The organism is Streptomyces sp. RKAG290 (assembly GCF_023701695.1).
Taxonomy (GTDB): domain Bacteria; phylum Actinomycetota; class Actinomycetes; order Streptomycetales; family Streptomycetaceae; genus Streptomyces.
In genome coordinates, this window is the sequence record NZ_JAJOZC010000001.1 from 5,395,336 (window position 1) to 5,451,760 (window position 56,425).

The window sequence follows — 56,425 nt, forward strand, 5'->3', positions numbered from 1 at the left end:
AAGACCAAGCGCGCCACCACGGCAAGGGCCGTCACCAGCAAGTTGGTGACGACTCCGACCATGACGTCGACCAGAATCCGACGAATCCGGTCACGACGTGCAAGCGTGTACTCAACGGGGTTCATCGGTTTCCACTCCTGAGCGTGAGCTGGGAATGGCAGGGATCGCCCTACCGGGCATCCGCAGTCACGCCGCGTGAGGCACGCGGTGGAGACCATTCGTTGCTCATCGCCGGGAACCGGCACCTGGAACACCGCCGACGTACCCTCCGGGAAGGTGCGCAGCAAGTATCCACGTTAGTGCACCTGCTAGTTGGCGCGGATCGTTTTGGGCGCCGCGGTGTGTCAGTGCGAGGCGCCGGGCGCGATGCAGCCTGACCGATGTGCGGCTCGGGCTGACATCGGCTGTGGGGAGTTCGCACAGTTCGCGGCTGTCAGGTCGGCAACTCCGTCGCCGGACACGTCGCCCGCAAAACCAGGTCGACGCTCCGCGTGAGCTCCCTCCTGCGCCTGGCGAGGCGCAGCACCCGCACCCACCACGGGATCGCGGGACAGCCCTCAGGCGGGCCCTTCGCCCGTCCCCAGGGCCCTCCTGATGCCGCGCCGCAGGAAGGCGCGCGCCCGTACTCCTCGTCGGACGCGCCACGCCAGACTGATCGGGCCGGGATTCTCGTACCGGCGCTCGCGGATGTCGCGGACCACGTCCGGCGGCGCACCCAGTTCCAGCAGTACCGCCAGGGCCTCGCCCTTCGTGATCAGCCGTCCGTCGCGCAGCGTGACAGTGGCGCGGGCCAGGACCAGCAGGCCCAGGTCCACCCAGGCGTCCTGGAGCCAGAGCGAGGGCCTGTCCGCGGCCGGTAGCCAGTACTCCCTCAGGTCGCGCCGGATGTGGTCCTCCAGCTGCCCGGGTGCGAGTGGCGGGAGCAGGGCCGGCGGCAACGGACCGTGGAGGGCGAGTCCACCGTCGAGCAGCTCCCGGCGGGTGACCGGCGTGACCGGGCGCTCCATGATCATGTTGTGCGCCCAGGTGAGATGGTCCGTGCCCGCCTCGGCGAGAGCGCCGCCGGCCATGTACGAGCAGTGCAGCTTCGCCGCGGCCGGCTCCTCGTCCAGCAGCCGCCGGTGAAGGTGTGCCAGCCCCTTCCGCTGTGCCGCGTCCGGCGGCCGTTCGACCACGGCGATGAGGTCGAGATCGCTCCGCCCCTGCTGGAAGTCGCCCAGCGCCAGCGAGCCGTGCGCCCAGACGGCCACCGTGGGCACCACGGGCCGTAACTCGGAGACGAACCGCTTGAGTACCAGGTCTGTTTCGGTCGCTGCCATGGGCGGGATTCTTCCTGAACGGCAACGGCGTTGTGCTGCTTCTCGGTTGCCGGAGGGGCGGGCGGCCCTGCCCTGTCGACCGGCGGGGAGGACGAGGCTGGCTGTCCGGTCGCCGCCTCCGGGGTCAGCGATGGCCCAGGACGTTGATGACACGGCCGTTCGGATCGCGTACGAAGAAGCGGCGTACGCCCCATTCCTCGTCATGCAGGCCGTACACGATCTCCGCACCGCCGCGCACCATCGCCGCGTGCGCCGCGTCCACGTCCGTCACCTCCACGCTCATGTCCGGCGTGAGCGGTGCCGTCCTGTCGGCGGTCATGACGCTGACCTGGGCGGCGGGGTGGGAGGGTGAGGCGAGCGTCATGATCCAGCCGTGGTTCATGACCTCCTCGAACCCCAGCAGCCCGTAGAACGCGGCGTTCGCCCGCATGGCGTCGGCGTCGCCGTCGGGAGCCTCGCTCGCAGCGATCGGGATGTTGGGGACGACGCGGCGGACGGACATCGGCGACTCCTGTCACGTGACTGACTTGGTGTCACCGACGATACGGACGAGGTGGCCGCCTGTGGCTCGGACGAGGGGCATCCGGTGCGTTCGGACCGGCCGGTCCGGTTCCGGCGGACATCGGGCTCATGTTCCGGCGCCGGAGAGGCCCTCCCGAAAGCCAGGGGCGAGTTCAGGCCTGGCTGGGGACGGCATCGAGGCTGCGGATCAGGCGCTCGCCACGGTCTTCGGCCATGTCCAGAGTGGTCAGCACGGCCGGCGTCGAGATGCTCGGCAGGACGTAGTGCAGCAGGACCGAGATCCGCCGCCCGAGGTCCGCGCGGTTGGTCAGGACCTGGGACATCACCTGGATGCCCGAGAAGGATCCGGCCAGCATCTCGGCGGTCTCGCCCGGGTTGACGTGCGGCAGCAGCTCGCCCTGGTCCTTCGCTGCCTTCAGCAGGTGTTCGAGCCGGTCTATCCAGGCACGGAAGGGCGTCTCCCGGTCGCGCCCCTCGACCGCCTGGTCCATGGCCAGGCCGACACTGGCCCGTACCAGCGGCTCATGGCGCAGCCGGTAGGCCAGGATCATGCCCTGGTCCACCAGCTCCTGGAGTTTGGTCAGCTGCGGTGGCAGCGGGTCGCTGTGCAGCTGTATGTCCATCACCCCGAGCGCGAGGTCTTCCTTCGAGGCGAAGTGGAAGTAGAGCGCGCCCTTGGTCGCCCCTGCCCGCGCGAGGATCTCGCTGATGGTGGCGCTGCTGTAGCCGCGTTCGTCGAACACGTCGGCGGCCGCCACCAAGATCGACCTTCGGGTCTGGATCGCGCGCGCCTGCTGTGCCATCAGCTTCTCTCTGGTGGTGGCGGAGTCGGTGCCACAGGGGGTTGGCTGGAAAGGAAAACCCGGCGGTCAGTATCTTACTGCGGGGCTGCTGGGCCCTATGACTCAGATCCTCCTGGGGGAACTTCGTGGTTGAGCTCACCTCACGCAGCGCTCCTGTGTCGGCCGGGAGCGTCGGGGAAGGGGATGGCTCCGAACGGGCCGAACCCTCCATCCTGGCCGCCGGCTCCGTCCCCGCAGCCGGGGCGGAGGAACCGGTTCGCAGAGGCGGATCGCCGGAATATCTGAGACAGCTGGTCCACCGGCCCGATCAGCTCGACGTGTTCCCCACCGGACTGACCCGGCTGACCGACACCCAGTTCTCGGTGTCGGCCCACTGGCCGCGGTCCCACCGGTTCTTCCGCCCGGTCGCCGACAGCCACCAGGACCCGATGCTCATCGCGGAGACCATGCGGCAGACGGCCATGCTGATCGGGCACGCCGCGTTCGGCGTGCCGCTCGGCGATGCCTTCGTGATGTGGGAGCTGAGGTACGCCTCCGAGTCCGAACGCCTCGTTCTGGGCGAGGACCCCTGGGACATCACGGTCGACGTGTCCTGCTCCCGGATCCGACGCCGCGGCCGGAGCCTCGGCTCCATGCATCTCGAACTCCTCCTGCACCGGCGGGGCACCGTACTCGCCTCCGGCGGCGGGCGGATCAGCTGCACATCGGCGACGGCCTACCAACGACTGCGCGGTCATCGCTCTGCCGTCTTCGGCACCCCCATACCCCTCCTGCCCGCCGTCGCACCCCGCACGGTCGGCAGGACCTCCGAGCAGGACGTCGTCCTCGCACCCGCCGCGGCCCCCGGCACCTGGGCGCTGCGGCTCGACACCCGGCATCCGACGCTGTTCAGCCGCCCCAACGACCACGTGCCGGGCATCCTGTTGCTGGAGGCGGCCAGGCAGGCCGCCCAGGCCGCCACTCCCGGGCGCACCTTCCTCCCGACGTCGGTGGACGCCGACTTCCTCCAGTACGTGGAACTGGACCGCCCCTGCTGGATCGAGGCGCAGCCCGTCCCGGCCGACGCCACCTCGCCCGCCGGGGTGCGCGTACGAGCAGTCCAGGACGGTGAACCCGCCTTCCGCTGCACCCTCCGCTCGCCGGATCTCCCCCCGGCCGGCCTCGGCGAAGCCCGGAGCCCCCGCTCATGACCACGCGCATCCTCATCACCGGGGCGACCGGCTTCATCGGCAGCCGGGTGGCCGCCGCCGCCCGCGCCACTCCCGGCGTCCGCCCCCGGCTGATGACCCACCGGACCCCGCTCGGCGCGACGGCCGTGCCGGACGCCGAACCCGGCTTCGAGACGGTGTACGGGGACCTCGCCGATCCGGCGACCCTGCGCGGCAGCTGCGAGGGCGTCGACGCCGTGATCCACTGCGCCTCGCAGGTCGGCTCCGACGAACGGACCGCCCGGACCGTCAACGACCACGGCACCCGGGCCCTGGTCGAGGAGGCCGTACGCAGCGGCGTCAGCCGGATCGTCCACCTGAGCACCGCGTCCGTCTACGGCCGGGGCCCCTTCACCGCACTGCGCCCCGGCGAGGCCGAGGCGGCCCCGCCTCGGCCACCAGCCTGACCCGGGCCGCCGCCGAAGCGCACGTCCTCGCGGCCGGCGGGGCCGTCCTGCGCCCGCACCTCGTCCACGGGGCGGGGGACCGGTGGGCGATTCCGGGGCTGGTCGCCCTGTTGCGGTACCTGTCAGCGGGACCGGTCGGCTGCGACGCCCGCCACTCGATGATCGACGTGCAGACCCTCGGCCGGGCGCTGCTCGGAGCGGCGCTGGCCCCGGTCGGACCGGCCGGCGTCTACCACGTGAACCACCCCGAGCCGGTGACCTGTTCGCAGCTGCTGTCGACGGTCCTCACCGAACTCGACCTGCCCTGGGCGCGGACCGAGATCGGACTGGACGAGGCCCGGGCCAGGCTGGCGGACGTCCCGTACGCCAAGCACCACTTCGAGATGCTCACCGTGGATCACTGGTTCGCCGACGACCGGGTCTGGCGGGACTTCGGCTGCGCACCGGGTCCGGACTTCCCTGCGGCCTTCGCCGGACACGCCTCCTGGTACCGGCAGTTCCTCAGCCGCTGAGGCCCGCCGGTGCGCGGCAGGCCTCAGCGGACTCGTCAGGCCCTGGCCGCTGCCGGGATGCGGGTGCCCGTCCCCGTCACCCGTACCCGGGCGTCGCCGGCCCACAGGGCGACGGTGAGTGTGCCGGGCCGGCCCATGTCCTCGCCCTGGTGCAGGGTCAGCTCGGCCGTGTCCGGGACCAGGGAGAGCGTGCGCAGGTACGCACCGAAGGCGGCGGCGGCCGCACCCGTCGCCGGGTCCTCGACCACACCGCCGACCGGGAACGGGTCCCGGACGTGGAAGACCGAGTCCGAGGCGCGCCACACGAGCTGCAGCGTGGTCAGGTCCAGCCGGTGCATGAGTGCTTCGAGGCGGGCGAAGTCGTAGTCCAGCGCGGCCAGCCGCTCACGGGTCGCCGCGGCGAGCACCAGGTGGCGGGCGCCGGCGTACGCGATGCGGGGCGGCAGGGCCGGGTCGAGATCGGTGGCCGGCCAGTCCAGCGCGGCCAGTGCCTCCGCCAGGTCGTCCGGAGCGATGTCCGTGACGTGCGGTTCCACGCTCGTGAGGGTGGCCCGCAGCTCGGCGCCCGCACGGACGACGGTGACCGGCACCGGACCGGCCGGGGTGGCGAACTCCAGGTCCCCGGGGCCGTCCCGTTCGGCGAGGGCCAGGGCCGTCGCGACGGTGGCGTGGCCGCAGAACGGGACCTCCGCCTTCGGGCTGAAGTAGCGGATCGCGTAGCCGCTCGTACCGGGGGCCGACGCCTCGGTGCGCCCGGTCAGGAAGGCGGACTCGCTGTATCCGAGCCGCGCCGCCACAGCCAGCATCCCGGCCCCGTCCATACCGGACGCGTCGAGCACGACCCCGGCCGGATTGCCGCCCTCCGGGTCGGCGGAGAAGGCGGTGTAGCGCAGGATCTCGGCATCCGGAAGTTCACTCATGTGCCGCACAACCGTGCCGCGGTCCGGGACATTCCCGCCGGTCCCCCCGCCGGACGGGGCCCGGACCGCGGCCGCCGGCTCAGTGGCAGTTCTTGGTCCCCGTGCTCGACTTCGTCCAGGAGCAGGAGTCGAGCTGCGTGCCGTTCGGCTTGATCAGCCGCGCCTTGTCACCGGTGTTGTTCCAGACGTACGAGCCGCGGTTCCAGTACACGTGGCCGGAGCTGATCCTGGCGCTGCCGGTGTGGACCTTAACGGTCTTGCCCGCGCTGATGTTGTAGCTGGGGAAGGTGTACGTGTACCCGGTGTTGTCCTTCAGCTTGTAGCCCTTGAGCTGCACCTTCGCCCTGGTGTTGTTGTGGATCTCCACCCACTCGGCGTTGAGCGAGGCGTTGGACCGGGTGTCCTTGCCGGGGCTGTCGAACTGGATCTTGCCGAGGTGCACTCCGCTCTGGTGCGTGGCGGCCGAGGCCGGGGCGGCGAAGAGCAGCGAGCCGGCGAGGGCGGTGGCTGCGGCCAGGGCGAGAGGCGCCGCGGTGCGTATGCGCATGCTGTGGTCCTTTTATGGAGTTCTGGTGAAGAACGATGAGCATAAAGGCAGCACGCGCTTGCCGGACCGGGAGAGGTGCGCTTCCGGCCGGTATTGATCGTTCCGGCCTGAGGGCAAGTCGATTGTGTCCGCTCGGAGGCCGGTTCCGACCGGTCTCAGCCCCTGCCCACGTAGGGCATGGCCGTTGCCAGCACCGTCGCGAACTGGACGTTCGCCTCCAGCGGCAGCTCCGCCATGTGGACCACGGTCCGGGCCACGTCCGCGGCCGCCATCACCGGCTCGACGGCCAGTTCGCCGTTGGCCTGGAGGATTCCGGTCTGCATCCGCTCGGTCATCTCCGTCGCGGCGTTGCCGATGTCGATCTGCCCGCAGGCGATCCGGTACGGGCGCCCGTCCAGCGACAGCGACTTCGTCAGGCCGGTCAGCGCGTGCTTGGTCGCGGTGTAGGCGACCGAGTGGGGGCGCGGCGCGTGCGCGGAGACCGAGCCGTTGTTGATGATCCGTCCGCCCTGCGGGTCCTGCTCCTTCATCACGCGGTACGCCGCCTGGGCGCACAGGAACGCGCCCGTCAGGTTCACGTCGACGACGGTGCGCCAGTCCTCGTACGAGAGGTCCTCGACCGGCGTCCCGCGCGGCCCGAACGTGCCCGCGTTGTTGAAGAGCAGGTCGAGGCGGCCGAAGCCCTCGCGTACCGAGGAGAACAGCGCGTCCACCTCCTCGGGGCGCGAGACGTCGGTGGGGACGGTGATCACCCGGGCCCGCTCCCCGGCCAGCGCCGCGGTCTCGGCGAGCGGCTCGGGGCGGCGGCCGGCGAGGGCCACCGACCAGCCGGCACCGGTCAGGGCGAGAGCCACCGCGCGGCCGATTCCTGATCCCGCGCCCGTGACCACAGCCGTCTTCGTCGCGGAGTTCAACAGATTGTTGCTCATGGTGCCGCAGCGTACGCCCTGGGCCTGCTCGCAGCCGGAACGCCCCGAGGGTGGTGAGGCGGCCGGCCGGCCGCAGGTGCGCCCCGGGTCAAACGGTGCGTCCGGACGCCGGGTTCGCACCCCCGGCGGGTGATTCCGGCAACCGTCACGGCGATTCCCAGGCCGCCGCTCCCGGCATTAATGATCATGAACGTGGCCGCATATGCGGAGTTTGCCCCTGGGGACCCATTCCCGCCGCAATCCTCATCCCGGCGACGCCCGCACGACGCGAGCACGACAACCGCCGGATGTGCTGGAGCGGTGGACTTCCCCTACATCACCAGTCAGGGGAGGGACAGATGACGCACTCATCGCACCAGCAGGAGCTGCGCGACGCCGCCCGGCACACCGACCGCCGCCGATTTCTCACGGTGACCGGCGCCGCCGCCGCGCTCGCCTTCTCGGTCGGCCTGCCGGCCGCGGGAACCGCGAGCGCCCGCGTGCTGCACGCCCGGCAGATCGGCGAGGACCCGTTCACCCTCGGCGTCGCCTCCGGCGACCCGCTGCCCGGCTCCGTCCTCCTGTGGACGAGACTCGCCCCCCGCCCGTTCGAGCCCGACAGCGGACTGCCCGCCGCCCGCGTCGAGGTGAGCTGGGAGCTGGCCCGCGACGAGCGGTTCACCCGGATCGTCCGGCGCGGCACCACCACCGCCCACCCGGAGTTCCACCACAGCGTCCACGTGGAGGTCGGGGGACTCGACGCGGACCGCGTCCTCTACTACCGCTTCCGCACCGGGCAGTGGACCAGCCCGGTCGGCCGGACCCGTACCGCGCCCGCCCCAGGCGCCCGCAACAGCGAACTGCGGCTGGCCGCCGTGTCCTGCCAGGCCTACCACGACGGCTACTTCACCGCCTACAAGCACCTCGCCCAGGAGGACGTCGACGTGGTCTTCCACCTCGGCGACTACCTCTACGAGTACGCGGTGACCGCGACCGGCGGAGCGCGCAACTACACCGACCGCACCCTGCCCGCCCTGTTCAACCGGGAGACGACCACGCTGGAGGACTACCGGCTGCGGTACGCCCTCTACAAGTCCGACCCCGATCTGCGCGCCGCCCACGCCGCACACCCCTTCGTCGTCACCTGGGACGACCACGAGACCGAGAACAACTACGCCGGGGACACCTCCGAGGACGGCGTGCCGCCCGAGGAGTTCCTGATCCGCCGGGCCGCCGCCTACCGCGCGTACTGGGAGAACCAGCCGCTGCGCACCCCGCAGCGGCCGACCGGCGCGGACATGAGGCTCTACCGGCGCCTGCAGTTCGGCCGGCTCGCCCAGTTCGACATCCTCGACACCCGCCAGTACCGCAGCGACCAGGCGTACGGCGACGGCTGGCAGACCCCCGGGCCCGAGTCCGAGGACCCGTCGCGCACCCTGACCGGCGCCGCCCAGGAGCGCTGGCTGATCGACGGCTGGCGCCACTCGCGGGCCACCTGGAACGTCGTGCCGCAGCAGGTCACCTTCGCACAGCGGCGTGACGTGCCGACCGACGCCTACAAGCTCTCGATGGACTCCTGGGACGGCTACCCGGCCTCCCGCGACCGGATCCTGAAGGGCGCCGAGGCCACCGGGGTGGACAACCTGATGGTGCTGACCGGCGATGTGCACGTCGGCTACGCCTTCGACCTGAAGCGCGACTTCGACGACCCCTCGTCCCGCACCGTCGGCACCGAGATCGTCACGACGTCCGTCACCAGCGGCAAGGACGGCTCGGAGAAGCCGGCCAACTGGGCCGCCCTGACGCAGGCCAATCCGCACCTGAAGTTCTACAACGGGCGCCGCGGATACGCCGTCGTCACGCTCCAGGAACGGCAGGCCCGCGCCGACTACCGCACGGTGGCCGCCGTCACCAAGCCCGGTTCCCCCGTCACCACGGCCGCCTCCTTCGTCACGGAGGTGGGGAACCAGGGCCTCACCCCGGCGTAGCGCCTCCCGTTCGGGTCATGACGGGCCCGGCACGACCCGAACGAAAAGCCCCTGGGGCCCTGGTGCGGCTCAGGCCCGAGCCGCATCCACCGGGTAGCGGACGCCGATGCGCTCACGTACCGCGTCGAGCGTCCGCATCACCGCGAGCGACCCGTCCAGCGGCACCAGCGGGGACTCCGTCTCGCCGGCCCGGATCGCCCGCATCACCTCGGCCGCCTCGAACTGCATCCCCGACAGGCCCTGCGGTCCGGGCCCCGAGGTGATCTCCTCCGGCTCACTGCCCGCGCGGTACAGCACGAAGCGCTGCGGGTAGAAGAAGCTGTCCGGGAAGTCGATCCGCCCGGCCGTCCCGATGACCGAGGCCGCCGTCGGGTGGTGCCCGACGATCGAGCAGGCGAGCAGTGCCGTGGCGCCGGAGTCCCAGCCCAGCAGCATGCCGGTGTTCAGGTCGACGCCTTCCGGGGAGAGCAGCGCATCCGCCTGCACCCGGTCCGGCTCACCCAGCAGCAGCTGCGCGAACGACACCGGATAGACCCCGAGGTCCAGGAGCGCCCCGCCGCCCAGCGCGGGATCGCGCAGCCGGTGCTCGGCGCCGAAGTCGCCCGCGAAACCGAAGTCGGCCTGCACGGTACGGATCTCGCCGATCGCCCCGTCCCGCACCAGCTCGGTCATCCGCCGGATGACCGGGTTGCAGTACGTCCACATCGCCTCCATCAGGAAGAGGCCGCGGTCCCGGGCGAGCTCCACCAGCTCCCGCGCCTCGCGCGCGTCGAGGGTGAACGCCTTCTCGCACAGCACGTGCTTCCCGGCCTCCAGGGCGAGCCCGGCCGCCTCCCGGTGCGCCGAGTGCGGCGTGGCCACGTACACCACGTCGACCTCGTCGTCCGCGACGAGTTCGGCCCAGCTGCCGTACGCCCGGGGTATCCCGAACCGCTCCGCGAACGCCTTCGCCGAGGCGTCCGTGCGGGAGGCCACCGCCACCACCTCCGCATCGGGCATCGCCAGCAGATCAGCGGTGAAAGTCGCCGCGATGCCACCTGTCGCCAGCACGCCCCAACGGACGGTCCTGCTCATGCGCGCTCCCCAAAAAAGGTGCCGACCATTCCGGCTGAGCTGAGAGCATAGAGGCGGATTCGACGACAATGGAGATGAGAATGCCGGAGAGCGGCGTCAGCCGGGCCCAGCACACACCTATATCCGACACCGGCGCCGGGACCGTACTTCCCGGCGGGCACCTCCCACCTCCCCCCGGCCCGGCCGCGAGCACGGCGGCCCGGCGCACCGGACTTCTCGTCACCCTGGTCCTCGGCGGCCTGACGGCGCTGCCGCCGCTGTCCATGGACATGTACCTCCCGGCACTGCCCGCCGTCACCGACGCGCTGCACGCACCCGCCACGACCGTCCAGCTCACCCTCACCGCCTGCCTCACCGGCATGGCGCTCGGCCAGGTCGTCGTCGGACCGATGAGCGACCGCTGGGGCCGGCGCCGGCCGCTGCTCCTCGGCATGATCGTCTACGTCTTCGCCACCGCGATCTGCGTCTTCGCGCCCACCGTCGAACTCCTCGTCGGCTTCCGGCTGCTGCAGGGCCTCGCGGGCGCGGCCGGCATCGTGATCGCGCGGGCCGTGGTGCGCGACATGTACGACGGCATCGAGATGGCCAAGTTCTTCTCCACCCTGATGCTGATCTCCGGCGTCGCGCCGGTCATCGCACCGGTCATCGGCGGACAGGTCCTGCGGATCACCGACTGGCGGGGCATCTTCGCCGTCCTCACCGTGGTCGGCGTCCTGCTCACCCTGGTCGTCTGGAAGTGGCTGCACGAGACCCTGCCGCCCGCGGAACGCCACACCGGCGGCATCGGTGACGCGCTGCGCACCATGCGCGGGCTGCTCGCCGACCGGGCCTTCACCGGCTACATGATCGCGGGCAGCCTGGCCTTCGCCGCCCTCTTCGCGTACGTGAGTGCCTCGCCGTTCGTCGTGCAGGAGATCTACGGTGCCTCGCCGCAGACCTTCAGCCTGCTCTTCGGGATCAACTCCGTCGGCCTGATCACCGTGGGCCAGATCAACGGCAAGGTCCTGGTCGGCCGGATCAGCCTCGACAAGACGCTCACCTTCGGGCTCTGCGTCATCGTGGCGGCCGCGACTGCGCTGCTGCTGATGACGTCCGGGGTCTTCGGCGACGTGGGACTCGTGCCGGTGGCGGGCGGGCTCTTCGTCCTGATGTCGGCGATGGGGCTGGCGATGCCGAACACCAACGCGCAGGCCCTGATGCGTACCAAGCACGCCGCCGGGTCCGCCTCCGCGCTGCTCGGCACCTCCCAGTTCCTGATCGGCGCCGTCGCCTCGCCGCTCGTCGGGATCGCGGGGGAGGCGACGGCGGTACCGATGGCCGTCGTGCAGCTCGTCTGCGCGGTGGGTGCGCTGGCGTGCTTCCTGGGTCTGTGCCGGCCGTGGCAGCAGGTGGCCGCGCGGCCGTGACGAGGGCGGGGCCGGGCGGTCAGTCCGCCCGCGGGTAGCCGATCAGGTGCAGCCGTTCCTTCTCGTCCGTCCAGCGGAACAGGCCGATCCCCTCCGCGCCCTCCGCGCCCGGCACCCGCACGTTCGGGGGCAGCACGTCCGTCGTCCCGGCGACGACCTCGACCTCGATCGGGAAGCCGCGGCCGGCCAGCACGTCCGCCGCGTTGCGCACGCTCGTCGCCCCGTACGCCGTCCCGTCGTCGTTCACGGACGCCAGCGTCAGCGACTTCGCGCCCGCGCTGTCCTCGAAGCAGAAGCCCTTCCTGGCGCTCAGGTCGTACGCGAGGTTCCCGGCCACCAGGTAGTTGCCCGACTGCGAGACGACCGCCTGCGGGTACTGGCCCGGCTCGATCGCGGGTTTGTGGCACTGCACCGAGACCAGCGGCTTGCCCGTCTCCGCGCTGTGCACCGTCCACAGGTCATGGGTCGCGGCACGCTTCGCCCCCTTGGCGAGCTTCCACTTCGCCAGCACCACCCCCGGGGCCACGGACGTCGGGACACCGCTCTGCCGGTCGGCGCCCTTGGGCGCGACATCGCGGCTGAACCAGCCGCCCTGTACCCAGAACTCCCGTGCGCCGCTGACCAGCAGCCCCTTCGAGGTCAGTCCGCGCACCTCGGTGAGCTGCCGGCAGGACGCGCAGCCCTTGGGGTACTTCAACGCCTTGGCGGGCACCTTGGTGATCCTGCCGGACTCCGGATCCACCACCACGCTGTCGGCCCGGCCGTCACTGATCAGGATGCCGGGACCCGTGCCGGTGACGGTCGGCACCGAGTTCCACGGCACCTCGACGCGCTGACGGGCGCCGTCCTCCACCGAGTACACGTCGAGGGAGATGATCGTGTCGGCGGGAGTCAGCGCGTTCTCGCCGATCTTCCCGTACGACCAGGTCACGAAGTACTCCTGGTCGTCCGTGGTGACCGTGAGCAGCCTGGGGAAGTGCGTGGCCGCCGGCGGCCGCCAGTTCTCCCCGCTCCAGCCCGACCGCCCGGTCTCCGAGTCGATGGTCCGCAGCCGGTACTGGTTGCCGGCCGCCCGCACCAGATAGGCCAGCCGCCCGGTCGTCCGGGAGACCGCGTAGTCGGGCGAGGTGCCGATGAGCTCCCAGCCGCGCTGTGTCGTGTACGCGGAAGGGACGGGCAGCTGCGTCGCCGGACCCGTGTTCTTCACCGGCTTCTTCGCCTTGCCGTCGACCTTGCCGCCACCGCCCCCGCAGGTGGCCAGCAAGAGCAGCAGAGCGAGCACCAGCAACCCGGCGACCAGGGTCAGCCGCACGATCCGCTGCCGCACGCTCCCCCCGGAAACCAGAGTCAGGTGCCCGAACTTCTGTCTCATGGTCCCCCGATGAGCATTTCCCGACCTCGCGCCGGTCAGCGTAGCAACTGGTCCGTCGCTCTCCGCAGTTCGGTTCGGTCGCCGTTCTGTCCCGGTTCCGCACGGAGAACGGGCCCGGTCGGGTCCGCCTACAATTCCGTCGGTGAACGTCACCCTCCCCACCGCGGACGCCCTGCGCGCGGCACTGGCCGGACTCCTCGACGGGCTCCCGCCCAAGAAGGCGGCCCAGGCCGTCGACCGGCTCATCGCCAGCTACCGGGGGACCACTCCCACCGACGTCCCGGTGCTCCGCGACCGCTCGGACGTCGCCGCGTACGCCGCGTACCGGATGCCCGCGACCTTCGAAGCGGTACGGTCCGCCCTGCACGCCCTGCGCGAGGCCGCGCCGGACTGGGTGCCCGCCACGCACACCGACATCGGCGGCGGCACCGGATCGGCGAGCTGGGCGGTCGCCGGGGCGTGGGAGGGGCCACGCACCACCGTGCTGGACTGGGCCGAACCCGCGCTGGCCCTCGGCCGCGAACTGGCCGAGGCCTCCGGCAACCCGGCACTGGGCTCCGTGCAGTGGCAGCGGGCCCGGATCGGCACGGACCTCGACCTCGCCGCCACGGACCTGGTGACCGTCTCCTACGTGCTCAACGAGCTGACGCCGCAGGCCCGCACCGCACTCGTCGACGCCGCGGCCGAAGCGGCCCAGGCCGTGGTGATCGTCGAACCCGGCACCCCCGACGGCTACGCCCGGGTCATCGAGGCCCGGGACCGGCTGATCGCGGCGGGGTTCGGCGTCGCCGCGCCCTGCCCGCACAGCGACGCCTGCCCCATCGAGCCGGGCACGGACTGGTGCCACTTCTCGGCCCGGGTCAGCCGCTCCTCGCTGCACCGGAAGGTGAAGGGCGGCTCGCTGCCGTACGAGGACGAGAAGTTCAGCTACGTCGTCGCCACCCGGTTCGCCACGCAGCCCGTCGGCGCCCGGGTCACCCGCAGGCCGCAGATCCGCAAGGGGCAGGTGCTCCTGGAGCTGTGCACCCGGGACGAGGCCCTGCAACGGGCCACGGTCACCAAGCGGCACGGCGAGCTGTACCGCGCCGCCCGGGACACCGACTGGGGCGACGCCTGGCCACCCCCGAGGACGCGGGCTAGCCGGTTCCGCGTCCGGATCGTGCCCGGCCCGAGGGCCGAGCACGATCCGGACGACAGAACCCGGCATGATCCAGACGAGAGGCCCTAGCGCAGCTCCTGGGTGCAGCACTTCACGCTGCCGCCGCCCTTGAGCAGCTCGCTCAGGTCCATCGGCACCGGTTCGAAACCGCGCGCCCGCAGCGGGTCGAAGAGCCCCGTGGCGGCCTGCGGCAGCAGCACATGGCGCCCGTCACTCACCGCGTTCAGTCCGAGGGCCGCGGCGTCCGCCTCGTCGGCGATCAGCGCGTCCGGGAACAGACCGGCCAGGACCGCGCGGCTGCCCGGTGAGAAGGCGGGCGGGTAGTACATGATCTCGTCGGCCGACTCGTCCAGCACGCTCAGCGCCGTATCCAGGTGGTAGTAACGCGGATCGACCAGATCAAGACCGATCACCGCCCGCCCGAAGAACTCCTGCGCCTCACCGTGCGAGAGGGGACTCGACCGGAAGCCGTGCCCGGCGAGCAGGTACGAGGAGGTCACCGCGAAGTCGCCCTCGCCCTCGTTGACGTGCGCGGGCTCATGGATCTCGGTGAAGCCGTGGTCGCGGAACCAGTCGCGGTGGGCCTCCGCCTCGGCGAACCGCTCCTCGTAGGCGAAGCGCGCGCCCAGCACCCGGCCGTCGACGACGGTGGCCCCGTTGGCGGCGAAGACCATGTCGGGCAGGTCGGGGCGGGGCGTGAGCAGCTCGACGGTGTGGCCGAGGGAGCGGTAGCGGTCGCGCAGGTCCTCCCACTGGGTCTGCGCCAGCGGAAGGTCGACGGGCTTGGTGGGGTCCATCCACGGGTTGATGGAATACGTCACCCTGAAGTGGGCCGGGGCGCACATCAGGTAGCGGCGGGGTGTGGCTTCACGAGGCAATGAGGGCTCCTCACGAATCGTCGCGACGGCGTTGGTGGGCCGTCGCGGCCGGTGCGTCGCACGGGTGTGTGCGTGAGCCCATGGTGCGCTGTCCGGGGCCCGCCGCACAGTGAACCGATCGGGTGGTTCCGACGAGCCGGTGAGACGATACGTATCGGTTCATCCCGCTGCTACATTGGCCGGCATGGCAGAGAACCGGCCCCCCGACTCCAGTCGACGCAGCGAGCGCTCCCGCCGCGCGATCTACGACGCGGCGCTGGGCCTGGTCGGCGAGGTGGGCTACGGGAAGACGACCATCGAGGCCATCGCGGCCCGCGCGGGCGTCGGGAAGCAGACGATCTACCGCTGGTGGCCCTCCAGGGCGGCCGTGCTCCTGGAGGCGTTCATCGACCTCGGGAACCGGGCGGCGCAGGACGCGGGGGAGCCGGCCGCCGGGTTCCCGGACACCGGGGACCTCGCCGCCGACCTCAAGCTCGTCCTGCGGGCCACGGTGGACGAGCTGAACGACCCGGCCTTCGAGGCGCCGACCCGCGCCCTCGCCGCCGAGGGGATCGTCGATCCGGAGCTGGGCGCCCAATTCGTCCGGAAGCTGCTCGATCCCTCGCTCCAGCTCTACGTCACCCGGCTGCGGGCCGCGCAGGAGGCGGGGCAGGTGCGGGCCGGCATCGACCCCAGGATCGCCCTGGAACTCCTCGTCGCCCCGCTCACCCACCGCTGGCTGCTGCGGACCCTGCCGCTCACCCACGCGTACGCGGACGCGATCGTCGACTACGCCCTGCACGGCCTCGCAACTCCGTGAAGCGCATCCGTCATTTCGTGACAAGAGGTGCGATAGTGCTCACCTCATGGCACCGGCCTCCGCACCCCGCTTCCCGACTCTGGCCACCCGAGGCGCAGGATGGTGGGACCATAGGCAGGGGCAACGCTGAGGTAAGGGGTTAGATGGGCGCCGATTTCGGCCGTAGTCGCGGCTCAGAGAGCAAGTTTTCCCACTGGCTGCGCCGACGACCCAAAGCGCAGCAGAGCGAGGTCGACGAGACCGCACGGGAGGCACTGCTCCTGGCTGTCGCCGAGGCCGGAATGCCGATCGCGCCCGCTGCCCATCCGCTCGGCTACAGATGTTCGTGCGAGCGCATGGGCTGTCCCACCCCGGCCAGACACCCGATCTCGTTCGCCTGGCAGACGCAGTCCACCACGGACCGCGCCCAGATCGAGCGCTGGGCCCGCAGCCAGCCGCAGGCCAACTTCATCACGGCGACCGGCATGATCCACGACGTTCTCGACGTCCCGCTCTCGGCGGGTACGCAGGCGCTCGAGCGGCTGCTCGCGGCCGGCATCGAGGTGGGCCCGGTGGCCCGCTCCGGCGAGGACCGGATGCTCTTCTTCACCGCGACGCGGGGTACGCCGGAGGACGAGGACGAGTGGTGGCCGTGCGAGCTGGACTGCCACCCCGAGACGATGGACGAGCACCCCGGACTGCGCTGGCACTGCCGCGGCAGCTATGTGCTGCTGCCGCCCGCGCGGCTGCCGGGTGAGCTGGATGTGCGGTGGGTGCGGGGGCCGGAGCATCCGCTGCCGGATCCGCTCACGTTGCTGGAGACGCTGACGGAGGCGTGTGCGCGGTTCGTCGGCTCTGCGGAGCAGAGTGATGTCGACCACGAGTCGGTGGCTTGGCCGCTGAGCCGGTAGGCGGTGGCCTGGTGGGGGCGGCGCGGCGGGTGCGGGTGCCGGGGCGTCCGGCGGTCCGGTTGTCCTCAAGCGCCGGACGGGCTGATGGGTGCCCTCAATCGCCGGGCGGGCTTGATTTGGCTCGGGCGGGCTGGTGGGTGCCCTCAATCGCCGGGCGGGCTTGATCTGGGTCAGGAGCCCTTTGCTGAGGTCAGGCCCGGGAGGCGGTTCAGTACGATCACCTTGCCTGTTCCCGTGCCCTTCTTCGGGACGTACACCAGCTGGCTGGAGACCCGTTCCTTTGTGAGGGTGCTCTTCACCTCGCCGCTCAGCAGCGCCCGTACGTCCGGGGCGACCGTGGGATGCAGTCCCTTCGCCGCCGTCTGCCGTTCGAAGTGCTTGCTGCTGAAGAAGACCAGCGCCCCGCCGTCCTGCGTCCGCAGGCCGAGCGGGCCGAACGCGCCGTTGTTCAGCGGCTGGTCGATGTACTGGTACGAGAACCCCGCACGCCGGGTGTTCAGGCGTGCCGTGCGCCACAGCGAGGTGGCCGATCCCGGGGCGAAGACGTCCGGGACGCCCTTTTGCAGGTACCCCGTGTACTGCTTGCCCAAGTCCTGCGGAGCCACCACCAGTCCGGCGCTGTGCGCCGGCACCGGCTCGGCCCGGCCGTCGCCGTCCTTCGCGAATTCGGGCAGCCGCGACGGGGCGACGACCGCGAGGTAGGTGGCCTTCCATCCGGCGCCGGAACCGGACTTGACGAAGACGAGCAGCCAGCGGGTGTCCTGCTTCCCGCCGTCCTGGTCGCGGTTGGAGTCCGTGTCGGCGACGAACCACCTCGGCCAGCCCGCCTTCTTGGGGATGACGTAGTTCGCGTCGGTCAGCTCCAGCGAGCGGTGGTTCGCGTTGCCGTCCGGGTTGTTCTTCTGCCGCGCCTTCAGACCCGCCTGGTTGATCGCGCCGAGCGAGCCGCCGACCCGGTCCTCGTCCAGCGCCGGGTCGTACGCCTTGTCCGCGGCGTTGTACGCGGCGGTGAAGTCCTCCAGGGCCTGCGCGGCCTCAGACCTCGTCGCCGCCGGCACGACTTCCAGCTCGCCGTGCACCGTCACGCACCCGCTCGCCGTCATGCTCAGCACCGTCGCCGCCGCGAGCCCCGTCGCCAGCCGAACCGGCCTCAGACTTCTCATCCGTTGCTTTCTGCGCCTTCTGATCCGTCGCCCCCACTGACCGTGCGAACCCTACCGGGGCGAGGAACAGCGCGAGCGTGGGGATCAGATACAGCGCCCACACCGTGACCTGAAGAACGGTCGGATCGGGCTGGAAGTTGAAGGTGCCCTTGAGCAGCGTGCCGTACCAGCTGTCCGGCGGGATCGTGGCGCTGATGTCGAACGCCCGGTTCTGCAGACCGCCGAGGAACTCGGCCTCCTGCAGGTCGTGCACGCCGTAGGCGAGCACACCGGCCGCGACGACCACCAGCATGCCGCCGGTCCAGGAGAAGAACTTCGCCAGGTTGATCCGCAGCGCACCGCGGTAGAACAGCCAGCCCAGCACGACCGCCGCGACGATACCCAGCACCGCACCGATCATCGGGTGCCAGCCGTCGTCCGCCGCGTGCACCGCACGCCACACGAACAGCGAGGTCTCCAGGCCCTCCCGGCCCACCGCGAGGAGCGAGGTGGCGACCAGTGCGCCGGTGCCCATCGCGAGCGCCGCGTCGAGCTTGCCGTGCAGCTCCGCCTTCAGGTGCCGCGCGGTGCGCCGCATCCAGAAGACCATCCAGGTGACCAGACCGACCGAGACGATCGACAGCGAACCGCCCAGCGCCTCCTGCGCCTTGAACGTCATCTCCTGCGAGCCGAACTCGAGCCCCGCGCCGAACGCCAGGCTGACCACGATCGCGACGCCGACACCGACCCAGATCGGCAGCAGCCTGTTCCGGTTGCCGGTCTTGACCAGATAGGCGATGAGAATGCAGACGACCAGGCTGGCCTCAAGGCCCTCGCGCAGGCCGATCAAGAAGTTGCTGAACACGTTTCGGTTCCCTTTCCGCTGGGGGGCACGTAAGAGGCCTACGAGAACAGCGCCCGGCCCCACCAGTCGTCCGTGTCGCGGACGCCCGGCGGGACGGCGAAGTGCGCCGAACCCACGTGCTGGATGTACTCGTTGAGTGCGTCGTGTGCCGCCAGGCGCCGCTGGAGCGGTACGAACGCCTTGCGGGTGTCGCGCTGGTACGCGAGGAAGAACAGCCCGGCGTCCAGGCGGCCCAGGCCGTCCGTGCCGTCGGTGAAGGAGTAGCCGCGCCGCAGGATGGTCGCCCCGGCGTTGCTGTCCGGGTGCGCGAGCCGCACGTGCGCGGTCGGCAGCATCGCCTTCAGGAACGGCTCGTCGCGCTCCTTCGCCTTGCCGACCGGCGCGCCCTCGCCCTTGTCGCGGCCGAAGACGTCCTCCTGCTCCTGCAGTCCGGTCCGGTCCCAGGTCTCGATGTGCATCCGGATGCGCCGGGCCACCAGGTAGGAGCCGCCGGTCATCCAGTCCGCCCGGTCCTGCGCGCCGACCCAGACGTGCTTGTCCAGCGCCGCGGTGTCGGTACCGGAGATGTTCCGGGTGCCGTCCTTGAAGCCCATCATGTTGCGGGGGGTCTGCGCGCCGGGCGTCGTCGAGGACGTCTTGCCGAAGCCCAGCTGCGACCAGCGGATCGCGGTGCGGCCCATGCCGATCCTGGCCAGGTTGCGGATGGCGTGCACCGCCACCTGCGGGTCGTCCGCGCAGGCCTGCACGCACAGGTCGCCGCCGCTGCGGGCCGCGTCGAGGTTGTCGCCGGGGAACTTCGGCAGGTCGACGAGCGCGTCGGGCCGCCGGTCCTCCAGACCGAACCGGCCCTTGGCGAACAGCGAGGGACCGAAGCCGATCGTCAGCGTCAGCCGGGACGGCTTGAGCCCCAGCGCCTCGCCCGTGTCGTCCGGCGGGGCCTCGGCCAGGCCCCCGTACGCCCCGTCGCCGACCGCGTGACCGGCCGTCATCCGCTCGGCGGCCCGGGTCCACTCCTTGAGCAGCGAGATCAGCTCGGCCCGGTCCTTCGTCGTCACGTCGAACGCGGCGAAGTGCAGCCTGTCCTGGACGGCGGTGGAGATACCGGCCTGGTGCGCACCGTGGAAGGGCACCGCGGCGCCGCTGTCCGCGGCCGCCACCGGGGTGTCCCGGAGCGCGTCGCGACGACGGCGCCACCCGCCGCCGCAGCGCCGAGTGCCAGTCCGGCGCCGCCCCAGCCGAGCAGCGCCCGCCGGGAAGGGGCGCCGCCGGGACCCGTGGCGGCCGGGGCGCCGGAAGCCGGCCCCTCGGCCGTTGCGTCGCCGGCGGCCGTGTTCTGCGTCTCCTCGGACATCCCCGGAGCCCTTCCCCGACTCGTTACTTGGTCACCGCGGCGGCGAGCCTGGAGAGCGGCTCGGCCAGTGCGTTGACCGCGTCCGACAGGTCCTTGCGGTCCGCCTTGCCGACCTTCTCGTACGAGGTGAACTCGTAGGAGGTGGTGTCCTTGCGGTAGGTGTCCAGCAGCTTGTTCAGCTCGCCGAACCGCTTGTCCAGGGTGGCGGACAGGGCCGCGTCGTTCTTCGACGCGATCGGCTTCAGCAGCTCGTAGGACTTCTCCGCGCCCTCGACGTTGGCCTTGAAGTCGACCAGGTCGGTGTGGCTGTAGCGCTCTTCCTCGCCGGTCACCTTGCCGGTCGCGACCTCGTCGAGGAGCTCCTTGGCGCCGTTGGCCATCGACGTCGGGGTGATCTCCGCCGTGCCGACCCGCTTCTGCCAGTCGAGCAGGTCCTTGTAGAGGGTCGGGGCGAGGGCCTTCTCCTCGGCACCGAGCTTCTTGTCCTGCCACAGCGCCTTCTCCAGGCGGTGCCAGCCGGTCCACTTCTGGCCGTCCTCCAGGCCGTCGGCCCGGACGTCGACCTTCGGGTCGATGTCACCGAAGGACTCGGCGACGGGCTCGGTGCGCTCCCAGCCGAGGCGGGAGCCGGCGTAGATCTTCTTGGCGGCGTCGAGGTCCCCGGCGGCGACGGCGTCGCTGAAGAGCTTGGCCTTCGGCAGCGTCTCGTCGGCCTGCTCCTGGACGTAGGTGCGGTAGGCGGCGACGGCCTTGTCCATCTCGGGGCTGCGCTTGGCCGCGGAGCCCCCGGTGACCTGGAGCTTCTGCCGGATGCCGTGGCCCTTCATGCCGGGCTTGCAGGCGATCTCGTACGAACCGGCCTTGATCTCCGCCGTGATGGTGGCCTTGGTGCCGGGGCCGATGTTCTCGCGCTCGGCGACGATGCGGTCGTCCGGGAACAGGACGTAGACCTCGGTGACCTTCGCCCCCTTGTTCTGCACGGCCAGCTCGACGTGCCCGGCCGGCAGCTTCTTCTTCGACACGGTGCAGGAGTCGTCCTTGGCGACGACCTGGACGGCGCCGTCACCCTTGCCGTCGCTCTTCTCGGCGCAGCCCGTGACGGCGGTCAGAGCGGCCACGGTGGCGGCAGCGGTGACGACGGAGAAACGAACGGCTCGCATACGGGCTCCACATGAAGATGAAGGAGAAGAAGAGGAAGGCTGGACAAGGGCAGGTGAGGCGGACCTAACTTAACCGAGCCTTACCTGACCGGCGCCCACTTATGCAGTGATTCAGCTCTCACTGCGCGAGGGCGGGAACGGGATGATCACGACCGACCCACGGGCGAGCCCGGAAAAGGTAAAGCGGTGGTCAAGCGGTCCGGTCGGGTACGACGAGCGGCACCCCGGTGCGTGGGTGCGGGAACACCTCGACCTGCTGCCGGTAGACCGAGCTGAGCAGCGGAGCCGTGAACACCTCGGCCGGCGGCCCCGCCACCGCGAGCCGGCCGTCCCGCAGCACGGCGGCCCGGTCCGCGTACGCGGCCGCCAGACCCAGATCGTGCAGGACGACGACGACCGCGTCACCGGCGGCGGCCCGCTCCCGGCAGATCCGCAGCACCAGTTCCTGGTGGCGCAGGTCGAGCGCGGCGGTCGGCTCGTCGAGCAGCAGCAGCGGAGCGCGCTGAGCCAGTGCCCGGGCCAGCGCGACCCGGGCCCGCTCGCCGCCGGACAGCGCGCAGAAGGGGCGCGCGGCGAACTCGGTGACCTCGGTGGCCGCCATCGCCGTCCGGACCGCCGCCTCGTCCTCCTCCGCCCGCTCCGTGCCGGCCCAGGGCGCCCGCCCCATCCGTACGACGTCCTCCACCGGGAAGAGGAAGGAGAGCGCCGCGGACTGCGGCAGCACGGCCCGGCGCAACGCCAGTTCGGGCGCGGACCAGTCGGTGACCGGCCGCCCGCCGATCAGTACCGCACCGCTGTCGGCGGGCAGATCGGCGGCCAGCGCGGCCAGCAGTGTCGACTTCCCGGCCCCGTTCGGGCCGACGAGCGCCAGCACCTCGCCCGCGTGCACCGTCAGTTCGATGGAGTCGAGCACCTGCCGCCCGCCCAGCCGGACCCGCAGCCCGTGCGCCTCGGCGACCGGGGTGCCGGGGGAGACGGGGACGGGCAGCTGCCGGTGGCGGGCCGTAAAGGTATTGCGCAAGGCCCTCATGCCCAGCCCCTTGCCTGCGACGGGTCCTGCGCAGCAGCCAGAAGAAGAACGGACTGCCGAAGAGTGCGGTGAGCACGCCGAGCGGCAGCTCGGCAGGATCGGCGACGGTACGGGCCGCGAGATCGCCCGCGACGAGCACCAGCGCGCCGCCGAGCGCACTGCCGGGGACCAGGAAGCGGTGGCCGGATCCGTTCGCCATCCGCAGCAGGTGCGGCACCAGCAGCCCCACGAACGAGATGATCCCGGCGACCGCCACCGCTGCGGCGGTCAGCAGGGCCACGAGGAGCACCAGCACGATGCGGAGCCGCTCGACGTCGACGCCGAGGTGGCGGGCGGGCCGCTCGCCGAGAGCGAGCAGGTCGAGCCTGCGTGCGTGCAGCGGCGCGAGGACGAGTCCGAGCACCGCGCACGGCAGCACGGCCAGCACCTTGGGCCAGGTGGCCTGGGCCAGCGAACCGAGCTGCCAGAAGGTGATCTGGGTGATCTGCGCGTTGTCGGCGAAGAAGATGAACAGGCCGATCAGCGCGCCCGCGAGTACGTCACCGGCCCGATCGGCCAGGGGAAATGGACCCTGGCCGACGGCGCCCGGGACGGCGGCGCGCTCTTCCGCTTCCCGAAGGGCCGGGGCACGTACGACCCGAAGAGGCAGACCCTGGCCGCGGACTTCGCCGGGAGTGTCCGCTTCAGCGGGGCCGGTGACCTCGATCTGACGCTGTCCCGGTTCGCGGTCGGGCTGAAAGCCGGCAAGGGCACGCTGAGCGCCGACGTCCTGAGGGACGGCGCCACCCGCAAGGCCGTCCCGCTCGTCGCCTTCGCCGCCAAGAACTTCGTGCCGAAGAGCGGCCTCGCCGTCCTCACGGAAGTCCCCGCCACCCTGACCACCGACGGCGCCAAGGCCTTCGGCTCCCTCTACAAGACCGGCACCGCGATGGACCCCCTCTCGCTCGCCGTGGCCGTCGACGCGAAGGCACAACTGCCCGCGCTCCCCGACCTGGGCAGCGATCCCGGTGCTTCGGCGCAGCCCTCGGACACCCCGGGCCGAAGACCGCGAAGACCCCGAAGGCCACGGAGGCCGTGGCGGACGAGGGCTCCCCGGCCGGGCTGTACCTCGCTCTCGGCGGGGCGGGTCTGCTCGCCGCGGTGGCGACCGGCGTGCTGTTCCTGGTGCGCCGCAACCGCTCGACGCCGGACAGCCCCTCCTGACCCCCCTCGCTCATCCCCTTCCCGCACCACCCCCGTTCGTACCTGTTCATCCTGAGGAGACCACCGACCATGTCAGCCACCAGCCGCCCCATAGCCCTCGCCGCAGCCGTCGCCACCGCAGCCGTCGCCACCGCAGCCGCCCTCGGAGCCGCCTTCGCCCTCCCGGCTTTCGCGGCCGGCCAGTTGGACCAGGACGGCGCCACCGCGGCCGCCCTGGCCATGGAGCTGAAGGACGGCACGCTGGACTGGGGCTTCAAGGAGTCCTTCCGCAAGTACATCGGCGCCGCCGGCAAGATCACGGTCAAGGACGGCGCCACCCAGGCCGACGGCAACGGTGTGTTCACCTTCGTCCACGGCAAGGGCACGTACGACACGGCCACCCACGGCACCGACACGGCCTTCGAGGGCGGCGTCAACTTCTCGGCCCACCGCGGCGTTCTCGACATCACGCTCTCGGACGTCAAGCTCTCCACCGCGGGCAAGGGCGGCGCGATCACCGCCGATGTGGCGACCCCGCAGGGCACGCAGAACGACGTGGCGGTCGCGGCCCTCGACCTGTCGGCCGTGCAGCCGGGCCAGGGCGCGGGCGGGGCGATGGTCTTCAAGGACATCCCCGCGAAGCTGACGAAGGCGGGCTCCGAGGCTTTCAACGGCCAGTACAAGGAAGGCGAGGTGCTCGATCCCGCGACGCTCACGGTGAAGGCCGTCGCGGCCCCGACCGGAAAGCCGACGGACAAGCCCACCGGCAAGCCGACGGAGAAGCCGACCACCAAGCCGACCACCAAGCCGACGGAGAAGCCGACCTCGAAGCCCTCCCCGACCGCCACCGTCACCCCGACCGCCACCGACAAGCCCGCCGCCGATCCGGGCGCGATCGTCGACGGCACCCTGGACTGGGGCGTCAAGGCCTCCTTCCGCACCTACGTCACCGGCCCCATCGCCCACGGCAAGGTCGAGACGACGGGCGGCGCGACCGCGTCCGGCGACGGCTACCGCTTCCCCGGCGCCACCGGCCACTTCGACGCCGGCAAGAAGACCCTCGACGCCGACTTCGACGGCAAGGTCCGCTTCCTGGGCCACGAGGAGGACGGCGCGTACACCCTCGACCTGTCCCTGACCCACCTGGAGATCCAGGCGGACGGGACCAAGGGCAAGCTGATCGCCGACGTGTCCACCAAGGACCGCGAGACGAAGAAGGCCGCCACCTACCCCGGCCTGGCCGTCGCCGACCTGAAGCTGCCCGCCGGCGGACTCACTGCCGCGGACGGCGTGGTGACTCTCTCCGCCGTGCCGGCGACCCTCACCGCCGACGGCACCAAGGCGTTCGGCGGGATGTACCGGGCGGGTGAGCAGCTCGACGCGCTGACCGTCGCGGTGGCCCTGGACAAGGACGCCGAACTCCCGTCCGGCGAGGGCACGACCGGCGGCTCGTCCGCCACGGGCGGTTCGGCCACCGGCCCCACCGTGGGCGGTGGCACGGTCGGCGGCTCGGGCGCCCTCGCCGCCACGGGGTCCGACCTGCCGTCCGGCGCGCTGTTCGCCGCCTCGGGTGTCATCGTGGCGGCCGGCGCGGGAGCGGTCACCGTGGCCCGTCGCCGCCGCACCGTCTGATCCCTGCCGCACCGCGCGACACCACCGCCCGGGATACCGGCCCCGTCACGGGGCAGGGCCCGGGCGGTGCTTGAATGCGGACGTGAGTGACTACGACGTACCCGCCGGCATCGACGTACTGCGCGTGTTCTGCGGCCCCGACGGCCGGCACGGCAACGCCCTCGGAGTCGTACGCGACGGGCGCGACCACCCCGATGAGGCGTCCCGGCAGGAGCTCGCCCGACAACTCGGCTTCAGCGAGACCGTGTTCGTGGACGATCCGGAACGCGGGCACCTGGAGATCTACACCCCGGGACTCCGGCTGCGGTTCGCCGGGCATCCGCTGGTCGGCGCCGCCTGGCTGCTCGACCTGGAGATCCTGGAGCTTCCGGTGGGGGACGTCTTCGCCCGTCAGGACGGGGAGTTCAGCTGGATCACCGCGCGCCCGGAGTGGGTCCCGCCGCGCACCCTGGAGCGGTACGGCTCGGTGGCCGAGGTCGAGGCCCTGACCGGTCCGCCGCCCGGTGAGGGCTGGCTCTACGTCTGGGCGTGGGAGGACGAGGCCGCGGGCCGGGTCAGGGCGCGCGCGTTCCCGCGCAGGGACGACGGCATCGTCGAGGACGAGGCGACGGGAGCGGCCGCGCTGCTGCTCAGCACCCAGCTGGGCCGGGCCCTGAACATCAGGCAAGGGCGCGGCTCCCAGATCCTCACCGCACCCGCGCCGGACGGCACGGTGGAGGTCGGCGGCCGCGTCCTGCTCGCACATTCGGGCCCGTCCGGCGGCTGAGGGGACGACGACGCGGCGGGGCGGCCCGCACCGGGCCGCCCCGCCGTCGTTGCCCACAGGCTCACGCGCTGAGCGGGAAGACCTCACCCAGCTCCCGGAACACCGCGGTGTTCAGCGCGAACGCACGCTTGCACTCGTCCACGATCCGCTGCTTCTCCAGGTCGTCCGCGTTCACCGCGTCCAGCAGCTCGCGATATCCCCGCTTGAACGAGGCGGGGTTGGCGATCCCCTCGAAGACGTAGAACCGCACCCCGTCGCCCTTGCGCGCGAAGCCCCACGTCTTCTCGGCCTTGTCGCGGATGATCTGGCCGCCCGACAGGTCGCCCAGGTAGCGGGTGTAGTGGTGCGCGATGTAACCCGCGGGCCAGGTGCGGGCGCACTCGGCGACCCGCCCGGCGTACGCGGCCGTGGCCGGCAGCGGCTCCAGGCCCTCGCGCCAGTCCGCACCCCGCAGATGGGCGAGATCGCGTTCCAGTTCGGCGGTGCGCATCAGCTCGGGCTGTATGAACGGACCGGCCACCGGGTCGTTCCGCAGCGCCTGGGCACCGTCCTCCAGGGCCCGGTACACGAACCACAGCTGCTCGGTGTAGCGCGTGTAGGCGTCCACACCGAGGCGCCCGCCGAGCAGGTCGCTCATGAAGGTCGAGGTCTCCGCCTCGGTGTGCTGCTCGTGCGACGCGGTGCGGATCAGCGTGGAGAAGGGCGTGGCGGTGACGGTTGCGTCCAAGGCGGGCCTCCGGGGACCGAGGGGGACGGGAAGTCCAGAAAGAGACGGAAATATCGGCCCGTCACAGCTGTGAGCCGCAACGGAGGCCGATGCACCGATCCTCCTACTTAGGCTTACCTAAGTCAACTGTTTCCCGACGCGCTGTCGGTAAAACGTACCCCGGTTCCACGCGGACATCCCGGCCCGGCGGAAAAAGACCCCCGAACGGGAGAACGGCCGCCCCGGAGGGCGGCCGTTCTCCCGTTCGGGGGAGCTGTCTGTTCGGAGGGCCGAGGCCCTTGCTCAGGGGAGGGTGAGGATCTCCGCCCCGGTCTCCGTCACCACCAGCGTGTGCTCGAACTGGGCGGTGCGCTTGCGGTCCTTCGTCAGCACGGTCCAGCCGTCGTCCCACATGTCGTAGTCGTGGGTGCCGAGCGTCAGCATCGGCTCGATGGTGAACGTCATGCCGGGCTTCATCACGGTGGTGGCGTGCGGGCTGTCGTAGTGCGGAATGATCAGACCGGAGTGGAACGAGGAGTTGATCCCGTGCCCGGTGAAGTCGCGCACCACCCCGTACCCGAAGCGCTTCGCGTACGACTCGATGACCCGCCCGATCACATTGACCTGCCGGCCCGGCCGGACCGCCTTGATCGCCCGCTTCAGCGACTCCTCGGTGCGCTCCACGAGCAGCCGCGACTCCTCGTCCACGTCGCCGCAGAGGTAGGTGGCGTTGTTGTCGCCGTGCACCCCGTTGATGTACGCCGTCACGTCGAGGTTCACGATGTCGCCGTCGCGCAGCACCGTCGAGTCCGGGATGCCGTGACAGATCACCTCGTTGAGCGAGGTGCAGAGCGACTTGGGAAAGCCCCGGTAGCCGAGGGTGGACGGGTAGGCGCCGTGGTCGCACATGAACTCGTGCGCGACCCGGTCGAGTTCGTCCGTCGTGACGCCCGGGGCGATGTGCTTCGCGGCCTCACCCATGGCCTGTGCGGCGATCCGCCCCGCGACGCGCATGCGCTCCACGGTTTCGTCGTCCTGGATCTCCGGGCCGGTGTACGGCGTCGGAGCGGGCTTGCCGACATACTCGGGGCGCCGGATGTTTCCGGGCACGGAACGGACGGGAGTGAGCTCCCCTGGTACAAGCAGCGACTGGCCAGACATGCCAGCGAGTCTAACCAGCGTGTCTGGGGCAGCATGGCACCGAGGAAAGGAGCCGACGATGGCCCTGTTCAAGAAGCGTACGGTCGGCAAGCCGGGCGAGTGGTTCTACTGTCTGGAGCACAAAAAGGTCGAGGAGGGCCCCGAGTGCCCCGCCAAGGACCGCTTCGGCCCGTACACCTCCCGCCAGGAGGCCCAGCACGCCATGGAGACCGCGCAGGAGCGGAACCTGGAGTGGGAGACCGACCCCAAGTGGCACGACCGCCAGGGGCCGGACGGGAACGCGGCCGGCTGAGGGCGCGGCCCGGGGCGCGGCGGCACGGGCTCAGCCCGTCGCCGCGGCCACCGGGCCCTCCTCGCTCCGCGCGCGCCTGCGCAGCGCGTCCTCGTCCGTCGCCGAGTCGTACGTCAGCAGCTTCGGCAGGGCGGCCGCCAGCAGCGCCACCGAGGCGACGCACGCCACGCCCCCGGTCCAGACCGCGGAGCGGGTGCCCGTCCACCCCGCCATCCCGCCGGCCCGCACCTGGCCGAGCTGCGGGCCGACGCTGTACGAGAGCACCTCGATGCCCGCCAGCCGGCCCCGGAGCTCCTCCGGAATGGTCTGGTTCCAGATGGTGGAGCGGCCGAGCCCGCTGAGCATGTCCCCCGCGCCCGCCACCGCCAGGCAGCCGAGCACCGGCCACACACTGCCGAACCTGCCCGCCGCCGCGATGGCCAGCCCCCAGACGGCCGCACCGGCCACCACGAACAGTCCGTGCCTGCGCACCCGTGAGGTCCAGCCGCTGGTCAGGCCCAGCAGCAGGGAGCCGACCGAGCCCGCCGCGTACATCAGGCCCAGCGACCATTCGGCATCCAGGTCGTCGGCCAGGAACGGGAAGATCGCGTTCGGGAACGCGAAGAACATCGCCGCCAGGTCGATCGCGTACGTCCCCAGCAGCACCGGGCGGCTCCAGGCGTACCTGGCGCCCTCCGCGATCCCGCGCAGCGACGGCTTCCGGGCCTGCTCCGCGGGCGGTGCGGGCGCGAGCCTGCGGCACAGGAGGACCGAGACGGTGAACGTGACCAGCGTGACCGCGTACGCCGTGGCGTGCCCGGCCCAGGCCACCACCACGCCCGCCAGCGCCGGCCCCATGATCGCGCCGAACTGCCAGCGCAGCGAGTTCAGTGCGGCGGCCGCGGTGAGCTGGTCGTGCGGCACGATCCGGGCCATCAGTGAGTCCAGCGCGGGCCGCTGGAGCCCCGCGAGCGCGGAGACCCCGCCGGCGACCACGTAGAGCGGCCAGAGCAGCGGGTCGGGCAGGGCGGCGTTCACCAGGAGGACCAGCGCGAGCAGGCCGAGCCCCGCCTCGGTGGCCAGGATGACCTTGCGGCGGTCCGCGGAGTCGGCGAGCGCGCCGCCGTAGAGACCGAAGACGACCAGCGGTACCAGCTCGACCGCGCCCATCGCCCCGACGGCGAGCGGCGAGCCCGTCAGTTCCTTGATCTGGAGGGGCAGCGCGATCAGTGCCATGAAGCTGCCGAAGTAGGTGACGAGCCCCTGCACCCACAGCAGCCGGAAGTCGGCGCTGGAGTGCCAGGGCGAGAGGTCGGGCAGCAGCGCCGCCAGCCGGGCCGCGGGGGAGGAGCGAGTGGTCACGAGGACACATCGTCCGGCCACCGCGTGGCCGGGGCAAATGCATTTCCGGCGACGGGTGCGGGGGCCGCCGGCCGGGTCACCACCGGGCCGGCGGCGGCGCCGTCAGCTGGTCGGCGAGCCGGGACAGCCGGTCCCGGAAGCGCCGCCGCCCGCGCGGCACCGGCGTGCCGTTCTCGCCCGCCGCGGCGCTGACCAGGTGCTGGACCGTGTCCAGGTCCACGTCCTCGCCGTCCGTCACGGACAGCGCCTCATGGGCGAGCCCCCGGACCTCCGGATCGCCGTTGTCCAGCGAGAGCACCGTCGCCCCGGCCCGGCGGGCATCGTGCACCCGCTCCAGCAGCCCCCCGCCCGGCGACTGCGGCGCCACCACGAGCAGGGTCTCGCCCCGCCCCGCCGTCTCGATCCGGCCCAGCCCGACCGCCAGATGTGCCGGGTCCCCGGGCCCCACCCGGTGGCGTACCAGCGTCGGCGTCAGCTCGCGCAGCCCCGACCAGGTGGACTCGTCGACCAGGTGCGCCGCCAGGTGCCACGGCTCGTACACCTCGGTCCCCACCAGCAGGAGCCCGCCGCCGTGCGGGACGACGGACGAGCGCAGCGTTTCGGCGAACCGCCGGCTGGCCGCCGGCCACTGGGTCCCGGCGAGCACCTCACGCAGCAGCGCCACACGTACGGCATCCATGGCCCGGCATCATGCACCACGTCCCGGGGGCCGCACCGGGGAACGGCCCGGAACCATCCGAACGGGACCCGGACCCCGGCCCCGCACCGCGGGCCGACGACGCGGCGTTCCACTCCCTACCTGGCAGTAGTGTCGGGGCCATGACTACGAATGACAGCGGCAGCGCGCCCAAGCCCCCTGCCAAGGACCCCTGGGACCTTCCCGACGTGTCCGGCCTGACCATCGGCGTACTCGGCGGCACCGGACCGCAGGGCCGCGGTCTCGCCTACCGGTTCGCCCGTGCCGGACAGCAGGTCGTCATCGGCTCCCGCGCGGCCGACCGCGCGCAGGCCGCCGCCGACGAGCTGGGACACGGCGTGCGGGGCGCGGACAACGCCGAGTGCGCCCGCACCAGCGATGTCGTGATCGTCGCCGTGCCGTGGGACGGGCACGCCAAGACCCTGGAGTCGCTGCGCGACGAGCTGGCCGGGAAGCTCGTCATCGACTGCGTCAACCCGCTCGGCTTCGACAAGAAGGGCGCCTACGCCCTGAAGCCGGAGGAGGGCAGCGCCGCCGAGCAGGCCGCCGCCCTGCTGCCGGAGTCCCGGGTCACCGCCGCCTTCCACCACCTCTCGGCGGTGCTGCTCCAGGACGAGGCGATCGAGGAGATCGACACCGACGTGCTCGTGCTGGGCGAGGCCCGCGCCGACACCGACCTCGTCCAGGCGCTGGCCGGCCGGATCCCCGGGATGCGCGGCATCTTCGCGGGCCGGCTGCGCAACGCCCACCAGGTCGAGTCGCTGGTCGCCAACCTGATCTCGGTCAACCGCCGCTACAAGGCACACGCGGGGCTGCGCGCCACCGACGTGTGAGCCGCGCCCCAGCGGCCGCACCCTGCTCGGAGCGAGGCGGGGCATGGGGGACACTGGACGGGACCGCGCGCCATCCCCCGACAGGAGCCACCCCCATGCCCCGCCTCGCTCTCTACGCCCTCGCCGTCTGCGTACTCGCCGTCGCCGCGGCCGTGATCTCCTTCGTGCAGGGCAGCTGGCTCCTCGGGATCGTCTGGGTGCTGCTGGTCGGACTCTCCTCCAACATGGCCTGGTACTACCTGCGCCGGCAGCGCGCCGCGCAGGGTGCGCAGGGTGCTTCCTAGTCCGAACGTGAGGCCCTAAGGGCTGTCCCGCAATCCCTGGCGGGCGCACGACGACAGCTACGGCACCTCTCCCCCGTAGCCTCAACGGCACGGGGGGACCCCCTCCGTTGTCGGGACGCCCGAATACATCCAGTATGCGGACGTCCCTCCGCCTTGCGATGCACCGCATCTGACGCCGCGCGCTGATCCACCAGGGATTACGGGACAGCCCTTAGCCGTCCAGCGCGCAGACCGGATTCGGCGTCTGCCAGAACCGGTAGGCGTCGAGACCGCAGTACGTCTCGAAGTCGCTCACGCCGAGCGCCCGCAGCAGCGCATCGATCGCGTCAAAGAACGCCGCGTTGACCCCGGGGATCCACAGCAGGGCGAAGACGGCGATCAGCCCGAACGGGGCGAACGGCTCCACCTGGCGGCGCACCGAGTGCGAGAGCCAGGGCTCGATCACCCCGTAGCCGTCCAGGCCCGGCACCGGTACGGAGTTCAGGATCGCCGCCGTCACCTGGAGCAGGGCCAGGAAGCCCAGCGCGTAACGGAAGGCGACCGGGACGCCGTCCAGTGCGTCCAGCCAGAAGGGCGCGGTGCAGACGAGGGCGAACAGCACATTGGTCAGCGGTCCCGCCGCCGAGATCAGGCTGTGCCTCCAGCGGCCCCGGATCCGGCCCCGCTCGATGAAGACCGCGCCGCCCGGCAGACCGATCCCGCCCATGATCACGAACAGCACCGGCAGCACGATGCTCAGCAGGGCATGGGTGTAGCGCAGCGGATTCAGGGTGAGATACCCCTTGGCGCCGATGGAGATGTCGCCGCTGTGCAGCGCGGTCCTGGCGTGGGCGTACTCGTGGAGGCACAGCGAGACGACCCAGGCCGCGGTGACGAAGAGGAACGTCGCGAAACCCGGCTGATCGGCGAAGTCCGTCCACACCGCCCAGCCGGACACCGCCGTCACGGCGGCGATCCCGAGGAAGACCGGGCTGATCCGCCGGTCGCTGCGGGCTGTTGCGGTGGTCATCGGCGGGCTCCTGGTGGCTGCGGGAGGGTCGGGACCTGGCGGGCGGCGAGACCCGACCGTACAGGCGACACGGCCAGAACGTCTGGCATCCGGCCGGAGGTTCCGTAAAGGGTGGGGGCATGACAGAAAGTGCGGGGGACGGGCCACGCGGCCTTCGCCGGGCGGCTGTCCCGCTCCCGGCCCCGGTCACGGACAATGGGCGCGTGCGCTACAGCATCCTCGGTACCACCCAGGCACTCCGCGACGACGGCACGGCCGTCGCCATCGGCGGGGCGCGGCTGCGCGCCCTGCTCACCGTGCTCGCCCTGCGGCCCGGCCGCACGGTGCAGGCCGCCGTGCTCGTCGACGAGGTGTGGGACGGGGACCCGCCCGCGGACGCGCCGGGCGCCCTGCAGGCACTCGTGGGCCGGCTCAGGCGGGCGCTGGGGCACGAGGCGGTCACCTCGGCGGAGAACGGTTACCGGCTGGCCGCCGAAGCGGACGCCGTCGACCTGTACCGGTTCGAACGGCTCGCGGGCGAGGGGGCACGGGCGCTGGAGGCCGGCGATCCGGCCAAGGCCGTGAGCGTCCTGGACGACGCCCTCGGCCTGTGGCGCGGACCGGTCCTCGCCGACCTGCCCGACCGCAACGCCGTCGCGGCCCGCTGGACGGCCCGGCGCCTCGACGCCCGCCGCACCCGGCTCACCGCCGCGCTCGCGCTCGGCAGGGCCGACGAGGCGCTGCCGGAACTGGCCGCGCTCTGCGACGAACACCCCCTCGATGAACCGCTCCAGGCGCTACGGCTGCGGGCCCTGCGCGACGCCGGGCGCACCGCCCAGGCACTGGCCGCGTACGACGAGGTCCGCACCGTCATCGCCGACCGGCTCGGCACCGACCCGGGGCGTGAACTCACTTCGCTGCATGCCGAGTTGCTCCGTCAGGAACCGGCGCGTCCGGCCGCGCCCGCCGCCCGGCCGGCCCCCGCCGCCCCACCGGGCAACCTCCGCGCCAGGCTCACCAGCTTCGTCGGACGGGAACGGGACATCGAAGCCCTGCGTGGCGATCTCTCCCGCGCCCGGCTGGTCACCCTGCTCGGCCCGGGCGGTGCCGGCAAGACCCGGCTCTCCCAGGAGGCCGCCGAGTCCGTGGACCCGGCCACCTGGCCGGACGGCGTCTGGCTGGCCGAGCTCGCACCGGTGGCAGATCCCGAAGCGGTCCCGGAGGCCGTCCTCACCGCGCTCGGCGGCCGCGAGACCGTGCTGCGGGGCGCGGGAGCCGAGGAGCTCCGCGCCGCCGAACGGGGCGCGGGCGAACCGCTCACCCGGCTCACCGAACACTGCTCCGGGCGCCGCATGCTGCTGCTCCTGGACAACTGCGAGCACCTCATCGAGGCGGCAGCGGCCCTCGCCGACCATCTGCTGGCCCGCTGCCCGGGCCTCACCGTCCTCGCGACCAGCCGTGAACCCCTCGGCGTACCGGGCGAGTTCGTCCGCCCGGTCGACCCGCTGCCCGATCCGATGGCGCTGCGCCTGTTCGCCGACCGCGGCGCCGCCGCGCTCTCCGGCTTCCGGATCGACGCGGACGAGCAGACCGTGGCGGCCACCGCGGAGATCTGCCGGCGGCTGGACGGGCTGCCGCTCGCCATCGAACTCGCCGCAGCCCGGCTGCGGATGCTCACCCCGCGCCAGATCGCCGACCGGCTCGACGACCGGTTCCGGCTGCTGACCAACGGCAGCCGCACCGTGCTGCCGCGCCAGCAGACCCTGCGGGCCGTCGTCGACTGGTCCTGGGACCTGCTGGACGAGGCCGAACGCACCGCCCTGCGCCGGCTGTCGGTCTTCTCCGGCGGCTGCACCCTCGACGCCGCCGAGGCGGTCTGCGGGGAGCACGCCTACGACGTCGCCGGAGTGCTCGGCTCGCTCGTCGACAAGTCCCTCGTCGTCGCCGCGCCCGCGCCGGACGGCCGGATGCGCTACCGCCTCCTGGAGACCGTCGGTGAGTACGCCGGCGAACGCCTTGAGGAGGCGGGGGAGCGGGACGTCGTGGAGCGGCAGCACCTCGTCTTCTTCCGGGAGCTGGCCCGCACCACCGACCCCGAACTCCGGGGCGCCGGACAGCGCGCCGCCCTCGACCTGCTCCAGCGCGAGAACGAGAACCTGCGCACCGCCCTGCGGCACGCCGTCGCCGCCCGCGACGAGCAGGAGTCGCTCTGCATGGTGCTCTCGCTCGCCTGGTACTGGCAGATGCGTGATCTGCGCAGCGACGCCCTGCATTGGACGGAGGCCGTCACCGCGCTCGGCCCCGATCCGTTCGCCCCGCCGGGCAGCCCGGCGCCCTCCCTGTACGAACGCTGCACCGACGCCCCGCCGCCGATGGGCCCCGAACTGCTCCAGGAGGCGCGGCGCGAGGTCGAACTGGTGCGGATCGCCAGCCTGGACCACTCGATGGAGGCATGGGCGGACGAAGCCGGCAAGGCCCGACTGCGCGTCATCGCCGCCACCTACCGGCCGGGCCAGCCCCAGACCTGCCGCAGCCCGGGTTCGCTCTGGATCTTCGCCGTCATGCTCACCGGTCAGCTCTCGCGGATGCGTGGCCTGCTGGACGAGACGGTACGCGCCTCACGGGAGCTCGGATACGACTGGGAGCTGGCCGCCGCGCTCCAGATGCGTGCCAACGTGCTGGCCAACCGCCCCGACTGGGCCGGCGAGGCCCATGCCGACGCGGACGAGAGCCTGGAGATCTATGGCCGTCTCGGCGACGACTGGGGTGCGGCGGAGGCTCTCTCCTCGCGCGGCGAGGCGAACGAGAAGTCGGGCGACTACACCCGGGCTGCCGAGGACTACCAGGCCGCGATCGGCTACGCGGAGAAGATCGGCGCCAAGGCGCAGGTGCTGGTTCTCCGCACCCGGTACGCCTCCGCGCTGACCGAGCTCGGCCGCGGCCCGGAGGGCGAGGCGATCTTTCGGGAGGTGCTCGCCGAGGGGCGGCACGCGGCGCACGAGGCAACCGCGTTCGCCCGGTTCTTCCTGGCCCTGTCGCTGGGCCTGTCCGGACGCACCGTCGAGGCCCGCGAGCAGTTCACCGTGCTGCAGGAGGAGTTCAGGACCGCGTCCATGGCCGTCTTCGACGCGTTCGTGCTGGGCGGCCTGGCCTGGCTGGACACCCAGGAGGGCCGGTACGCGGACGCCCTGCCCCGGAGCCGGGAGGCGCTGGCGCGGTCCGACGACACGCTGTCGCAGATCGTGGCGCCGCACATGCACGTCATCCACCTGGTCACTGCGGCGCGTGCGCTGGGCGGACTCGGCGGGGAGCGCCGGGCCGGCTGCGCCGCGCGGGTGCTGGCCGCCGCACGGGGGCTGCTGCCCCAGGGGCATGTGATGACGCTGATGGAGCGGGAGAACTACGCCGCTGCCGAGGGGCTGGCCCGCGGCGTACTCGGGGACGCCGGCTTCGAGGCCGCGTACGCCGAGGGCGGTGGCCTCTCCCTGGAGGAGGCCACCGCCCTCGTCGACGCGTGCCGGGACTGAGCCGGGCGCGTCAGGACTTCTTGCGGAACTTCGACACCGCGATCGGGGCCATCACCGCGGTGATGAGCACGGTCCAGCCGAGCGTCAGCCAGACCGAGTTGCCGAGCGGGGTGCCCATCATCAGGCCGCGCGCGGCGTCGGCCAGGTTGGACAGCGGGTTGTAGTCGGTGAACGTCTGGAGCCAGCCGGGCATCGTCTGCGGCGGGGCGAAGATCGAGGAACCGAACTGGAGCGGCATCATCACGATCATCCCCATTCCCTGCACTGCCTGGGTCGTCTTCAGGGCCAGTCCGAGCAGGATGAAGATCCACATGATCGCGGCGCCGAACGCGGCGGCCAGACCGATCGCGCCGACCAGCCCGAGCACCGAGCCGTGGAGCTGCATGCCGAGCGCGAAGCCCATGCCCAGCAGGATCAGCGTCGCGACCATCATCCGGCCGATCTCGACCACGATCTTGGCGATGAGCACCGAGGAGCGTGCGATCGGCATGGTGCGGAACCGGTCCATGACCCCCTTGCGGAAGTCGTCGTTGACACCGGAGCCGACGGCCATGGCGATGTTCATGCCCATCATCGCCATCAGGCCGGGGATCAGGTAGTTCAGGTACTCCTGCCGGCCGCCGCCCATGCTGCTGCCGACGGAGCCGCCGAAGACGTACACGAACAGCAGCACGAAGATGACCGGCATCAGGAGCGCGTCGAACATCGACTCCGGATCCTTCTTGATCTGGAGCAGGTTGCGCCGCACCAGCGCCCCGATGTGGCGCAGGTTGTTCCGCAGCCCGATCCGGCCCTCGTCGTGCAGCTTGGCGGCCGGGGCGGCAGGGGGCGCGTCGACGGGCGTGGGTGTCAGAGTCGTCGTGCTCATGCCGCGACCTCCTGGGGAATCGTGTCGGTGACGGTGGCCTTGTCGCCCGTGATGGCGAGGAAGACCTCGTCCAGGCTGGGCAGCGCGGTGGCGACGTGCGCCAGCGAGAAGCCCCGGGTGCCGAGCAGGCCGATCACGGCGGTGAGCTGCTCGTCGCTGAGGATCGGTACGTACAGCAGTCCCTCGTCCGGAACCGCCTGGGCGCCCGCGACCCCGTCCAGCCCGGCCTCGCGCAACGCCTGTGCCATCGCGGCCAGTTCGGCCGGGTCCGAGGGGCGGATCTGCAGGGTGCGGCCGCCGACCTTGGCCTTCAGCTCGTCGACGCCGCCGCGGGCGATGATCTTGCCCTGGTCGATGACGGTGAGCTCGTTGGCGAGCTGTTCGGCCTCTTCCATGTACTGGGTGGTGAGCAGCACGGTCGCCCCCTCCGCGACCATCCGCTGCACCTCGTCCCAGACCTCGTTGCGGGTACGGGGGTCGAGCCCGGTCGTCGGCTCGTCCAGGTACAGCACGGCCGGGCTGCCGATCATGGATGCGGCCAGGTCCAGCCGGCGGCGCATACCGCCGGAGTAGTCCATCGCGGCCTTCTTCGCCGCGTCGGTGAGCGAGAAGCGCTCCAGCAGCTCGTCGGCGCGGGACCGGGCCTTCTTGCGCGGCAGGTCGAGCAGCCGCCCGATCATGTAGAGGTTCTCCCAGCCGGAGAGCTTCTCGTCGACCGAGGCGTACTGACCGGTCAGACCGATGGTGCGGCGCAGCGCGCGGGGCTGCTTCACCACGTCGAAGCCCGCCACGACCGCGTGTCCGGCGTCCGGCAGGATGAGGGTGGACAGGATGCGTACGAGGGTGGTCTTGCCGGCGCCGTTGGGGCCGAGCACACCGAGAACGGTGCCCTCGCGCACATCGAGGTCCACGCCGTCCAGAGCTTTGGTCGAGCCGTAGTGCTTGACCAGTCCCCGTACCTCGACGGCGTTGTTGCCGTTGCTGGGGTTCTTGTCGAATCGCGTCATGTCCACTATCAGATCAGCCGCCACCGACAGTCCACCGACAGGCGGCCGACAGCCCGCCGATGGGGGAAGTCGGCGGGCTGTCGGTGGTGCCGGCAGTGGTCGTCCGGTCAGTGGAAGGTGTGCTCCGGCGCCGGGAAGGTGCCGCCCACGACCTCGTCCGCATAGGCCTTCGCCGCGTCGCCGAGGATCTGGCGCAGGTCGGCGTACTGCTTGGTGAAGCGCGGCACCTTGCCGCCGGTCAGCCCGACCATGTCGGTGTAGACCAGCACCTGGGCGTCGGTGTCCGGACCGGCGCCGATGCCGATGGTCGGGATGTGCAGGATGCGGGTGACCTCGGCGGCCAGCTCGGCCGGTACGAGCTCCAGGACGACGGCGAACGCGCCCGCGTCCTGCACGGCCTTGGCGTCGCGCAGCATCTGCTGGGCGGCCTCCTCGCCCCGGCCCTGCACCCGGTAGCCCATCGCGTTGACGGACTGCGGGGTCAGGCCGATGTGGGCCATGACCGGGATGCCGGCGTCGACCAGGAGCTTGATCTGCTCGTGGCTGCGCTCGCCGCCCTCCAGCTTGACCGCGCCGACCCCGGACTCCTTGATCAGCCGGGTGGCGTTGCGCAGGGCCTGGACGGGGCTCTCCTGGTAGGCGCCGAAGGGCAGGTCGGCGACGACGAGTGCGCGCCTGGTGCCCCGCACGACGGCGGCGGAGAGGATGGCGATCTCGTCCATCGTGACGGGCACGGTGGTCTCGTAGCCGAGGTGACAGTTGCCCATGGAGTCGCCGACGAGCATGACCGGGATGCCGGCCTCGTCGAAGACGGACGCGGTCATCGCGTCGTAGGCGGTGAGCATGGGCCACTTCTCGCCGCGCTCGGTGGCGGCGGCGATGTCGTGGATGGTGACACGGCGGTTGCTCTTGCCTCCGTACAGCGCCTTGCTGCTGTCGGAAGGGGCGCCCGCGGGGGACTCGGTGGACTGGTTCTTCGCAGCCTGAAGCGACATTGCCAACGGCTCCTTCGTCATCTCGAGGCACCCTGACGGCGTCCCCGGATCCCTTCCATGGTGGCATCCCGGAGCCGCTCACGGGAAGTGCGCCCCGCGCACGGGTCCGCAGTCGGTAAAAACTTTCCAATACGAGACGGTCTCGTATCGAAATAACGCTAGGCTCTGGCCCATGTCCATACCGTCCGGCGCTCCCGCCGCCCTGCCCCAGGTCCCGGAGGCGGTCCACCGCCGTCGCTGGGCGATCCTCGCCGTCCTGATGTTCAGCCTGCTCATCGTGGTGCTGGACAACTCGATCCTGAACGTCGCGGTCAAGACGATCGCCTCCCCCGCGCCCACCGGGCTGGGAGCCACCCAGAGCGAGCTGGAGTGGGCGATCAACTCCTACACGCTCGTCTTCGCCGGACTGCTCTTCACCGCGGGCCTGCTCGGCGACCGCATCGGGCGCAAGAAGGTCCTGCTCGCCGGCATCGTCCTCTTCGGCATCGGCTCGGCCTTCGCCGCCATGTCCGGCTCGCCCGCCGAACTCATCACCTGGCGCGCCGTGATGGGCTTCGGCGCCGCCTTCGTGATGCCGGCCACACTCGCCGTCCTGATGAACGTCTTCGAGCGCGACGAGCAGCCCAAGGCCATCGGCATCTGGGCGGGCAGCGTCGGCCTCGGCATCGCGATCGGTCCGATCACCGGCGGGCTGCTCCTGGAGCACTTCTGGTGGGGCTCGATCTTCCTGGTCAACGTGCCCGTGGTGGTCGTCGCGCTGATCGCCATGGTGGTGCTCGTGCCGGACTCCAGGGACCCGAAGCCGGGCCGGCTGGACCCGATCGGCGTGGTGCTCTCCATCATCGGTCTGGTGCTGCTGGTCTACGGCATCATCCGCGGCGGCGAGCTCGCCGACTTCACCGACGTCTCCGTGCTGCTGCCGGTCATCGGCGGCCTGGCCGTCCTGGTCGTGTTCGTCCTCCACGAGAAGCGCAGCAGCAGCCCGGCCATCGACATCACGTACTTCAGGAAGCCGGCCTTCGCCGCCGCGGTCGCCGCCATCGCCCTGGTCTTCTTCGCGCTGATGGGCGTGACGTTCTTCTCCGCCTTCTACATGCAGAGCGTGCGCGGCTGGAGCGCCCTGCAGTCCGGGCTGCTGATCCTGCCGCTGGCCGTCGCCCAGATGGTCTTCGCCCCGCGGGCCCGGCTGGTGGTCGACCGGTTCGGCGCCCGTGCCGTGTGCACCGTCGGCATGCTGATGGTCGCGGTCGGACTGGCGGCGTTCGCACTGTTCGACGCCGATACGCCCGTCTGGGTGATGTGTGTCGTCTTCTTCGTCCAGGGCACGGGCATGGCGCATGTGATGCCGCCGGTCACGGTCGCCGTGATGCAGGCGCTGCCGCGTGAGAAGGCCGGCTCCGGCTCGGCCGTCAACAACACCTTCCGGCAGGTCGGCGGCGCGCTCGGGATCGCCGTCCTCGGCTCGGTGCTGTCCGCCGTCTACCGCAGCGACATCGAGGGGGACCTCGGCGCGCTGCCGGCCGCCGCCAGGGACGCGGCGGGGGAGTCCATCGAGGCCACGCTCGGCGTCGCGGAGAAGATGGGTCCTGCGGGCACCCCGCTGGTCGCCGCCGCGCACGACGCCTTCCTGAGCGCCATGCACGTCACCGCCATCGGCTCGGCCCTCGTCGCCCTGATCGGGGCAGTCGTGGTCGCGCTGTTCCTGCCGGGCAGGCAGGTCACCGGGCAGCCGTCCGCACCGCAGGAGCAGACGTCGCCCGCCCGCGCGGGACGGTGACGCGGACGGCCTCACCCGGCTGACGCGGGCCGGCCCCGGCCCGCGTCAGCGAGAATCGGGGCGGCGAAAGGTGGTTTCACGTGCAGGCTCAGGCATCGGACCGGGACGAACGGGCTCCGGGCGAGCAGGACCGACAGGCCCACGGCGGCCCGGAGCGCCCTCCCGGCGATGAGCAGGAGCCCCGCCGCGGCCGCCCGCGCAGCGCGGCGGCCGAGCGCGCCATCCTGGACGCCGTCGCCGAACTCCTGGAGGCCGGGGAGCCACTGGCCGGCCTGTCCATCGAGCGGATCGCCCGCACCGCCGGGGTCGGCAAGGCCACCATCTACCGGCGCTGGAGCGGCAAGGAGGAGCTCTTCGTCGACGTCCTGCGCGACATCGAGCCGCCGGAACCCGAGGTCTCCGGCACCGGCGGCCTCGGCGACCTGCGCATACTGCTGGAGTCGATGCGCACCCGCGGCCTCGCCCAGCGCTCCTCCGTACTGCTGCACAACGTCTTCGCCCAGATGAAGAGCCATCCCAGGCTCTGGACCGAGTACCAGCGCACCGTGATCGCGCCACGCCGGGACGCCATGCTCGCCGCCGTCCAGCGGGCGGTCGACGCCGGCGAACTGCGGGGTGACCCGGACGTGGAGCTGATGGACGACCTGTTCCTCGGCCCCATGCTCGTACGCACCGTCCACCGGCCCGACGCGCCGCTGCCCGAGGACCTCGCCGACCGCATCATCCAACTGCTGGTCGAGGGCCTCGGGCCGCGCCCGGCCGCCGCCGGTTCCGGCGAAGGCGCAGGCCGCGGCTGACGCGCCCGGACCCACACCATTGTGATCGTTCTGTCACAAGCCCCCGCAGACCCCCTCCTGCCGGAACCCGCCGTACCTCCTCCTTCGTCCTGCTGGCAGTACGGCCGTCGTCGACGGCGGGAAACCCATGGTTCATCGCCTAGGGTCGATGGCGCGGCGATGTACAGGGCAAGGCAGTGAGGACAGCGTGATGGTGCAGGCGTACAGGGCGGACACCGGGAACGGCGGCGCAGGACCGCAGCCCACCGGATCCCGCTTCCGGGACCTGCGCGACAGATGGACCAAGGACCGGGACATCTGGCGGCGCGGCATCGTGCTGGCCGGCTGCTCGGTCCTGCTGACCCTCGTGATGATCTGCCACGCCCAGATCCCGAACACCATCGGCAACCTGGGCAGTCTCACCGAGACGTTCCTGCCGTGGATCGCCGTCTTCGTCCCGGTCCTGCTCGTGCTGGGCATCGTGCGGCGCTCCGCGACCGCGCTGATCGCCCTGCTACTGCCGGTCGTGGTCTGGTTCAACCTGTTCGGCGGTCTGCTCACCGACAAGTCGGGCGGGGGCGGCGATCTCACCGTCGCCACCCACAACGTCAACGCGGACAACGCCGACCCCACCGGCACGGCCCAGCAGGTGGCCGGCTCCGGCGCCGATGTCATCGCGCTGCAGGAACTGCCCGCCGGTCAGGTGCGGACGTACGAGTCGGCGCTCGACGGCCGCTTCCCGTACCACTCCGTGCAGGGGACCGTCGGCCTGTGGAGCAAGTACCCGATTCATGACACCCGCCCGGTGGACATCAAGATGGGCTGGGTCAGGGCCATGCGGACCACCGTCGCCACACCCGAGGGCGAGGTCGGCTTCGTCGTCGCGCATCTGCCCTCGGTACGGGTCAAGCTGCACGCCGGCTTCACCGCCAACCAGCGCGACCAGAGCGCGGACGCACTCGGTGAGGCCATCGCGGACGAACGGCTCGACAAGGTCGTGCTGCTCGGCGACCTCAACGGCACCATGAACGACCGCTCGCTCAACGCGGTCACCTCCCAGATGCGCTCCACGCAGGGCGCGGCAGGTGACGGCTTCGGGTTCAGCTGGCCCGCGTCGTTCCCGATGGCCCGGATCGACCAGATCATGGTGAAGGGCGTCGACCCCGTGTCGTCCTGGACGCTCCCCGCGACGGACAGCGACCACCTCCCGATCGCCGCCCGCGTCAGGCTCTGACGTCACGGTCCGTTTACCTCCCGGCATAAACCGTCTGAGAGTATTTGTTCCGATCAGGGACCGAGGGCGGCCGGCGACGGAGCCGGCCCGCCGCTGTGCGCTCCGGCCTCACGCCGGCCGCGCCGCCATGCCTCGGGCTCCCTCCTGCGGCCTGGGCCCTGCGCCCGGCCGCCCCTGTCCGCCGCGGCGGACAGGCCCCTGTGGAAAGGTTCTTCTTCATGCCTCTGGCTCTGCTCGCACTCGCGGTGAGCGCCTTCGGCATCGGTACCACGGAGTTCGTGATGATGGGCCTGCTGCCCAACGTCGCGGACGATCTGGGCACCTCCGTCCCCACCGCGGGCTACCTCGTGTCGGCCTATGCGATCGGTGTGGTGCTCGGCGCCCCGCTGCTCACCGCACTCGGCTCCCGGATCCCGCGCAAACGGATGCTCCTGCTGCTGATGGCGCTCTTCACCGTCGGCAACCTCGCCTCCGCGCTCGCCCCCGGCTTCGGCTGGCTGCTCGCGGGGCGGCTGCTGGCCGGGCTGCCGCACGGCGCGTTCTTCGGTGTGGGCGCGGTCGTCGCCGCCCGGCTGGTCGCCGACGGGCGCCAGGCGCGGGCCGTGGCGACGATGTTCCTCGGCCTGACGGTCGCCAACATCGTCGGCGTGCCGGCCGCCACCCTGCTCGGCCAGCACCTCGGCTGGCGGGCCACCTTCCTGGTGGTCGCGGTGATCGGCCTGTGCGCCATGGCCGCGCTCGCCCGGCTCGTCCCGCAGATCCCGGTCGAGGACCACCGGGGCGTCCGCCACGAGCTCCGGGCCCTGGGCAACCGCCAGGTACTGCTCGGACTGCTCACCGCGGTCTTCGGCTTCGCCGGGGTGTTCGCCGTGTACTCCTACCTCTCGGCGATGACGACCGAGGCGATGGGCTTCGGCGAGTCCTCGGTCACCCTGGTGCTGGCGCTCTTCGGCATCGGCATGACCCTGGGCGCGCTCGCCGCGGGCCCGCTCACGGACCGGGCGCTGCGGCCGACGCTGTACGGCTCGCTGGGCGCGCTCGCGGTCGTCCTGGCGGTCTTCCCGTTCGCCGCCCATGTGCAGTGGGCCGCGCTGGTGATGGTGGTGCTGCTGGGCGGGGTCGGCTTCATGACCACCACGCCGCTGCAGATGCTCGTCATGAACAAGGCCCGGCACGCCCCGACCCTGGCGTCGGCCTCCAACCACTCCGCGTTCAACCTGGCCAACGCGGGCGGTGCCTGGCTGGGCGGAGTCGCCATCGCGGCGGGCTGGGGCTGGACGTCCCCGGCCCTGGTCGGCGCGGTCCTCGCCGTGGCGGGCCTCGCGGTCGCGGTCACCGCAGGCGTACTGGACCGCGACCGCACCCCGTCCAGGGTCGTGGCCCGCGCGGACAAGACGCCCGACCGCACCGATTCCGCGGTGGACGCGCACTGAACAATCTCGCGCCCGCCACCGAGCAGAACCAAGCCCGCCACCGGGCCAAACCAAGCCCGCCACCGGGCCAAACCAAGCCCGCCACCGGGCCAAACCAAGCCCGCCACCGGGCCAAACCAAGCCCGCCACCGGGCCAAACCAAGCCCGCCACCGGGCAAAGCCAAGCCCGTCCGGCGATTGAGGACAAACCCTCAGCCGGACGGGCCCGAGCACCACACCCACCCCCGGCGTCAGCCGGACTCGCGCCACCGGTTCGTGATCGGCAGCCGCCGGTCCTTGCCGAAGCCCTTGGGCGAGATCTTCGTCCCCGGCGGATACTGCCGCCGCTTGTACTCCGCCGTGTCCACCATCCGCAGCGTCTTCGCTACCAGCGCCGGATCGAACCCGGCCGCGACGATCGCGTCGAGCCCCTGGTCCCGGTCGACGTACATCTCCAGGATCCGGTCCAGGACGTCGTAGTCCGGCAGCGAGTCCGTGTCCACCTGACCCGGCCGCAGCTCGGCGCTGGGCGGCTTGGTGATGGACGCCTCGGGGATCGGCGGGGTCTGCCCGCGCTCCTCGGCGGCCCGGTTGCGCCACTTCGCCAGCCGGAAGATCGACGTCTTGTAGACGTCCTTGATCGGCCCGTACGCGCCGACGGAGTCCCCGTACAGCGTCGAGTAGCCGACCGCCAACTCCGACTTGTTGCCGGGGCCAGCACGATCTGGCCCTCCTGGTTGGAGACGGCCATCAGCATCGTGCCGCGCAGCCGGGACTGGAGGTTCTCCTCGGCGAGACCGGTGAGCCCCAGCGACCCCATGTACGCGTCGAACATCGGCTCGATCGGCACGGTCCGGAAGTTCAGCCCGGTACGCCGGGCCAGCTCGGCCGCGTCGCCCTTGGAGTGGTCCGAGGAGTACTTCGAAGGCATCGAGATGCCGTACACGTTCTGCGCACCCAGCGCGTCGCAGGCGATGGCCGCGACGAGCGCGGAGTCGATCCCGCCGGAGAGCCCGATCAGCACGGTGCTGAAGCCGTTCTTCGCCGCGTAGGCCCGAAGGCCCACCACGAGCGCCGAGTACAGCTCCTCGTCGTCGTCGAGCCGCTGCGCGTACCCTCCGGCCAGCTCCGCCTCGTAAGCAGGCAGCGGCTTCTCGGAGAGGACCACGTGGTCGATCCGCAGCCCGTCGTTCACCACACCCGACGGCGTCTCGGCCGCGGCGGCCGGCAGGTCGAGATCGAGGATCACGCTGCCCTCGGCGAACTGCGGGGCACGGGCGATCACCTCGCCCTGCTTGTCGACGACGATCGAGTCGCCGTCGAAGACCAGCTCGTCCTGGCCGCCGATCATCGCCAGGTAGGCGGTGGTGCAGTCGGCCTCCCTGGCCCGCTTGCGGACCAGTTCCAGCCGGGTGTCGTCCTTGTCCCGCTCGTAGGGCGAGGCATTGATCGACAGCAGCAGCCCGGCCCCGGCGGCCCGTGCGGCCGGCACCCGGCCGCCGTCCTGCCAGAGGTCCTCGCAGATCGCGAGCGCCACGTCGATGCCGTGCACCCGCACGACGGGCATCGAGTCGCCGGGCACGAAGTACCGGAACTCGTCGAAGACGCCGTAGTTGGGCAGGTGGTGCTTGGCGAAGTTCAGCGCGATCCCGCCGCGGTGCAGCACCGCGGCGGCGTTGCGCGGGGACCCGGCGGGCTGGCCGTAGCGCGGCGCCGGGAACTCGGAACGGTCGAGGTAGCCGACGACGACCGGGAGCTCCCCGAAGCCCTCCTCGTCGAGACGGGCGGCGAGCGCACGCAGCGCGTCCCGCGACGCCTCGACGAAGGACGACCGCAGGGCCAGGTCCTCGACGGGGTAACCGGTCAGCACCATCTCGGGGAACGCCACCAGATGGGCGCCCTGCTCGGCGGAGTGCCGGGTCCAGTGGAGGATCGCCTCGGCGTTGCCGGCGAGGTCACCGACGGTCGAGTCGATCTGATTCAGTGCGAGGCGTAGTTGAGGCACGCCGCCCAGTGTAATCGTCTGACTGACGCGATGTCCTGGCGGGCCGCGCGAAAGACCGTGCGGCCCGCCAGGGGCCGGTCAGCGGCGGTAGCCGAGGACCGTCATCATGCCCGCCTCCGCGTGGTACAGGTTGTGGCAGTGCAGCATCCACAGCCCCGGGTTGTCGGCGTCGAGGTCCACCGTCAGCGACTGCCGGGGCAGCACGATCGCGGTGTCCTTACGGGCCCCGGCCGCGGTCCCGGCCAGCGCGAACGTGTGACCGTGCAGATGGATCGGATGCCACATCGCGGTGGCGTTGCGGAACTCCAGCCGGACGCGTTCACCGGCCTGCACGGGATTGCGCTGGTCGGCGGTGTAGGGCTTTCCGTCGAAGGCCCAGTCGTACGCCGCCATGGAACCGGTCAGCCTGATCCGCACCGTCCGGTCGGGCTCCCGGGCGGCCAGCGCCACCGACTCGTCCGGGACCAGCCGGTCGGCGGTGACCAGTTGGCCGGTCAGCTCCTTCGGCTCCGCGGACGCGGCGGGCGCCGTCCCGGCCCCGGTCCGCAGCAGCGCCCTCGCGGAGGCCTTCTTCCCCTCGGCCAGCGCGGTCAGCGGGAACACCCCGTCCCCGGCGGTCACCAGCACGTCGTACCGCTCGCCCATGCCGAGCAGCAGCGCGTCCGTCGCGGTGTGCCGGACGGGGAAGCCGTCGGTGTGCGTCACCGTCATCCGGTGGCCGCCGAGCGCGATGCGGAAGGCGGTGTCCCCGCCCGCGTTGATGATCCGCAGCCGGATCCGGTCGCCCGGCCGGGCGGTGAAGGCGGACGGGTCGTCGGGGGTGCGGCCGTTGATCAGGTAGTACGGGTAGCCGACATCGCCCGCCTCGCCGCCCAGCAGCTCACTGGTGGCGCCCGTCAGCATGCGCGACGGACCGTCGTCGGCGGCAGCGGACGAGGACGGTGCGGGCATGGCGTGCCCGCTGTGCCCGCTGCCGCCGGTAAGTTCCTTCAGGACGGCGTCGGGGGTGGAGCCGTCCACGCCGTCGAGCCAGTCGTCCAGGACGACGACCCACTCCTTGTCGTACGACAGCGGCTCCTTCGGGTCCTCGACGATCAGTGGCGCGTAGAGCCCGCGGTCCAGCTGGACGCCCGAGTGCGGGTGGACCCAGTACGTACCGGGGTCCGGCACCGCGAACCTGTAGGTGAAGTCGGCACCCGGCTCGATGGCCCGCTGCGTCAGTCCGGGCACCCCGTCCATGTCGTTGCGCAGGGCGAGTCCGTGCCAGTGCATCGAGGTCGCCTGCGGCAGGTGGTTGGCGAGAGTGAGGGCGAGCGTGTCGCCCGCGGTGACCCGGACCTCCTTGCCCGGCAGCCGGTCGCCGTACGCCCAGGAGCTGACGGTGCGTCCGCCGCCCAGTTCGAGCCGGGAGGGGGTCGCGGTCAGGGCGACCTTGCGGACGGGGCCGGCGCCCCGCAGCTTCTCGGCCGCCGCGACCTCCGGGCCGTCGGGCGAGACGTATCCCTCGGGGGCCGTCGTGCCGGACGGCCCCCCGTGAGGCATGCCGGAGTGGTCCGCGGCTGCGTTTCCATCGGCGCAGGCGGCGACGATTCCTGTACCGGCCAAGGCGATCGAGGCGCCGAGCAGGGCGCGTCGGGAGTGCTGTGCGGGCATGACTGGGTGCACCTCAAAGATGTTGTCGGTGTGAGGGAGGGCGGTGGGGCGCGGTGCGCCTATATCCGCAGTACCGACAGACCTATGAGGACGGCGTTGCGCGGCCGTGGTGGGGGAGGGGGCCGGGGCATCTGCGGCGAGCGGGCTCCGGCGCCTGCCGCCGGACGGTCCGCGGTCCTGCGCGCCACCAGCAGCACGGTGAGCAGCGCGACGGCCCAGGCGGACAGCACGGCGAGGCAGACGGCCATCGGGTCCATGCCCTGCATCGGCGCCGGCCGGCCCGGCCGCCCGGCATCCGGCGGCGGCGCGATGCCCGCGGCCGTCATCGCGGCCGGGGCCATCGGGCCGGCGGCCGTCGCGGCCAGGGCCGTCGCGTCACCGGCCACGGCGTCCACGGCCGTCATCGCGTCCGACGCCATCGAGCCGGCGGCCGGGTCGTCCGCGGCGTCCACGGGCGCCGGTGGTGCGTTCATGGCGTGCGAACCCGTCAGGGCGGTCCCCGTACGGCCCTGCTCCGCCGGGTGCCCGACGGTGTGCATGGTGAAGATCCCGAAGAGCAGCGTGGCGAACAGCAGCAGCCGCCCGTACCTCGCACCCCTCGTCCCGGACATGCCGGCCACCCTACCCCCGCCGGGTATATGAACGGCGGCGGCCCGCCACCCCGCGCGCGGCGGGACGACGGGCCGGTCGGCCGTGCGCGGTGACGGTCAGCCGCGGGAGTAGACCTTCTCCGCCCAGCCGGCGATCTGGTCCTCGTCGAGGTGCTGGGCCAGGTCGGCCTCGCTGATCATGCCGATCAGCATCTTGTTCTCGACCACGGGAAGCCGGCGGATCCGGTGGCTCTGCATCTCCTCCAGCACGTCCTCCACCTCCGCGCCCGCGTCGATCCAGCGGGGCGTGCCCTGCGCGAGGTCGCCCGCGGTGACCTTCGACGGGTTCCGGCCCATCGCCACGCAGCCGACCACGATGTCGCGGTCCGTGAGGATGCCGATCATCCGGTCCTGCTCGCCGTTGGCGGAGATGGGCAGCGCCCCGACGTTGTGCTCGCGCATCAGCTGGGCGGCGCGGTCGAGGGTCTCGTGCGCCGGGATCCAGGTGGCGCCGGTGTGCATGATGTCCTTGGCGGTGGTCATGGGGGATTCCTCCTGCGTACCGGTAGACACTGCCGTACGACCCCGAGCGAACCCAGCGTGAGGGGCCCGTTCGGGGTACGCGACCGCTATCACCCATTCGGGTGCATCCGTGCGGCGGGGGAACCCTTCGGTCCGCTCCGGGTGCGTGTCCCGACAAACGGCCCGTCCGGCCCGTCCGGACCGTCTCAGGTCCGGGGCGCCGAGCCCCGTTCCGCCAGCATCCCCGCCATCGCGTCCAGCTCGGACTGCTGGCCCTCGACCATGCTCCGGGCCAGCCGCTTCTCCGCCTTCACGGTGCACAGGCTCGCGCAGCCGCGGGCCATGTCGATGCCGCCCTTGTGGTGGTCGGTCATCAGCTGGAGATACAGCACCTCGGCCTGCTTGCCACTCGCGGTGCGGAGCCGTTCGAGCTCGGTGCGCGTCGCCATGCCCGGCATGAGGGACCCGTCGTGAGCCCGGTAGGCGGTGCCGCTGCCCGCCATCCCCTCCATACCGTCCATGTCGCCCATGTCATGCCCGCTGTGGCCGTCGTGCTGCCCGGCCATCCAGGCCATCGGCTCCTGCCCGGCGGCCGCCTTCGGCAGCTCCCACAGGTCCAGCCAGCCGAGCAGCATGCCGCGCTGGTTGGCCTGCGTGTTGGCGATGTCGTACGCGAGCCGGCGCACGTCCGCGTTCCCGGTGCGGTCCCGCACGATGAAGGACATCTCCACGGCCTGCTGGTGGTGGACCGCCATGTCGCGGGCGAACCCGGCGTCCGCCGAGTCCACCGCGGGCGGGCGCGGTGCGGATGCCTCCGCGTGGTGATCCGCCCCGTCGTCCCGCGCCGAGGCGACCGTCGCCGCCCCCGCGAACAGGACCGCGAGCGCGACGGCGGAACCCGCCACCCACCGGGTGCGCCGGGTGCGTTCCGTAACCGTCACTGCGCCCCCAGCCCGCCCGTGCACGCCGCGCCGGGCTCGGGCGTCTGCGCCCCCTGCACGTACTTCGCGAAGAACTGCGCCACCCGGGGGTCGTCGGCACCGTCCACCGTGACCTGCTTGCCCCAAGCGCTCAGCATGATGGTGCCGGCCTGGTCCTGGTACGGGCTCATCAGCGAGTACGGGGTCTTCCCGACCCGCTCGGCGAGCTTGCCCACGTCGGCCGCCGGGGCCTTGTCCGTGTACGTCACCCACACCGATCCGTGCTCCAGCGAGTGCACGGCGTTCATGTCCGGGACGGCGTTCTTGTATACCTCCCCGTCGCAGTTCATCCAGACGGGGTTGTGGTCACCGCCGACCGGGGGCTTCATCGGGTACGTCACGGTCTTGGTGACGTGGTTGCGGGTCAGCTTCTTCGCGTCCCACGTCTTCTCGCCCTTGATCGACCCTGCGGCCAGCTTCTTCCGCTCCGCCTCGGACTGCTTGGCGCCCTTCGCGTCCGATGCCTTCTGGTCCGCCGACGCCTCGGACCTGTCGAGCAGTGTGTAGCTCCCGAAGGCGACCAGACCTGCGACGACGACGGCGCTGAGGCTTATGGCCAGCACGCGGTTGCGGCGGTCCCGGGCGCGGTCGGCGTTACGCATCTGCTCTATGCGGGTCCTGCGGTCGAAGCTCATGTCGTGGGTCCTTCTGCGAAGGGGCGATGAGGGAGGGGAACGGACGGGAAAGCGGTGTACGCAGGGCAGTTGCGAGGCCGTCGCACCCCATGCACACCATGGCCATCGATCGTAGTGGGTGGCCGCGTGCCCCATCTCACGTCGGGTGCGTAATCTGGCTGAAATCCCGGGTCGTGATACTGGAGTCTCTCCCCTACCCCGGGCGGTGGTGCACGGACCGTCTGAACTGCAAGGATGTGGCTATGGACAAGCAGCAGGAATTCGTCCTCAGGACACTTGAGGAGCGCGACATCCGGTTCGTACGGCTGTGGTTCACCGATGTACTCGGTTACCTCAAGTCCGTGGCCGTTGCCCCTGCCGAGCTGGAGCAGGCGTTCGACGAAGGCATCGGCTTCGACGGCTCGGCCATCGAGGGCTTCGCCCGGGTGTACGAGTCGGACATGATCGCCAAGCCGGATCCGGGCACGTTCCAGATCCTGCCCTGGCGCGCGGAGGCCCCCGGCACGGCCCGCATGTTCTGCGACATCCTGATGCCCGACGGCTCGCCGTCCTTCGCCGACCCGCGGTACGTGCTCAAGCGCATCCTGGCCAAGACCTCCGACCTGGGTTTCACCTTCTACACCCACCCGGAGATCGAGTTCTTCCTGCTGAAGGACAAGCCGGTCGACGGCAGCCGCCCCACCCCGGCCGACAGCTCCGGCTACTTCGACCACACCCCGCAGAACGTCGGCATGGACTTCCGCCGCCAGGCGATCACCATGCTCGAATCCATGGGCATCTCGGTCGAGTTCAGCCACCACGAGGGCGCCCCCGGCCAGCAGGAGATCGACCTGCGGTACGCGGACGCGCTCTCCACCGCCGACAACATCATGACCTTCCGTCTCGTCATGAAGCAGGTCGCGCTGGAGCAGGGTGTGCAGGCGACCTTCATGCCGAAGCCGTTCTCGGAGTTCCCCGGCTCGGGCATGCACACCCACCTCTCCCTCTTCGAGGGCGACCGCAACGCCTTCTACGAGTCCGGCGCGGAGTACCAGCTCTCCAAGGTCGGCCGCTCCTTCATCGCCGGCCTGCTCAAGCACGCCGCGGAGATCTCCGCCGTGACCAACCAGTGGGTCAACTCCTACAAGCGCATCTGGGGCGGCTCCTCCCGCGCCGCGGGCGCCGGCGGCGAGGCCCCCTCGTACATCTGCTGGGGCCACAACAACCGCTCCGCGCTGATCCGGGTCCCGATGTACAAGCCCGGCAAGACCGGCTCGGCCCGCGTCGAGGTCCGCTCCATCGACTCCGGGGCCAACCCCTACCTGACGTACGCGGTGCTCCTGGCCGCGGGCCTCAAGGGCATCGAGGAGGGCTACGAACTCCCGGCCGGCGCCGACGACGACGTCTGGGCGCTGTCCGACGCCGAACGCCGCGCGATGGGCATCGAGCCGCTGCCGCAGAACCTGGGCGAGGCGATCTCGCTGATGGAGAAGAGCGAACTGGTCGCCGAGACACTCGGTGAGCACGTCTTCGACTTCTTCCTGCGCAACAAGAAGCAGGAGTGGGAGGAGTACCGCAGCGAGGTCACGGCCTTCGAGCTGAAGAACCTGCTGCCGGTGCTGTAGACGCAGGTCAGCGCCGCCAGGGCGCGTGTACGTGGCTTCGGGCCGACGGTGGCGTACCGTCGGCCCGAAGCCGTTCCTGGGAGGCGTCGCGCATGGCGGGAGCGCATCCGATCGAGCCCGGGGCCGTGGAGGGGCCCGCGCCCGAGTGGGTCTGGTACACCTCGTACGGCTCCAACATGCACCTCGACCGGCTTGCCTACTACGTGAAGGGCGGCAGGCCGCCCGGCACCGACAAGACATACCCGGGGTGCCGCGACCGGCGCATGCCCAGCCGCTCCGTTCCCGTGGAACTCAGTGGTGTTCTCTACTTCGCCACCCGGTCGCCCGTCTGGGGCGGCGGTCGTGCTTTCTACGATCCGCGCGCGGACGGCCGGGTCTACGCCCGTGCCCATCTTGTCTCGGCGGCCCAGTTCGCGGACATCGCGGCGCAGGAGATGTACAGGGAACCGGGTGAGGACCTCGACCTCACCGGGGTGCTGACGTCAGGAGTCGCGACGTTGGGGAACGGGCGGTACGAGACCCTGGTGTGCGCCGGGCAGGCGGAGCGGTTGCCCCTTCTCACCTTCACCGCTCCCTGGGGCGCTGACGAGGTGACCCCGGTGTCTCCCTCTCGTGCCTACCTGCGCATTCTCGCCTCCGGCCTGCTTGCGGCCGGAGCTTGGGATGCCGACACAGTGGCGGCATACGTGGCTTCGTCCAGGGTGCTGCCGGCCATTGGTCCGCACAGGAGATCCGAGACCTGATCACGGATTGACACCCCAGCCGTAGATGCCGGCCGGCGCTCCATGCAGCCGTCCCTTCTTCGGCCCTGACTGGTCGTCAACCAGTCGTCAACCGGTCGTCAACCACTTGTCCGCGTCGCCGCGCCCACTCTAGAGTCCTAACGGGAAAACAGATTTCAACCGTTAGGTGTCGAGGTGGGGGCAGTGGCCTCCCGGACCCGGCGCCGGAGGAGCAGGTGGAGCGATGACACTCCTTGCCCAGATCAGTGACCTGCACCTGGACGGCAGCGAGAGAGCGACCCGACGTGCCACGCGCGTCATGGATCACCTGCGCGCCCTGCCGCAGCCGGTCGACGCCCTCCTGGTCACCGGGGACATCGCCGATCACGGCGCGGAGGCCGAGTACGAGGAGGCGGCACGCATCCTGGCCGCTCCCTTCCCCGTGCTCAGCTGCCCCGGCAACCACGACGTGCGTCCGGCCTACCGCAAGGCCCTGCTCGGAGAGGCTCCCGGGGACGGGCCCGTCAATCAGATCCACCACATCGACGGCACAGCCGTCCTGATGTGCGACTCCACCATCCCCGGCCGGGACGAGGGACGTCTGGACGAACAGACCCTGGCCTGGATCGATGACACCCTCACCGGACTGCCGGGACAGACCCGGGCGCTGATCGCCTTTCACCAGCCGCCGGTGGAGCTCCACCACCCGCTGCCCGACTCGGGCCGGCTCCAGCAGCCCGGGGAACTGGCCCGCCTGCTCGACGCGCACCCGCGGGTCGCCGCCGTGCTCACCGGCCATGCCCACACCGCGGCCGCCTCGACCTTCGCGTCGCGTCCGCTGATCGTCGGACCGGCCGTCACCTGGACGCTGCGCATGCCCTGGGAGGGGAGCGACCCCGTGGGCCGCGACCAGCCGCCCGGTCTCGCCTTCCACGTCCTCGACGACAGCGGGCGGCTGACCACCCACTTCCGCGTGGTGCTCTGAACCCGCCCGGCGGCCCGCGGGGCGGGCGTCCCGGCCGCACCCCCGGATGGAGGACGAGATGTTGCCGGTCCGGCCGGCCGGAGGAAGGCTGAGCCCGATCTCACCGGGTCGCCGGGGGCGCGGGCGGGTCCGCGCCGGGCACGGTGGACGGAAGGGCGTCGCCATGCGCGTCATGCTGAGAGCGTCGATGGACACACAGCTCACGACCGAAGCGATCAAGAGCGGCACGCTGCAGAAGATCGTGCAGTCGATGTCGGAACGGCTCAAGCCGGAGGCGGTCTACTTCCATACCGCCGACGGCAGGCGGTGCTGCACCTTCGTCTTCGACATGCAGGACAGTTCGGAGCTGCCCGGGATCGCGGAGCCGCTCTTCGACGGGCTCGGCGCTGAGCTCGAGTTCCAGCCCGTGATGAACCTCGACGACCTGCGCAAGGGCTTCGCCGCGCAGCAGCAGGGCTGACCTCGTCGCCCGCCCGGGGCACGGTGAACGGTGAAGGAGTGGTGTCTCCATGCGTGTCCTCCTGGTCGGTGCGGGAGGCGTAGGCACGGCGATCACGAGGATCGCGGCCCGCCGGCCGTTCTTCGAGCACATGACCGTCGCCGACTACGACCTCGGACGGGCCCGGAGCGCCGTCGAGGCTCTCGGGGAGAACGGCGGCCGGTTCCGCGCCGTCCGGCTGGACGCCTCGGACCCGGCAGCCGTGCGCGCCGCCCTCGGCGAACACCGCTGCGACGTCCTGCTCAACGCCACCGATCCCCGCTTCGTGCTCCCGCTCTTCGACGCCGCCCTCGCCCACGGCGCGCACTACCTCGACATGGCCATGTCCCTGTCCCGGCCGCATCCGTCCCGCCCGTACGAGGAGTGCGGGGTCAAGCTCGGCGACGCGCAGTTCGAGCGGGCCGCGGAGTGGGAGGCCGCGGGACGCCTCGCGCTGGTGGGGATGGGCGTGGAGCCCGGCCTCTCCGACGTGTTCGCCCGGTACGCCTCCGACGAACTCTTCGACGAGATCGAGGAGATCGGGATCCGGGACGGGGCGAACCTGACGGTGGACGGCTACGACTTCGCCCCGTCCTTCAGTATCTGGACGACCATCGAGGAGTGCCTGAACCCGCCGGTCGTGTACGAGCAGGAGCGGGGCTGGTACACCACCGCCCCCTTCAGCGAGCCGGAGGTCTTCGACTTCCCCGAAGGCATCGGTCCCGTGGAGTGCGTCAACGTGGAGCACGAGGAAGTGCTGCTCGTCCCGCGCCGGCTGAAGGCGCGGCGGGTCACGTTCAAGTACGGACTGGGTGACGAGTTCATCGGGGTGCTCCGGACCCTTCACATGCTCGGACTCGACCGCACCGAACCCGTTTCCGTGCCGAGCGACCTGGGGAAGGCCGCCGTCTCGCCCCGTGACGTGGTCGCCGCCTGTCTGCCCGACCCCGCAGGGCTCGGCGACCGGATGCACGGCAAGACCTGTGCCGGGACCTGGGTGAAGGGTGTCAAGGACGGCCGGCCCAGGGAGGTGTACCTCTACCACGTCGTCGACAACCAGTGGTCGATGCGGGAGTACGGCTCGCAGGCCGTGGTCTGGCAGACCGCGATCAACCCCGTCGCCGCCCTGGAACTGATCGCGAGCGGTGTGTGGAGCGGCAGCGGAGTGCTGGGCCCTGAGGCGATGCCGCCGCGGCCGTTCCTCGATCTGCTCACGGAGTACGGCGCACCGTGGGGCCTGCGCGAGCAGTGACGGACGGGTGCGCCCTGTCCGCCGGACGGCGCAAAGGCGATGTGCGCACCCCGAACCACCTCAATAGCATGAGAAAGATACTTTCCGCTTTCTCTTCAGGCTTGTGACCGTAGCGAGGGCGCATGTCGAAGGACCTTGCCGGACCAGCACAGTCGGCGACCTTGAAACCCGATGCGATCGGCTTCGTCGACGCGCTCGTCATCGGGCTGAACGCCACGTCCCCTGCCTACTCCGTGGCGGCGGTCATCGGACCGATCGTCGCGCTCGTCGGCATCTACGCACCCGGAGTGCTCTTCGCCTCCTTCGTGCCGATGCTCTTCATCGCGTCCGCCTTCTACTACCTCAACAAGGTCGACCAGGACTGCGGGACGACGTTCTCCTGGGTGACCCGTGCGCTGGGGCCGTGGACCGGGTGGCTCGGGGGCTGGGCCATCACGATGACCGGGGTGCTCGTGGTGGGATCCCTGGCGGACGTCGCCGTCAGCTTCGGGCTGCTGGCCGTCGGCCTCGACAGCTGGGCCGACAACACGTTCGTGCGCCAGCTCCTCACCGTCGTCCTCATCCTGGTGATGACGGCCCTGTGCGTCATCGGCACCGAACTGTCGGCCAAGGTGCAGAACGTCCTGATCCTGGCGCAGGTGGCCTTCCTCCTGGTCTTCGTGATCGTCGCGCTCTACCGCGTCTACGCAGGCACGACGTCGTTCGCCTCGATCCATCCCTCGGCCGCCTGGCTCAACCCCTTCGGGGCGGGCGGCGCGGCCCTCACCAGTGGGCTGCTGCTCGGCGTGTTCATCTACTGGGGCTGGGAATCCGCCGTCAACCTCACCGAGGAGGTCGAGGACTCCGCGACCGCTCCCGGCAAGGCGGGCGTGTGGTCGACCATCATCCTGCTGGTGACGTACCTGTCCGTCGGCTTCGCCGTCGTCGCGTTCGCCGGAACGGCGTATCTGGCCGAGAACGCCGGCGAGGAGGAGTTCATCTTCGCGCTGCTCGCCCGCAAGGTCATGGGCGGCTGGGACTGGATCGTGCTCCTCGCGGTCGCGACGTCCGCGCTCGCCTCGACCCAGACCACTATCATTCCCGCGTCCCGCACCGCGCTCTCGATGGCCCGCCGGCACGCGCTGCCGGCGCACTTCGGCCGGATCAACCCCCGGTTCCGGACCCCTGACGTGAGCACCTGGTGGGTGGCCGCGATCGCCATCGCCTGGTACCTCGTCGTCAACCAGATCAGCGAGAACGCCCTCTTCGACTCGCTGACGGC

The 56,425-nt window shown here is 71.4% G+C and carries 52 protein-coding genes and 3 pseudogenes (2 of these 55 running past the window's edge); 25 read left to right on the forward strand and 30 right to left on the reverse strand.

The annotated features are described in order from the left end of the window. The 4 genes from LNW71_RS23780 to LNW71_RS23795 all read right to left on the reverse strand — a co-directional run. Positions 1–287, reverse strand: partial view of a DUF6408 family protein gene (locus LNW71_RS23780; RefSeq protein WP_250970080.1) — the 5' portion only. It extends 4 nt beyond the left edge of the window; only the first 287 of its 291 coding nucleotides appear in the window; the start codon lies at positions 285–287; its stop codon lies beyond the left edge, outside the window. 270 nt (positions 288–557) lie between these two features. Next, positions 558–1,319 (reverse strand): nucleotidyltransferase domain-containing protein, encoded by a 762-nt coding sequence (locus LNW71_RS23785; RefSeq protein ID WP_250970081.1) that lies wholly within the window; start codon positions 1,317–1,319, stop codon positions 558–560. A gap of 124 nt (positions 1,320–1,443) precedes the next feature. Beyond that, positions 1,444–1,821, reverse strand: coding sequence for a VOC family protein (locus tag LNW71_RS23790; protein ID WP_250970082.1), 378 nt, complete (start codon positions 1,819–1,821; stop codon positions 1,444–1,446). Positions 1,822–1,993: 172 nt separating this feature from the next. Further along, complete coding sequence (locus tag LNW71_RS23795; RefSeq protein ID WP_250970083.1) at positions 1,994–2,644, reverse strand: ScbR family autoregulator-binding transcription factor; 651 nt, start codon at positions 2,642–2,644, stop codon at positions 1,994–1,996. 290 nt (positions 2,645–2,934) lie between these two features. On the opposite strand from LNW71_RS23795, the gene LNW71_RS23800 reads away from it, so the two are divergent. The 3 genes from LNW71_RS23800 to LNW71_RS36565 all read left to right on the forward strand — a co-directional run bounded on the left by LNW71_RS23800 (position 2,935) and on the right by LNW71_RS36565 (position 4,771). Continuing rightward, a complete protein-coding gene (locus LNW71_RS23800; RefSeq protein ID WP_285802952.1) occupies positions 2,935–3,834 on the forward strand; it encodes a ScbA/BarX family gamma-butyrolactone biosynthesis protein in 900 nt (299 codons plus the stop codon). Beyond that, positions 3,831–4,259 carry an NAD-dependent epimerase/dehydratase family protein gene (locus LNW71_RS36560; protein ID WP_308294515.1) on the forward strand — a complete coding sequence of 143 codons (429 nt, stop codon included), beginning with the start codon at positions 3,831–3,833 and terminating at the stop codon, positions 4,257–4,259. The genes LNW71_RS23800 and LNW71_RS36560 overlap by 4 nt, the downstream gene beginning before the upstream one ends. 110 nt (positions 4,260–4,369) lie before the next feature. Continuing rightward, complete coding sequence (locus tag LNW71_RS36565; protein WP_308294516.1) at positions 4,370–4,771, forward strand: hypothetical protein; 402 nt, start codon at positions 4,370–4,372, stop codon at positions 4,769–4,771. A 35-nt stretch (positions 4,772–4,806) separates the two neighbouring features. Here LNW71_RS36565 and LNW71_RS23810 read toward each other — a convergent pair whose 3' ends face one another. From LNW71_RS23810 to LNW71_RS23820, 3 genes are all read right to left on the reverse strand, one after another. Further along, positions 4,807–5,691: a PhzF family phenazine biosynthesis isomerase gene (locus LNW71_RS23810; RefSeq protein ID WP_250970085.1), complete on the reverse strand. Its 885-nt coding sequence runs from the start codon at positions 5,689–5,691 to the stop codon at positions 4,807–4,809. Between the two features lie 79 nt (positions 5,692–5,770). Continuing rightward, on the reverse strand, positions 5,771–6,238 hold the full coding sequence (locus LNW71_RS23815; protein WP_250970086.1) for a lamin tail domain-containing protein: 468 nt from the start codon (positions 6,236–6,238) through the stop codon (positions 5,771–5,773). A 155-nt stretch (positions 6,239–6,393) separates the two neighbouring features. Then, the gene (locus LNW71_RS23820; RefSeq protein ID WP_250970087.1) at positions 6,394–7,167 is read right to left on the reverse strand and encodes an SDR family oxidoreductase; all 774 of its coding nucleotides are present in this window, start codon (positions 7,165–7,167) and stop codon (positions 6,394–6,396) included. Positions 7,168–7,505: 338 nt separating this feature from the next. On the opposite strand from LNW71_RS23820, the gene LNW71_RS23825 reads away from it, so the two are divergent. Then, positions 7,506–9,134, forward strand: a complete 1,629-nt coding sequence (locus LNW71_RS23825) for an alkaline phosphatase (RefSeq protein ID WP_250970088.1) — start codon at positions 7,506–7,508, stop codon at positions 9,132–9,134. A 69-nt stretch (positions 9,135–9,203) separates the two neighbouring features. Here the strand turns inward: LNW71_RS23825 and LNW71_RS23830 are convergent, their stop codons facing one another. Further along, positions 9,204–10,208: a Gfo/Idh/MocA family protein gene (locus LNW71_RS23830; RefSeq protein WP_250970089.1), complete on the reverse strand. Its 1,005-nt coding sequence runs from the start codon at positions 10,206–10,208 to the stop codon at positions 9,204–9,206. An 80-nt stretch (positions 10,209–10,288) separates the two neighbouring features. Here LNW71_RS23830 and LNW71_RS23835 point away from each other — a divergent pair, with 80 nt between their 5' ends. After that, positions 10,289–11,614: a multidrug effflux MFS transporter gene (locus LNW71_RS23835; RefSeq protein ID WP_250970090.1), complete on the forward strand. Its 1,326-nt coding sequence runs from the start codon at positions 10,289–10,291 to the stop codon at positions 11,612–11,614. A gap of 19 nt (positions 11,615–11,633) precedes the next feature. On the opposite strand, the gene LNW71_RS23840 is transcribed toward LNW71_RS23835, so the two are convergent. Further along, a complete protein-coding gene (locus LNW71_RS23840) occupies positions 11,634–12,986 on the reverse strand; it encodes a hypothetical protein (protein ID WP_250970091.1) in 1,353 nt (450 codons plus the stop codon). 142 nt (positions 12,987–13,128) lie between these two features. On the opposite strand from LNW71_RS23840, the gene LNW71_RS23845 reads away from it, so the two are divergent. Then, positions 13,129–14,214, forward strand: coding sequence for a small ribosomal subunit Rsm22 family protein (locus LNW71_RS23845; protein ID WP_250970092.1), 1,086 nt, complete (start codon positions 13,129–13,131; stop codon positions 14,212–14,214). Here the strand turns inward: LNW71_RS23845 and ddaH are convergent. Then, positions 14,211–15,023: a dimethylargininase gene (ddaH, locus tag LNW71_RS23850; protein WP_250970093.1), complete on the reverse strand. Its 813-nt coding sequence runs from the start codon at positions 15,021–15,023 to the stop codon at positions 14,211–14,213. The genes LNW71_RS23845 and ddaH overlap by 4 nt on opposite strands. Positions 15,024–15,207: 184 nt before the next feature. Here ddaH and LNW71_RS23855 point away from each other — a divergent pair, with 184 nt between their 5' ends. Both LNW71_RS23855 and LNW71_RS23860 read left to right on the forward strand, forming a co-directional pair. Further along, positions 15,208–15,822, forward strand: coding sequence for a TetR/AcrR family transcriptional regulator (locus LNW71_RS23855; RefSeq protein WP_250970094.1), 615 nt, complete (start codon positions 15,208–15,210; stop codon positions 15,820–15,822). A gap of 143 nt (positions 15,823–15,965) precedes the next feature. Further along, on the forward strand, positions 15,966–16,712 hold the full coding sequence (locus tag LNW71_RS23860; protein ID WP_250970095.1) for a bifunctional DNA primase/polymerase: 747 nt from the start codon (positions 15,966–15,968) through the stop codon (positions 16,710–16,712). A 170-nt stretch (positions 16,713–16,882) separates the two neighbouring features. Here LNW71_RS23860 and LNW71_RS23865 read toward each other — a convergent pair whose 3' ends face one another. The 6 genes and pseudogenes from LNW71_RS23865 to LNW71_RS23890 all read right to left on the reverse strand — a co-directional run. Continuing rightward, on the reverse strand, positions 16,883–17,815 hold the full coding sequence (locus LNW71_RS23865; protein WP_250970096.1) for a hypothetical protein: 933 nt from the start codon (positions 17,813–17,815) through the stop codon (positions 16,883–16,885). Next, positions 17,748–18,719 (reverse strand): iron uptake transporter permease EfeU, encoded by a 972-nt coding sequence (efeU, locus tag LNW71_RS23870; RefSeq protein WP_250970097.1) that lies wholly within the window; start codon positions 18,717–18,719, stop codon positions 17,748–17,750. The genes LNW71_RS23865 and efeU overlap by 68 nt, the downstream gene beginning before the upstream one ends. A gap of 38 nt (positions 18,720–18,757) precedes the next feature. Next, positions 18,758–20,070 (reverse strand): annotated as a pseudogene (gene efeB, locus LNW71_RS23875) (iron uptake transporter deferrochelatase/peroxidase subunit). Between the two features lie 23 nt (positions 20,071–20,093). Beyond that, positions 20,094–21,230, reverse strand: a complete 1,137-nt coding sequence (gene efeO, locus LNW71_RS23880) for an iron uptake system protein EfeO (protein WP_250970098.1) — start codon at positions 21,228–21,230, stop codon at positions 20,094–20,096. Between the two features lie 190 nt (positions 21,231–21,420). Further along, a complete protein-coding gene (locus LNW71_RS23885; RefSeq protein WP_250970099.1) occupies positions 21,421–22,260 on the reverse strand; it encodes a heme ABC transporter ATP-binding protein in 840 nt (279 codons plus the stop codon). A 7-nt stretch (positions 22,261–22,267) separates the two neighbouring features. Beyond that, positions 22,268–22,807: pseudogene (locus tag LNW71_RS23890) on the reverse strand (FecCD family ABC transporter permease); the annotation flags it as partial. A 24-nt stretch (positions 22,808–22,831) separates the two neighbouring features. Between LNW71_RS23890 and LNW71_RS23895 the strand changes: the two are divergent. The 3 genes from LNW71_RS23895 to LNW71_RS23905 all read left to right on the forward strand — a co-directional run bounded on the left by LNW71_RS23895 (position 22,832) and on the right by LNW71_RS23905 (position 25,840). Beyond that, positions 22,832–23,518 (forward strand): HtaA domain-containing protein, encoded by a 687-nt coding sequence (locus LNW71_RS23895; protein ID WP_374119535.1) that lies wholly within the window; start codon positions 22,832–22,834, stop codon positions 23,516–23,518. 14 nt (positions 23,519–23,532) lie between these two features. Further along, complete coding sequence (locus tag LNW71_RS23900; protein WP_250970100.1) at positions 23,533–25,074, forward strand: HtaA domain-containing protein; 1,542 nt, start codon at positions 23,533–23,535, stop codon at positions 25,072–25,074. 82 nt (positions 25,075–25,156) lie between these two features. Further along, positions 25,157–25,840 (forward strand): PhzF family phenazine biosynthesis protein, encoded by a 684-nt coding sequence (locus tag LNW71_RS23905; RefSeq protein ID WP_250970101.1) that lies wholly within the window; start codon positions 25,157–25,159, stop codon positions 25,838–25,840. Positions 25,841–25,901: 61 nt separating this feature from the next. Here the strand turns inward: LNW71_RS23905 and LNW71_RS23910 are convergent, their stop codons facing one another. Then, positions 25,902–26,567 carry a biliverdin-producing heme oxygenase gene (locus LNW71_RS23910; RefSeq protein WP_250970102.1) on the reverse strand — a complete coding sequence of 222 codons (666 nt, stop codon included), beginning with the start codon at positions 26,565–26,567 and terminating at the stop codon, positions 25,902–25,904. A gap of 282 nt (positions 26,568–26,849) precedes the next feature. Further along, positions 26,850–27,707 (reverse strand): type I methionyl aminopeptidase, encoded by an 858-nt coding sequence (gene map, locus LNW71_RS23915; protein ID WP_250970103.1) that lies wholly within the window; start codon positions 27,705–27,707, stop codon positions 26,850–26,852. Between the two features lie 58 nt (positions 27,708–27,765). Here map and LNW71_RS23920 point away from each other — a divergent pair, with 58 nt between their 5' ends. Further along, positions 27,766–27,999, forward strand: coding sequence for a hypothetical protein (locus LNW71_RS23920; RefSeq protein WP_250970104.1), 234 nt, complete (start codon positions 27,766–27,768; stop codon positions 27,997–27,999). Between the two features lie 30 nt (positions 28,000–28,029). Here LNW71_RS23920 and LNW71_RS23925 read toward each other — a convergent pair whose 3' ends face one another. After that, positions 28,030–29,340 carry an MFS transporter gene (locus LNW71_RS23925; protein WP_250970105.1) on the reverse strand — a complete coding sequence of 437 codons (1,311 nt, stop codon included), beginning with the start codon at positions 29,338–29,340 and terminating at the stop codon, positions 28,030–28,032. Between the two features lie 76 nt (positions 29,341–29,416). Next, positions 29,417–30,019 carry a hypothetical protein gene (locus LNW71_RS23930; protein WP_250970106.1) on the reverse strand — a complete coding sequence of 201 codons (603 nt, stop codon included), beginning with the start codon at positions 30,017–30,019 and terminating at the stop codon, positions 29,417–29,419. A gap of 140 nt (positions 30,020–30,159) precedes the next feature. Here LNW71_RS23930 and npdG point away from each other — a divergent pair, with 140 nt between their 5' ends. Next, positions 30,160–30,870, forward strand: a complete 711-nt coding sequence (npdG, locus tag LNW71_RS23935) for an NADPH-dependent F420 reductase (protein ID WP_250970107.1) — start codon at positions 30,160–30,162, stop codon at positions 30,868–30,870. Positions 30,871–30,965: 95 nt separating this feature from the next. Further along, the gene (locus tag LNW71_RS23940; RefSeq protein ID WP_250970108.1) at positions 30,966–31,154 is read left to right on the forward strand and encodes a hypothetical protein; all 189 of its coding nucleotides are present in this window, start codon (positions 30,966–30,968) and stop codon (positions 31,152–31,154) included. Positions 31,155–31,365: 211 nt separating this feature from the next. Here LNW71_RS23940 and LNW71_RS23945 read toward each other — a convergent pair whose 3' ends face one another. Beyond that, entirely contained in the window at positions 31,366–32,163 is a 798-nt protein-coding gene (locus LNW71_RS23945) for a site-2 protease family protein (RefSeq protein ID WP_250970109.1), read from the reverse strand. 203 nt (positions 32,164–32,366) lie between these two features. On the opposite strand from LNW71_RS23945, the gene LNW71_RS23950 reads away from it, so the two are divergent. After that, on the forward strand, positions 32,367–35,669 hold the full coding sequence (locus LNW71_RS23950) for a BTAD domain-containing putative transcriptional regulator (protein ID WP_250970110.1): 3,303 nt from the start codon (positions 32,367–32,369) through the stop codon (positions 35,667–35,669). A gap of 10 nt (positions 35,670–35,679) precedes the next feature. On the opposite strand, the gene LNW71_RS23955 is transcribed toward LNW71_RS23950, so the two are convergent. From LNW71_RS23955 to panB, 3 genes are all read right to left on the reverse strand, one after another. Further along, positions 35,680–36,537 carry an ABC transporter permease gene (locus tag LNW71_RS23955; protein WP_250970111.1) on the reverse strand — a complete coding sequence of 286 codons (858 nt, stop codon included), beginning with the start codon at positions 36,535–36,537 and terminating at the stop codon, positions 35,680–35,682. Then, positions 36,534–37,544: an ATP-binding cassette domain-containing protein gene (locus LNW71_RS23960; RefSeq protein WP_250970112.1), complete on the reverse strand. Its 1,011-nt coding sequence runs from the start codon at positions 37,542–37,544 to the stop codon at positions 36,534–36,536. Before LNW71_RS23960 ends, LNW71_RS23955 begins: the two co-directional genes overlap by 4 nt. A gap of 107 nt (positions 37,545–37,651) precedes the next feature. Then, positions 37,652–38,539 (reverse strand): 3-methyl-2-oxobutanoate hydroxymethyltransferase, encoded by an 888-nt coding sequence (gene panB, locus LNW71_RS23965; RefSeq protein ID WP_250970113.1) that lies wholly within the window; start codon positions 38,537–38,539, stop codon positions 37,652–37,654. A 172-nt stretch (positions 38,540–38,711) separates the two neighbouring features. Between panB and LNW71_RS23970 the strand changes: the two genes are divergently transcribed. From LNW71_RS23970 to LNW71_RS23985, 4 genes are all read left to right on the forward strand, one after another. Continuing rightward, positions 38,712–40,316, forward strand: coding sequence for an MFS transporter (locus tag LNW71_RS23970; protein WP_250970114.1), 1,605 nt, complete (start codon positions 38,712–38,714; stop codon positions 40,314–40,316). A gap of 80 nt (positions 40,317–40,396) precedes the next feature. Beyond that, positions 40,397–41,113: a TetR/AcrR family transcriptional regulator gene (locus LNW71_RS23975; RefSeq protein ID WP_250970115.1), complete on the forward strand. Its 717-nt coding sequence runs from the start codon at positions 40,397–40,399 to the stop codon at positions 41,111–41,113. A gap of 190 nt (positions 41,114–41,303) precedes the next feature. Beyond that, positions 41,304–42,326, forward strand: coding sequence for an endonuclease/exonuclease/phosphatase family protein (locus LNW71_RS23980; protein WP_250970116.1), 1,023 nt, complete (start codon positions 41,304–41,306; stop codon positions 42,324–42,326). Positions 42,327–42,544: 218 nt separating this feature from the next. Next, positions 42,545–43,759 carry an MFS transporter gene (locus LNW71_RS23985; RefSeq protein WP_250970117.1) on the forward strand — a complete coding sequence of 405 codons (1,215 nt, stop codon included), beginning with the start codon at positions 42,545–42,547 and terminating at the stop codon, positions 43,757–43,759. A 230-nt stretch (positions 43,760–43,989) separates the two neighbouring features. Here LNW71_RS23985 and LNW71_RS23990 read toward each other — a convergent pair. The 6 genes and pseudogenes from LNW71_RS23990 to LNW71_RS24015 form a co-directional block, all read right to left on the reverse strand. Then, positions 43,990–45,743, reverse strand: a pseudogene (locus LNW71_RS23990) (NAD+ synthase). A gap of 78 nt (positions 45,744–45,821) precedes the next feature. Continuing rightward, on the reverse strand, positions 45,822–47,396 hold the full coding sequence (locus LNW71_RS23995; protein ID WP_250970118.1) for a multicopper oxidase family protein: 1,575 nt from the start codon (positions 47,394–47,396) through the stop codon (positions 45,822–45,824). Between the two features lie 59 nt (positions 47,397–47,455). Beyond that, positions 47,456–48,007, reverse strand: coding sequence for a hypothetical protein (locus LNW71_RS24000; protein ID WP_250970119.1), 552 nt, complete (start codon positions 48,005–48,007; stop codon positions 47,456–47,458). A 96-nt stretch (positions 48,008–48,103) separates the two neighbouring features. Next, positions 48,104–48,529 (reverse strand): CBS domain-containing protein, encoded by a 426-nt coding sequence (locus LNW71_RS24005; RefSeq protein WP_250970120.1) that lies wholly within the window; start codon positions 48,527–48,529, stop codon positions 48,104–48,106. A gap of 185 nt (positions 48,530–48,714) precedes the next feature. Continuing rightward, positions 48,715–49,449 (reverse strand): DUF305 domain-containing protein, encoded by a 735-nt coding sequence (locus tag LNW71_RS24010; RefSeq protein ID WP_250970121.1) that lies wholly within the window; start codon positions 49,447–49,449, stop codon positions 48,715–48,717. After that, complete coding sequence (locus LNW71_RS24015; protein ID WP_250970122.1) at positions 49,446–50,123, reverse strand: DUF3105 domain-containing protein; 678 nt, start codon at positions 50,121–50,123, stop codon at positions 49,446–49,448. Before LNW71_RS24015 ends, LNW71_RS24010 begins: the two co-directional genes overlap by 4 nt. A gap of 242 nt (positions 50,124–50,365) precedes the next feature. On the opposite strand from LNW71_RS24015, the gene glnA reads away from it, so the two are divergent. The 6 genes from glnA to LNW71_RS24045 all read left to right on the forward strand — a co-directional run. Next, positions 50,366–51,727: a type I glutamate--ammonia ligase gene (gene glnA / locus LNW71_RS24020; RefSeq protein WP_250970123.1), complete on the forward strand. Its 1,362-nt coding sequence runs from the start codon at positions 50,366–50,368 to the stop codon at positions 51,725–51,727. Positions 51,728–51,819: 92 nt separating this feature from the next. Then, positions 51,820–52,470 carry a histone deacetylase gene (locus LNW71_RS24025; protein WP_250970124.1) on the forward strand — a complete coding sequence of 217 codons (651 nt, stop codon included), beginning with the start codon at positions 51,820–51,822 and terminating at the stop codon, positions 52,468–52,470. 223 nt (positions 52,471–52,693) lie between these two features. Next, complete coding sequence (locus LNW71_RS24030; RefSeq protein WP_250970125.1) at positions 52,694–53,434, forward strand: metallophosphoesterase; 741 nt, start codon at positions 52,694–52,696, stop codon at positions 53,432–53,434. A 187-nt stretch (positions 53,435–53,621) separates the two neighbouring features. Further along, entirely contained in the window at positions 53,622–53,894 is a 273-nt protein-coding gene (locus tag LNW71_RS24035; RefSeq protein WP_250970126.1) for a hypothetical protein, read from the forward strand. 49 nt (positions 53,895–53,943) lie between these two features. Then, complete coding sequence (locus LNW71_RS24040) at positions 53,944–55,164, forward strand: saccharopine dehydrogenase C-terminal domain-containing protein (protein WP_250970127.1); 1,221 nt, start codon at positions 53,944–53,946, stop codon at positions 55,162–55,164. Positions 55,165–55,286: 122 nt separating this feature from the next. Then, a protein-coding gene (locus LNW71_RS24045) for an APC family permease (RefSeq protein ID WP_250970128.1) crosses the window boundary here: on the forward strand, positions 55,287–56,425 show its 5' portion. It continues 355 nt past the right edge of the window; the window shows 1,139 of its 1,494 coding nt (coding positions 1–1,139); it begins with the start codon at positions 55,287–55,289; its stop codon lies beyond the right edge, outside the window.

Coding starts and splice junctions, on each gene's coding strand:
- LNW71_RS23785 (WP_250970081.1), bottom strand. CDS start 1,319: ATGGCAGCGACCGAAACAGACCTGGTACTCAAGCGGTTCGTCTCCGAG.
- LNW71_RS23790 (WP_250970082.1), bottom strand. CDS start 1,821: ATGTCCGTCCGCCGCGTCGTCCCCAACATCCCGATCGCTGCGAGCGAG.
- LNW71_RS23795 (WP_250970083.1), bottom strand. CDS start 2,644: ATGGCACAGCAGGCGCGCGCGATCCAGACCCGAAGGTCGATCTTGGTG.
- LNW71_RS36560 (WP_308294515.1), top strand. CDS start 3,831: ATGACCACGCGCATCCTCATCACCGGGGCGACCGGCTTCATCGGCAGC.
- LNW71_RS23810 (WP_250970085.1), bottom strand. CDS start 5,691: ATGAGTGAACTTCCGGATGCCGAGATCCTGCGCTACACCGCCTTCTCC.
- LNW71_RS23815 (WP_250970086.1), bottom strand. CDS start 6,238: ATGCGCATACGCACCGCGGCGCCTCTCGCCCTGGCCGCAGCCACCGCC.
- LNW71_RS23820 (WP_250970087.1), bottom strand. CDS start 7,167: ATGAGCAACAATCTGTTGAACTCCGCGACGAAGACGGCTGTGGTCACG.
- LNW71_RS23825 (WP_250970088.1), top strand. CDS start 7,506: ATGACGCACTCATCGCACCAGCAGGAGCTGCGCGACGCCGCCCGGCAC.
- LNW71_RS23830 (WP_250970089.1), bottom strand. CDS start 10,208: ATGAGCAGGACCGTCCGTTGGGGCGTGCTGGCGACAGGTGGCATCGCG.
- LNW71_RS23835 (WP_250970090.1), top strand. CDS start 10,289: ATGCCGGAGAGCGGCGTCAGCCGGGCCCAGCACACACCTATATCCGAC.
- LNW71_RS23840 (WP_250970091.1), bottom strand. CDS start 12,986: ATGAGACAGAAGTTCGGGCACCTGACTCTGGTTTCCGGGGGGAGCGTG.
- LNW71_RS23855 (WP_250970094.1), top strand. CDS start 15,208: ATGGCAGAGAACCGGCCCCCCGACTCCAGTCGACGCAGCGAGCGCTCC.
- LNW71_RS23860 (WP_250970095.1), top strand. CDS start 15,966: ATGGGCGCCGATTTCGGCCGTAGTCGCGGCTCAGAGAGCAAGTTTTCC.
- LNW71_RS23865 (WP_250970096.1), bottom strand. CDS start 17,815: ATGACGGCGAGCGGGTGCGTGACGGTGCACGGCGAGCTGGAAGTCGTG.
- efeO (WP_250970098.1), bottom strand. CDS start 21,230: ATGCGAGCCGTTCGTTTCTCCGTCGTCACCGCTGCCGCCACCGTGGCC.
- LNW71_RS23885 (WP_250970099.1), bottom strand. CDS start 22,260: ATGAGGGCCTTGCGCAATACCTTTACGGCCCGCCACCGGCAGCTGCCC.
- LNW71_RS23900 (WP_250970100.1), top strand. CDS start 23,533: ATGTCAGCCACCAGCCGCCCCATAGCCCTCGCCGCAGCCGTCGCCACC.
- map (WP_250970103.1), bottom strand. CDS start 27,707: ATGTCTGGCCAGTCGCTGCTTGTACCAGGGGAGCTCACTCCCGTCCGT.
- LNW71_RS23920 (WP_250970104.1), top strand. CDS start 27,766: ATGGCCCTGTTCAAGAAGCGTACGGTCGGCAAGCCGGGCGAGTGGTTC.
- LNW71_RS23930 (WP_250970106.1), bottom strand. CDS start 30,019: ATGGATGCCGTACGTGTGGCGCTGCTGCGTGAGGTGCTCGCCGGGACC.
- npdG (WP_250970107.1), top strand. CDS start 30,160: ATGACTACGAATGACAGCGGCAGCGCGCCCAAGCCCCCTGCCAAGGAC.
- LNW71_RS23940 (WP_250970108.1), top strand. CDS start 30,966: ATGCCCCGCCTCGCTCTCTACGCCCTCGCCGTCTGCGTACTCGCCGTC.
- LNW71_RS23945 (WP_250970109.1), bottom strand. CDS start 32,163: ATGACCACCGCAACAGCCCGCAGCGACCGGCGGATCAGCCCGGTCTTC.
- LNW71_RS23955 (WP_250970111.1), bottom strand. CDS start 36,537: ATGAGCACGACGACTCTGACACCCACGCCCGTCGACGCGCCCCCTGCC.
- LNW71_RS23960 (WP_250970112.1), bottom strand. CDS start 37,544: ATGACGCGATTCGACAAGAACCCCAGCAACGGCAACAACGCCGTCGAG.
- panB (WP_250970113.1), bottom strand. CDS start 38,539: ATGTCGCTTCAGGCTGCGAAGAACCAGTCCACCGAGTCCCCCGCGGGC.
- LNW71_RS23970 (WP_250970114.1), top strand. CDS start 38,712: ATGTCCATACCGTCCGGCGCTCCCGCCGCCCTGCCCCAGGTCCCGGAG.
- LNW71_RS23980 (WP_250970116.1), top strand. CDS start 41,304: ATGGTGCAGGCGTACAGGGCGGACACCGGGAACGGCGGCGCAGGACCG.
- LNW71_RS23985 (WP_250970117.1), top strand. CDS start 42,545: ATGCCTCTGGCTCTGCTCGCACTCGCGGTGAGCGCCTTCGGCATCGGT.
- LNW71_RS23995 (WP_250970118.1), bottom strand. CDS start 47,396: ATGCCCGCACAGCACTCCCGACGCGCCCTGCTCGGCGCCTCGATCGCC.
- LNW71_RS24000 (WP_250970119.1), bottom strand. CDS start 48,007: ATGTCCGGGACGAGGGGTGCGAGGTACGGGCGGCTGCTGCTGTTCGCC.
- LNW71_RS24005 (WP_250970120.1), bottom strand. CDS start 48,529: ATGACCACCGCCAAGGACATCATGCACACCGGCGCCACCTGGATCCCG.
- LNW71_RS24015 (WP_250970122.1), bottom strand. CDS start 50,123: ATGAGCTTCGACCGCAGGACCCGCATAGAGCAGATGCGTAACGCCGAC.
- glnA (WP_250970123.1), top strand. CDS start 50,366: ATGGACAAGCAGCAGGAATTCGTCCTCAGGACACTTGAGGAGCGCGAC.
- LNW71_RS24025 (WP_250970124.1), top strand. CDS start 51,820: ATGGCGGGAGCGCATCCGATCGAGCCCGGGGCCGTGGAGGGGCCCGCG.
- LNW71_RS24030 (WP_250970125.1), top strand. CDS start 52,694: ATGACACTCCTTGCCCAGATCAGTGACCTGCACCTGGACGGCAGCGAG.
- LNW71_RS24035 (WP_250970126.1), top strand. CDS start 53,622: ATGGACACACAGCTCACGACCGAAGCGATCAAGAGCGGCACGCTGCAG.
- LNW71_RS24040 (WP_250970127.1), top strand. CDS start 53,944: ATGCGTGTCCTCCTGGTCGGTGCGGGAGGCGTAGGCACGGCGATCACG.